At 63.7% G+C, this 56,431-nt stretch carries 55 protein-coding genes, 2 pseudogenes and 1 other annotated feature (2 of these 58 only partly in view); of the genes and pseudogenes, 29 read left to right on the forward strand and 28 right to left on the reverse strand.

Annotation, left to right across the window (positions count from 1 at the left end; all coding sequences use genetic code 11):
- From NWI_RS11020 to groES, 3 genes are all read right to left on the reverse strand, one after another.
- Positions 1–766: the 5' portion of a glycosyltransferase family 4 protein gene (locus tag NWI_RS11020; RefSeq protein ID WP_011315340.1), read on the reverse strand. It extends 332 nt beyond the left edge of the window; only the first 766 of its 1,098 coding nucleotides appear in the window; its start codon is at positions 764–766; the stop codon falls past the left edge of the window.
- A gap of 144 nt (positions 767–910) precedes the next feature.
- On the reverse strand, positions 911–2,539 hold the full coding sequence (gene groL / locus NWI_RS11025; RefSeq protein WP_011315341.1) for a chaperonin GroEL: 1,629 nt from the start codon (positions 2,537–2,539) through the stop codon (positions 911–913).
- 49 nt (positions 2,540–2,588) lie between these two features.
- Positions 2,589–2,903, reverse strand: a complete 315-nt coding sequence (gene groES / locus NWI_RS11030) for a co-chaperone GroES (protein ID WP_011315342.1) — start codon at positions 2,901–2,903, stop codon at positions 2,589–2,591.
- A 333-nt stretch (positions 2,904–3,236) separates the two neighbouring features.
- Here groES and NWI_RS11035 point away from each other — a divergent pair, with 333 nt between their 5' ends.
- From NWI_RS11035 to NWI_RS11125, 18 genes and pseudogenes are all read left to right on the forward strand, one after another.
- A complete protein-coding gene (locus tag NWI_RS11035) occupies positions 3,237–3,581 on the forward strand; it encodes a hypothetical protein (RefSeq protein ID WP_011315343.1) in 345 nt (114 codons plus the stop codon).
- A 34-nt stretch (positions 3,582–3,615) separates the two neighbouring features.
- Positions 3,616–3,886: pseudogene (locus NWI_RS11040) on the forward strand (usg protein); the annotation flags it as partial.
- Positions 3,887–4,355: 469 nt separating this feature from the next.
- Positions 4,356–4,820 (forward strand): Hsp20 family protein, encoded by a 465-nt coding sequence (locus NWI_RS11045; RefSeq protein ID WP_011315345.1) that lies wholly within the window; start codon positions 4,356–4,358, stop codon positions 4,818–4,820.
- A gap of 82 nt (positions 4,821–4,902) precedes the next feature.
- Positions 4,903–5,403 carry an Hsp20/alpha crystallin family protein gene (locus NWI_RS11050; protein WP_011315346.1) on the forward strand — a complete coding sequence of 167 codons (501 nt, stop codon included), beginning with the start codon at positions 4,903–4,905 and terminating at the stop codon, positions 5,401–5,403.
- 102 nt (positions 5,404–5,505) lie between these two features.
- Positions 5,506–6,734 (forward strand): IS3 family transposase gene (locus NWI_RS11060; RefSeq protein ID WP_148203813.1). Its coding sequence is split into 2 segments (ribosomal slippage): positions 5,506–5,794 and positions 5,794–6,734, totalling 1,230 coding nucleotides; the frame shifts between segments, so codons are not numbered across the junction.
- Positions 5,787–5,903, forward strand: a sequence feature (AL1L pseudoknot). It overlaps the preceding gene by 117 nt.
- A 160-nt stretch (positions 6,735–6,894) precedes the next feature.
- Entirely contained in the window at positions 6,895–7,848 is a 954-nt protein-coding gene (locus NWI_RS11065) for an ArdC family protein (protein ID WP_011315347.1), read from the forward strand.
- Entirely contained in the window at positions 7,845–8,216 is a 372-nt protein-coding gene (locus tag NWI_RS11070; protein ID WP_011315348.1) for a DUF2958 domain-containing protein, read from the forward strand. Before NWI_RS11065 ends, NWI_RS11070 begins: the two co-directional genes overlap by 4 nt.
- Before the next feature lie 174 nt (positions 8,217–8,390).
- Positions 8,391–10,544 (forward strand): ParB/RepB/Spo0J family partition protein, encoded by a 2,154-nt coding sequence (locus tag NWI_RS11075; RefSeq protein WP_011315349.1) that lies wholly within the window; start codon positions 8,391–8,393, stop codon positions 10,542–10,544.
- A 60-nt stretch (positions 10,545–10,604) separates the two neighbouring features.
- On the forward strand, positions 10,605–10,826 hold the full coding sequence (locus NWI_RS11080; RefSeq protein ID WP_011315350.1) for a hypothetical protein: 222 nt from the start codon (positions 10,605–10,607) through the stop codon (positions 10,824–10,826).
- Between the two features lie 70 nt (positions 10,827–10,896).
- On the forward strand, positions 10,897–11,607 hold the full coding sequence (locus NWI_RS11085) for a hypothetical protein (RefSeq protein WP_011315351.1): 711 nt from the start codon (positions 10,897–10,899) through the stop codon (positions 11,605–11,607).
- Positions 11,550–11,744 (forward strand): hypothetical protein, encoded by a 195-nt coding sequence (locus NWI_RS11090; RefSeq protein WP_041345025.1) that lies wholly within the window; start codon positions 11,550–11,552, stop codon positions 11,742–11,744. Before NWI_RS11085 ends, NWI_RS11090 begins: the two co-directional genes overlap by 58 nt.
- A 76-nt stretch (positions 11,745–11,820) precedes the next feature.
- On the forward strand, positions 11,821–12,246 hold the full coding sequence (locus NWI_RS11095; RefSeq protein ID WP_041345027.1) for a hypothetical protein: 426 nt from the start codon (positions 11,821–11,823) through the stop codon (positions 12,244–12,246).
- Complete coding sequence (locus NWI_RS11100; protein WP_011315353.1) at positions 12,243–12,485, forward strand: DUF6117 family protein; 243 nt, start codon at positions 12,243–12,245, stop codon at positions 12,483–12,485. Before NWI_RS11095 ends, NWI_RS11100 begins: the two co-directional genes overlap by 4 nt.
- A gap of 137 nt (positions 12,486–12,622) precedes the next feature.
- Positions 12,623–16,963 carry a strawberry notch family protein gene (locus NWI_RS11105; RefSeq protein ID WP_011315354.1) on the forward strand — a complete coding sequence of 1,447 codons (4,341 nt, stop codon included), beginning with the start codon at positions 12,623–12,625 and terminating at the stop codon, positions 16,961–16,963.
- The gene (locus tag NWI_RS11110) at positions 16,963–18,024 is read left to right on the forward strand and encodes a DUF7146 domain-containing protein (protein ID WP_011315355.1); all 1,062 of its coding nucleotides are present in this window, start codon (positions 16,963–16,965) and stop codon (positions 18,022–18,024) included. Before NWI_RS11105 ends, NWI_RS11110 begins: the two co-directional genes overlap by 1 nt.
- A gap of 334 nt (positions 18,025–18,358) precedes the next feature.
- Positions 18,359–19,282, forward strand: coding sequence for a DUF2493 domain-containing protein (locus tag NWI_RS11115; protein WP_011315356.1), 924 nt, complete (start codon positions 18,359–18,361; stop codon positions 19,280–19,282).
- 271 nt (positions 19,283–19,553) lie between these two features.
- Positions 19,554–22,853 (forward strand): DEAD/DEAH box helicase, encoded by a 3,300-nt coding sequence (locus NWI_RS11120; protein WP_011315357.1) that lies wholly within the window; start codon positions 19,554–19,556, stop codon positions 22,851–22,853.
- Between the two features lie 237 nt (positions 22,854–23,090).
- Positions 23,091–23,531: a hypothetical protein gene (locus NWI_RS11125; protein ID WP_041345029.1), complete on the forward strand. Its 441-nt coding sequence runs from the start codon at positions 23,091–23,093 to the stop codon at positions 23,529–23,531.
- 212 nt (positions 23,532–23,743) lie between these two features.
- On the opposite strand, the gene NWI_RS17985 is transcribed toward NWI_RS11125, so the two are convergent.
- Complete coding sequence (locus NWI_RS17985) at positions 23,744–24,106, reverse strand: hypothetical protein (protein WP_041345031.1); 363 nt, start codon at positions 24,104–24,106, stop codon at positions 23,744–23,746.
- Between NWI_RS17985 and NWI_RS11135 the strand changes: the two genes are divergently transcribed.
- Complete coding sequence (locus tag NWI_RS11135; RefSeq protein ID WP_011315360.1) at positions 24,105–24,428, forward strand: DUF736 domain-containing protein; 324 nt, start codon at positions 24,105–24,107, stop codon at positions 24,426–24,428. The two genes, NWI_RS17985 and NWI_RS11135, sit on opposite strands and share 2 nt — an antisense overlap.
- 279 nt (positions 24,429–24,707) lie before the next feature.
- Here NWI_RS11135 and NWI_RS11140 read toward each other — a convergent pair.
- From NWI_RS11140 to NWI_RS11155, 4 genes and pseudogenes are all read right to left on the reverse strand, one after another.
- Positions 24,708–26,059 (reverse strand): IS3 family transposase gene (locus tag NWI_RS11140; RefSeq protein WP_148203761.1). Its coding sequence is split into 2 segments (ribosomal slippage): positions 24,708–25,723 and positions 25,723–26,059, totalling 1,353 coding nucleotides; the frame shifts between segments, so codons are not numbered across the junction.
- 85 nt (positions 26,060–26,144) lie between these two features.
- Positions 26,145–26,378: pseudogene (locus NWI_RS18605) on the reverse strand (flavodoxin family protein); the annotation flags it as partial.
- Between the two features lie 8 nt (positions 26,379–26,386).
- On the reverse strand, positions 26,387–27,274 hold the full coding sequence (locus NWI_RS11150; protein ID WP_011315361.1) for a sigma-70 family RNA polymerase sigma factor: 888 nt from the start codon (positions 27,272–27,274) through the stop codon (positions 26,387–26,389).
- A complete protein-coding gene (locus tag NWI_RS11155; RefSeq protein ID WP_011315362.1) occupies positions 27,267–27,602 on the reverse strand; it encodes an antibiotic biosynthesis monooxygenase family protein in 336 nt (111 codons plus the stop codon). Before NWI_RS11155 ends, NWI_RS11150 begins: the two co-directional genes overlap by 8 nt.
- Before the next feature lie 126 nt (positions 27,603–27,728).
- On the opposite strand from NWI_RS11155, the gene NWI_RS17990 reads away from it, so the two are divergent.
- Positions 27,729–27,899, forward strand: coding sequence for a hypothetical protein (locus NWI_RS17990; RefSeq protein ID WP_187147968.1), 171 nt, complete (start codon positions 27,729–27,731; stop codon positions 27,897–27,899).
- Positions 27,900–27,957: 58 nt separating this feature from the next.
- Here the strand turns inward: NWI_RS17990 and NWI_RS11165 are convergent, their stop codons facing one another.
- Positions 27,958–28,191 carry a LysR family transcriptional regulator gene (locus tag NWI_RS11165; RefSeq protein WP_011315363.1) on the reverse strand — a complete coding sequence of 78 codons (234 nt, stop codon included), beginning with the start codon at positions 28,189–28,191 and terminating at the stop codon, positions 27,958–27,960.
- Positions 28,188–28,409, reverse strand: coding sequence for a transposase (locus NWI_RS11170; RefSeq protein ID WP_187147969.1), 222 nt, complete (start codon positions 28,407–28,409; stop codon positions 28,188–28,190). Before NWI_RS11170 ends, NWI_RS11165 begins: the two co-directional genes overlap by 4 nt.
- Positions 28,410–28,647: 238 nt before the next feature.
- Between NWI_RS11170 and NWI_RS17030 the strand changes: the two genes are divergently transcribed.
- A complete protein-coding gene (locus NWI_RS17030) occupies positions 28,648–28,944 on the forward strand; it encodes a helix-turn-helix transcriptional regulator (protein WP_011315364.1) in 297 nt (98 codons plus the stop codon).
- On the opposite strand, the gene NWI_RS11175 is transcribed toward NWI_RS17030, so the two are convergent.
- From NWI_RS11175 to NWI_RS11200, 6 genes are all read right to left on the reverse strand, one after another.
- Positions 28,898–30,154 carry a tyrosine-type recombinase/integrase gene (locus tag NWI_RS11175; protein WP_011315365.1) on the reverse strand — a complete coding sequence of 419 codons (1,257 nt, stop codon included), beginning with the start codon at positions 30,152–30,154 and terminating at the stop codon, positions 28,898–28,900. The genes NWI_RS17030 and NWI_RS11175 overlap by 47 nt on opposite strands.
- A gap of 297 nt (positions 30,155–30,451) precedes the next feature.
- Positions 30,452–32,059: a glutamine-hydrolyzing GMP synthase gene (gene guaA / locus NWI_RS11180; RefSeq protein WP_011315366.1), complete on the reverse strand. Its 1,608-nt coding sequence runs from the start codon at positions 32,057–32,059 to the stop codon at positions 30,452–30,454.
- 147 nt (positions 32,060–32,206) lie between these two features.
- A complete protein-coding gene (locus tag NWI_RS11185; RefSeq protein ID WP_011315367.1) occupies positions 32,207–33,505 on the reverse strand; it encodes an RsmB/NOP family class I SAM-dependent RNA methyltransferase in 1,299 nt (432 codons plus the stop codon).
- 109 nt (positions 33,506–33,614) lie between these two features.
- Positions 33,615–34,235 (reverse strand): hypothetical protein, encoded by a 621-nt coding sequence (locus NWI_RS11190; protein ID WP_041345600.1) that lies wholly within the window; start codon positions 34,233–34,235, stop codon positions 33,615–33,617.
- Between the two features lie 140 nt (positions 34,236–34,375).
- Positions 34,376–35,872: an IMP dehydrogenase gene (gene guaB / locus NWI_RS11195; protein ID WP_011315369.1), complete on the reverse strand. Its 1,497-nt coding sequence runs from the start codon at positions 35,870–35,872 to the stop codon at positions 34,376–34,378.
- 306 nt (positions 35,873–36,178) lie between these two features.
- The gene (locus NWI_RS11200; protein ID WP_011315370.1) at positions 36,179–36,427 is read right to left on the reverse strand and encodes a hypothetical protein; all 249 of its coding nucleotides are present in this window, start codon (positions 36,425–36,427) and stop codon (positions 36,179–36,181) included.
- Positions 36,428–36,545: 118 nt separating this feature from the next.
- Here NWI_RS11200 and NWI_RS11205 point away from each other — a divergent pair, with 118 nt between their 5' ends.
- Together NWI_RS11205 and NWI_RS11210 are read left to right on the forward strand one after the other, a co-directional pair.
- Positions 36,546–38,018 (forward strand): DHA2 family efflux MFS transporter permease subunit, encoded by a 1,473-nt coding sequence (locus tag NWI_RS11205; protein ID WP_011315371.1) that lies wholly within the window; start codon positions 36,546–36,548, stop codon positions 38,016–38,018.
- Positions 38,019–38,050: 32 nt separating this feature from the next.
- Entirely contained in the window at positions 38,051–38,722 is a 672-nt protein-coding gene (locus tag NWI_RS11210; RefSeq protein ID WP_011315372.1) for a class I SAM-dependent methyltransferase, read from the forward strand.
- Positions 38,723–38,727: 5 nt separating this feature from the next.
- Here the strand turns inward: NWI_RS11210 and NWI_RS11215 are convergent, their stop codons facing one another.
- The gene (locus NWI_RS11215) at positions 38,728–39,420 is read right to left on the reverse strand and encodes an RlmE family RNA methyltransferase (RefSeq protein ID WP_011315373.1); all 693 of its coding nucleotides are present in this window, start codon (positions 39,418–39,420) and stop codon (positions 38,728–38,730) included.
- Between the two features lie 165 nt (positions 39,421–39,585).
- Positions 39,586–40,653, reverse strand: coding sequence for a Ppx/GppA phosphatase family protein (locus tag NWI_RS11220; RefSeq protein ID WP_011315374.1), 1,068 nt, complete (start codon positions 40,651–40,653; stop codon positions 39,586–39,588).
- A 394-nt stretch (positions 40,654–41,047) separates the two neighbouring features.
- On the opposite strand from NWI_RS11220, the gene NWI_RS11225 reads away from it, so the two are divergent.
- Both NWI_RS11225 and NWI_RS11230 read left to right on the forward strand, forming a co-directional pair.
- A complete protein-coding gene (locus tag NWI_RS11225; RefSeq protein WP_011315375.1) occupies positions 41,048–41,521 on the forward strand; it encodes a YaiI/YqxD family protein in 474 nt (157 codons plus the stop codon).
- A 5-nt stretch (positions 41,522–41,526) separates the two neighbouring features.
- On the forward strand, positions 41,527–43,335 hold the full coding sequence (locus tag NWI_RS11230) for an ABC-F family ATP-binding cassette domain-containing protein (protein ID WP_011315376.1): 1,809 nt from the start codon (positions 41,527–41,529) through the stop codon (positions 43,333–43,335).
- A 4-nt stretch (positions 43,336–43,339) separates the two neighbouring features.
- Here the strand turns inward: NWI_RS11230 and NWI_RS11235 are convergent, their stop codons facing one another.
- From NWI_RS11235 to NWI_RS11270, 8 genes are all read right to left on the reverse strand, one after another.
- Positions 43,340–44,566, reverse strand: coding sequence for an NAD(P)/FAD-dependent oxidoreductase (locus NWI_RS11235; RefSeq protein ID WP_011315377.1), 1,227 nt, complete (start codon positions 44,564–44,566; stop codon positions 43,340–43,342).
- Between the two features lie 21 nt (positions 44,567–44,587).
- Positions 44,588–45,064 (reverse strand): MaoC family dehydratase, encoded by a 477-nt coding sequence (locus NWI_RS11240; RefSeq protein WP_011315378.1) that lies wholly within the window; start codon positions 45,062–45,064, stop codon positions 44,588–44,590.
- A 68-nt stretch (positions 45,065–45,132) separates the two neighbouring features.
- Positions 45,133–46,032 (reverse strand): 3-hydroxyisobutyrate dehydrogenase, encoded by a 900-nt coding sequence (gene mmsB, locus NWI_RS11245; RefSeq protein WP_011315379.1) that lies wholly within the window; start codon positions 46,030–46,032, stop codon positions 45,133–45,135.
- A 138-nt stretch (positions 46,033–46,170) separates the two neighbouring features.
- Complete coding sequence (locus NWI_RS11250; protein ID WP_011315380.1) at positions 46,171–47,244, reverse strand: enoyl-CoA hydratase/isomerase family protein; 1,074 nt, start codon at positions 47,242–47,244, stop codon at positions 46,171–46,173.
- A complete protein-coding gene (locus NWI_RS11255) occupies positions 47,241–48,386 on the reverse strand; it encodes an acyl-CoA dehydrogenase family protein (protein WP_011315381.1) in 1,146 nt (381 codons plus the stop codon). The genes NWI_RS11250 and NWI_RS11255 overlap by 4 nt, the downstream gene beginning before the upstream one ends.
- Positions 48,387–48,402: 16 nt before the next feature.
- Positions 48,403–49,896, reverse strand: coding sequence for a CoA-acylating methylmalonate-semialdehyde dehydrogenase (locus NWI_RS11260; protein ID WP_041345033.1), 1,494 nt, complete (start codon positions 49,894–49,896; stop codon positions 48,403–48,405).
- Positions 49,897–49,990: 94 nt separating this feature from the next.
- Complete coding sequence (locus NWI_RS11265) at positions 49,991–51,160, reverse strand: acetyl-CoA acetyltransferase (RefSeq protein WP_011315383.1); 1,170 nt, start codon at positions 51,158–51,160, stop codon at positions 49,991–49,993.
- 288 nt (positions 51,161–51,448) lie between these two features.
- Positions 51,449–52,039 carry an SET domain-containing protein gene (locus NWI_RS11270; protein WP_011315384.1) on the reverse strand — a complete coding sequence of 197 codons (591 nt, stop codon included), beginning with the start codon at positions 52,037–52,039 and terminating at the stop codon, positions 51,449–51,451.
- Between the two features lie 183 nt (positions 52,040–52,222).
- Here NWI_RS11270 and NWI_RS11275 point away from each other — a divergent pair, with 183 nt between their 5' ends.
- From NWI_RS11275 to NWI_RS11285, 3 genes are all read left to right on the forward strand, one after another.
- A complete protein-coding gene (locus tag NWI_RS11275; RefSeq protein ID WP_011315385.1) occupies positions 52,223–53,191 on the forward strand; it encodes a class I SAM-dependent methyltransferase in 969 nt (322 codons plus the stop codon).
- Positions 53,192–53,326: 135 nt separating this feature from the next.
- A complete protein-coding gene (locus tag NWI_RS11280) occupies positions 53,327–53,797 on the forward strand; it encodes a hypothetical protein (RefSeq protein ID WP_011315386.1) in 471 nt (156 codons plus the stop codon).
- Between the two features lie 96 nt (positions 53,798–53,893).
- On the forward strand, positions 53,894–54,253 hold the full coding sequence (locus tag NWI_RS11285; RefSeq protein WP_011315387.1) for a GFA family protein: 360 nt from the start codon (positions 53,894–53,896) through the stop codon (positions 54,251–54,253).
- Positions 54,254–54,511: 258 nt separating this feature from the next.
- Here NWI_RS11285 and NWI_RS11295 read toward each other — a convergent pair whose 3' ends face one another.
- Together NWI_RS11295 and NWI_RS11300 are read right to left on the reverse strand one after the other, a co-directional pair.
- Positions 54,512–55,450 (reverse strand): Tim44 domain-containing protein, encoded by a 939-nt coding sequence (locus tag NWI_RS11295; protein WP_011315388.1) that lies wholly within the window; start codon positions 55,448–55,450, stop codon positions 54,512–54,514.
- A 128-nt stretch (positions 55,451–55,578) separates the two neighbouring features.
- The gene (locus NWI_RS11300; RefSeq protein ID WP_041345602.1) at positions 55,579–55,923 is read right to left on the reverse strand and encodes a DUF1491 family protein; all 345 of its coding nucleotides are present in this window, start codon (positions 55,921–55,923) and stop codon (positions 55,579–55,581) included.
- A gap of 170 nt (positions 55,924–56,093) precedes the next feature.
- Here NWI_RS11300 and purB point away from each other — a divergent pair, with 170 nt between their 5' ends.
- Positions 56,094–56,431, forward strand: the start of a protein-coding gene (gene purB / locus NWI_RS11305) for an adenylosuccinate lyase (RefSeq protein WP_011315390.1). 970 nt of this gene lie beyond the right edge of the window; 338 of the gene's 1,308 nt are visible here — the first part of the coding sequence; it begins with the start codon at positions 56,094–56,096; its stop codon lies off the right edge, out of view.

The raw sequence follows: 56,431 nt of genomic DNA on the forward strand, positions 1-56,431 counted from the left end.
CGATCGGGAACAACAACGCCTTCGCGTTGCCGAGGAAGTCAGCTTTTTGCGCCTCGTTGATCTCACCGATATATTCGACATTCCGATGCGTTGCGATCATCGGCGCGATGGTGTCATCCCAATACTCCTGATCGGCACGGTCGATTTTGGCAGCGATCTTGAGCTTCATTCCGGCGCGCGCGGCGATCTGGATTGCGCGATCTGGCCGCTTCTCTGGGGAAATGCGTCCCAGGAAGGCCAGATAATCTCCCATCGGATTGGCGCTAAAGGGCAAGAGGTCGCGGGGCAAGCCGTGATAGACATTCCCGACCCAATTGATCGGACGCGCGAGCGGACGGCGCTGATCGCGAGAGATCGAGACCAGCGGAATCTCCGGGAAGGCGGCATAGAATGGCTTTAAGTCAGGCAGGTCGAGGCGACCGTGTAGTGTCGTGACTGTGCGATCGGCAATGTCGCGGATGAGCGGGAAGTGCAACAAGTCGATATGGAAATGCAGGACATCGAACTCGTCCGCCTCGCCACGGACAGAATCGAGCATCATTACGTGATAGGGTGTGTGGTCCCTCACCGTCGGATTGAGACGAAGCGCCATGTCGGAGCAGCGAACCAGTTTCGCCTGCGTTCGCGAGTCTCCGCTGGCGAATAATGTCACCTCGTGGCCCTGGCGGACCAGTTCCTCGGTGAGATAGGACACGATCCGCTCCGTGCCCCCATAGAGCTTGGGCGGACAGCATTCCGCGAGCGGTGCAATCTGGGCGATTTTCATCAGCAAAGACCTCCTCATGTGAGCGAAGCATGGACAGTCATCCCGCACGGCCGTAGGGCCCGCGCGGCATGTCGCCGTTCCTGTCGGACACAGCAGCAGAAGAAGAAGAAGAGACCCGCAGGAACTGCGGGTCTCAGGGACCTATCAGAAGTCCATGCCGCCGCCGGGCGGAAGCGCGGGAGCCACGTCCTTCTTCGGCTTCTCGGCCACCAGCGCTTCGGTCGTGATCAACAACGAAGCGACTGAGGCTGCGTCCTGCAACGCCGTGCGGACGACCTTGGCGGGATCAATCACGCCGACCCCGACCAGGTCTTGATATTCGCCGGTCGCGGCGTTGAAGCCCCAATTGTAGGTATTCTTCTCCAAGAGCTTGCCGACGACCAGAGAACCGTCCTCGCCGGCATTCTGGATGATCTGCCGGGCAGGCACCTGGATCGCACGGCGCACGATGTCGACGCCGGCCTTCTGATCGGGGTTATCCGGTTTGACAGCGTCGAGCGCCTTCAGGGCGCGTAACAACGCCACACCACCGCCCGGCAGAATGCCCTCCTCGACCGCCGCGCGGGTCGCATGCATTGCATCGTCGACACGATCCTTGCGCTCCTTGACCTCGACCTCAGTGGCCCCGCCAACACGGATTACCGCGACGCCTCCCGCGAGCTTGGCAAGACGCTCCTGCAGCTTCTCGCGGTCGTAGTCGGACGTGGTCTCCTCGATCTGCGCCTTGATCTGGGTCACGCGCGCTTCGATGTCCTTCTTGCGGCCGGCGCCATCGACGATCGTGGTATTCTCCTTGTCGATCACGACCTTCTTGGCGCGGCCGAGCATATTGAGCGTCACGTTCTCGAGCTTGATCCCGAGATCCTCGGAGATCGCCGTGCCGCCAGTGAGGATCGCGATGTCCTCGAGCATGGCCTTGCGGCGGTCACCGAAGCCCGGCGCCTTGACGGCCGCAACCTTGAGGCCGCCGCGCAACTTGTTGACGACCAGCGTCGCGAGCGCCTCGCCCTCGACATCCTCCGCGATGACCAGGAGCGGCTTGCCGGACTGAACGACGGATTCGAGAAGCGGCACCATCGCTTGCAGGCCGGAGAGCTTCTTCTCGTGGATCAGAACATAGGGATCTTCGAACTCCACACGCATCTTCTCGGCGTCGGTCACGAAATACGGGGAAACGTAGCCGCGGTCGAACTGCATGCCTTCGACCACTTCGAGCTCGGTCTCCAGGCTCTTCGCCTCTTCGACCGTGATTACGCCTTCGTTGCCGACCTTCTGCATGGCCTCGGCGAGGAACCGACCGATCTCGGTATCCCCGTTGGCCGAGATGGTCGCAACCTGCGCGATCTCGGAATTGGATGTGATCTTCTTGGCATTCTTGGTGAGGTCCTTGACGACGGCCTCGACGGCGAGATCGATGCCGCGCTTGAGGTCCATCGGGTTCATACCGGCCGCCACCGCCTTGGCACCTTCCTTAACAATCGCCTGCGCCAGCACCGTCGCGGTCGTCGTCCCGTCGCCGGCGAGATCGTTGGTCTTGGACGCCACCTCGCGCACCATCTGCGCGCCCATATTCTCGAACTTGTCGTCGAGCTCGATCTCCTTGGCGACGGTGACGCCGTCCTTGGTGATGCGGGGCGCACCGAACGACTTCTCGATAACGACGTTGCGTCCCTTGGGGCCGAGCGTGACCTTGACCGCATTTGCAAGCGTGTCCACGCCGCGCAGCATCTTTTCCCGCGCGTCCGACGAGAACCTCACTTCCTTGGCAGCCATGGCTGTAACCTCCTTTCTCAGCGATGTTGATGATGAGTGGATGATCTCGTCAGGCCGCCTTCTTGATCGTCCCGACCTTCTCGACGACGCCAAGGATGTCGCTCTCCTTCATGATGAGCAGTTCCTCGCCGTCGATCTTGACCTCGGTGCCGGACCATTTGCCGAAGAGGATATGGTCACCGGCTTTCACATCGAGGGGGACGAGTTCGCCCTTCTCGTTGCGGGCACCGGGACCGGCGGCAACAATCTCGCCTTCCTGCGGCTTTTCCTTTGCGGTGTCGGGAATGATGATGCCCCCGGTGGTCTTCTCCTCGGCATCAATACGACGCACGACGACACGGTCGTGCAGCGGGCGGAAATGCATGCAAATCCTCCTTGCTCAGATCAGCGATGTTATAAGGCGCAAGCCGGTGTCGCCGGCCGGCGCGGAAATCGAGCTAGGATCGGGAAAAATCGAGTTCAAGAGGTCGGCGCAAAATTTTTGGCACTCCGCGCCCTGGAGCGCCAATGCACCTTAATGCATTGATATACTTGAAGTTTTCTGTGCATCGCTCGCCCTAGCGGTCAAAGCCTGCCCTCTTGAAGAAAAAAAGGTCCTACCAAAATCATCGCTGATGCCGGGCCCGAGCGGCCCCTGCGCACTCTTGGGAAACCCTGCGCACTCTTCGGAAAGGAGCATTGGAATCAGGAGACCGCCATGGTGGGAACGAGCAAGCACGCGACATCGCCGTCTCATCTCAGCACCGACGATCCGCATCTCGATCGGCTTTTGAATCCGGCGCAGTTCTACAAGCATCCACGCGAGGTCATCGACGATCCGCACCTTGGTCTTTCGGAGAAGCGGGCCATTCTTTCGTCCTGGGCGTCGGACGCCTGCGCGGTCGAGTCCATGCCAGCCTTGCGTCAAATCCCTGGTACCCCCGCGCCGGTGTCGTTCGACGACGTCATGGACGCACTGCGTCGACTGGACGATCTCGCTCGGCCCCCTGCCAGGACGCCGGCATTTCCAGCTGACAACACCGTTTGCCCTCCGACCACGTGAAGCATCAAGCCGCAACTTTGGAGGACCGGAACCAATGGCTGCGAGCCGGGAGTTTTTGCTGCAATGGCACGGCTATGGATTGACCACCGCGGAAATCCACTACCATTTGCCGGACCACCCGGCTGTCCTGCAACTCTATGTCTGGCAGGATTACGATACGGCGCCGGACTTTCCCGACGCTCCATGGCTTCCTTGACTATTGGCAGCGCGAACTCGAAGGCGCGCTGCACTCGGTCAGGGTCGCGCACCGGCGGCTGATCCGGCCGGCCGAATGGCGGGCGGTTGACGGCGCCATTGTCACGCATAGAGCTGACGTCGCTGTCGCACCTGTTTCATCATCCGAGATAATAGGGGTTCGACCAGCTCGGTGCTGCGCGGCAGCCGGCCCTCATTAGGCAACGCCTTGCCCAGGCGCTGCACAGTTCCTCGAGCGTCGCCTTTGTGGCGATGGTCTTGGCGATCATGATTCTCTTCGACTGGGACCGACGACGGCGAGCACGTCTTCGCCCGCGAGGCTGGCTGAGCACGGCTACAGACCGCCGCAACACAAATAGCGCGGTTAGGTGCCGGCACGGCGATTCAGTGGCTGGCCCGACGAAGTGGCAGGGGCAACTGGCTTCGAATGCTCTTGACGACGGGCAGGCCCCTTGACGCCGCGACCAGCTTTCCTAAATCGCAAATCGCCGATCGCCCCGTCGGGGATCGGCAAAGTCCAAAGGGGCGTCGGCTCTTTGGGCGCCCCTCGTACCATGTTGCTCAATGGAGGATGTGGCTATGAGAGACTTCGATCTCACACCCATCTGGCGATCGACCGTCGGTTTTGATCGCCTCGTCGATCTCATCGACGATTCGCTTCGGTTGGCGGGCGAGGACAATTACCCGCCCTACAACATCGCGCGGACCGGTGAGGACAACTATCGCATCTCGCTGGCTCTGGCTGGCTTCAAGCCGGAGGAGATCACCGTCACGGCGGAGCAGAACATGCTTACCGTGGAAGGCCGCAAGGCCGAGAAGGATGATCGCGAGTACCTCTACCAGGGCATCTCCGGGCGTCCGTTCCGGCGCCAGTTCAACCTCGCCGACTACGTCGAGGTGAAGGGCGCCTCGTTCGAGGACGGGCTCCTGCAGGTCGACCTGGTGCGCGAATTGCCGGAGGCCATGAAGCCGCGCCGGATCGCGATCAAATCCGGTCCTTTCCGCAGCGAGACCCAACAAATCGAGCAGAAGCAAGCGGCCTGATCGTAAGTCCGATCGGGCCGGCTGGAGGTGGTCGCGTGTGGCCTTGGCCACGCGCGCCCCCGTTTGAGATAGGAGGCACAACATGAGCATGAGAGATCTCATTCCCTGGAACCGCAGCAGCCGCGTTCCGGTGCAGCGCGGGGAGGAAGGAACGCCCTTCCTGACTTTGCACCGTGAAATGAACCGCTTGTTCGACGACGTCTTCCGCGGGCTCGACCTCAACCCCTTCCGCTTCGACCGCGTGTTCGACCGCGCCTGGTCATGGCCGAGCATCGAGGTGAGCGAGAACGACAAAGAGGTGAGGGTCACCGCCGAGCTCCCTGGCCTCGAGGAAAAAGACGTCGAAGTCCAGCTGTCGAATGGCGTGCTCGCCATCAAGGGCGAGAAGAGGACTGAGACGGAAGACAATGACAGGCTGTTCAGCGAGCGCTTCTACGGCCGGTTTGAGCGACGCATCCCCGTGGATGACATCGACGAGGACAAGGTGAACGCGTCCTTCGGCAATGGAGTACTCGTTGTCACCCTGCCGAGATCGGCCGAGGCGCAACGCAACGTGAAGCGCATCGCGATCAACGGCAAATAAGCAGAGAGGAGACTCCGGCTGGCGGGAGCTGGCGCGCTCCCGCCGCCACTGAACCGCCCCGAGTTTGCCGGAGGCTCCCAACCTTGAGAAGGTGGAGCCATGATGAGCAAGACGAGGAACCGGTTTTCTCCGGAAGTGCGGGCCCGCGCGGTGCGGATGGTCTTCGATCACGAGAAGGAGCATCGGTCCCGGTGGGCCGCGGTCTCCTCGATCGCGACGAAGATCGGCTGCACGGCGCAGTCGCTCAATGAGTGGGTGAAGAAGGCTGAGGTCGACAGCGGCACGCGCGCCGGTCTTCCGAGCGAGGTCACCGAGAAGCTCAAGGCGCTGGAGCGGGAGAACCGTGAGCTTCGGCAGGCGAACGAGATCCTGCGCAAGGCGTCGGCGTATTTTGCGATGGCGGAGCTCGACCGCCGGTCAAAGACATGATCGCCTTCATCGACGGTCACCGAGAGGTCCACGGGGTCGAGCCGATCTGCAGGGTGCTGCCGATCGCCCCCTCGACCTACCATGACGACCTCGCCAAGCGCGCCGATCCCACGAAGCTGTCGGCAAGGGCAAAGCGGGACCTGAGGCTGAAGCCTGAGATCGAGCGCGTCTTCGTCGAGAACTTCGAGGTCTATGGCGTGAGGAAGGTCTGGCGGCAGCTGAACCGGGAGAACATCCCGGTTGCTCGCTGCACCGTCGAGCGCCTGATGGCTGATCTCGGCCTGCAGGGCGTCATCCGCGGCAAGCCGATCCGCACGACCGTGCAGGACAAGGCAGCTCCGTGCCCGCTCGATCACGTGAACCGGGTCTTCCACGCGCCAGCTCCAAACATGTTGTGGCTATCCGACTTCACCTACGTGAGCACCTGGTCGGGCTTCGTCTATGTCGCCTTCGTGATCGATGCCTATGCTCGCAGGATCGTCGGCTGGCGCGTCAGCCGCGCAGCTCATGCCGCCTTCGTGTTGGACGCCTTGGAGCAGGCGCTGCATGAACGGCGCCCCGCCAGCAAGGCTGGTCTCGTCCATCACTCGGATCGCGGTTCGCAATACGTCAGCATCCGCTACACCGAGCGCCTGGCCGAGGCGGGCATCGAGCCTTCGGTCGGCAGCGTCGGCGACAGCTACGACAACGCGCTCGCCGAAACGATCAACGGTCTATACAAGGCCGAGGTCATCCATCGGCGCGGGCCGTGGCGGAGCTTCGAGGCGGTCGAGTTCGCCACACTCGCCTGGGTCGACTGGTTCAACCATCGCCGGCTGCTGGAGCCCATCGGCAACATCCCGCCGGCCGAAGCCGAGGAGCGCTACTACGCCATGCTCGACGAGACAGCCATGGCGGCGTGACTCAAACCAAACAGCCTCCGGCAAACTCGGGGCGGTTCAACCCCTTCTAGCGGGGAGACCCCGCAACGCCCCCTATAGAGAGTGAGAGTGCGGACCGGGTTTGCCGTGACGGGTTGAGGGCTGGAGGAGAGGCCTCCGGCGCCCGTCGCGGAGAACCGCGATGTCCAGACATGGCCGCAACGCTCGCGCCGGGACCGACCGGGCGAGCCTTTACGACGACATCACCAACAGGATTATCGCCGAGCTGGAGGCCGGGCGCGTGCCCTGGGTCCAACCCTGGGGAACGGCCGCTGCGAAAGCGCCGCTCGCCATGCCGGCGAATGCTGCGACCGGCCGGCAATATTCCGGGATCAACGTGCTGATCCTGTGGGGCGCGGTCGTCGAGCATGGCTTCCCGGTCCAGAGCTGGCTGACGTTCCGCCAGGCGCTATCGCTCGGCGGCCATGTCCGCAAAGGCGAGCGCGGCACCACCGTCGTCTACGCCGATCGCTTCATTCCAGACGACGAGAAGAAGCGCGCGCAGGAGACCGGCGAGGAAGCGCAGGCCATTCCGTTTCTCAAGCGCTTCACCGTGTTCAATGTCGCGCAGTGCGAGGAACTGCCCGACGACCTCGCCGTCGCGCCGCCCGCACCGGAACCCGGCCTGATCGAGCCGCGCGTCGAGGCGCTGATCAAGGCGACCGGTATCGATTTCCACATCGGCGGCGAACGCGCCTTCTATGTGCCGGCGCAGGACTATGTGCAGGTGCCGCCGCCGCAGGCGTATTTCGAGACCATCAACTGGCACCGCACGGCCCTGCATGAGCTCGGTCATGCGACGGGGCATGCGTCCCGCCTCGGCCGCGACCTGTCGGGCTCCTACGGCTCGAAGAAGTACGCCTTTGAAGAACTCGTCGCCGAGATGAACGCGGCCTTCTGCTGCGCCTCGCTCGGCATCACTCCGACGGTGCGCCACGCCGATTACATCGGCTCGTGGCTGGACGTGCTGCGCGAGGACAATCGCGCCATCGTCCGCGCCGCATCGCAGGCCAGCAAGGCGGCCGACTGGCTGCTCGCCTTCCTCCCCGAAACCGAGACGGCCGTGGAATCCGTGAACAACAGGAGGGCGGCATGATCCTCCTGACAGACGACCTCCGCGAACGCCTGCTCGCCAACGGCCGCGATCGCGGCGCCGATCATGTGCCCGTTGTCAAGTTCTTCAACCCGCTGGGCCAAGGCATCTGGCTCGCTTCCGAGCTGGACGCGGATGGCGATACCCTCTTCGGCCTCGCCGATCTCGGTTTTCCCGAGCTCGGCAGTTTCTCGCTCGAGGAACTCGCTTCGATTGTCCTGCCCTTCGGCATGGGGATCGAGCGCGACATCCTTTTCACCGGCGACTTTCCGATCTCGGTCTGGGCGGAGGCCGCCCGCGAGGCGGGAAGCATCCGGGCGGCCGAGCGCATCCTCTACCGGGCGGCTTCGCCTCGACGTGATGGCGCGTGACGCCCATCCTGAACTTCGCGGAACCGGAGATGAGCGTTTGCGCATCTCCGGTTTTGCGCCCCGGATCGCCGGGAGGAGCCGCCGCCCCTCAGAGTGAGAGGGCGGCGCTTCGCTTCGTGACGGGTTTGGAGACCGAGAGAGAGGCTCTCGGCGCCCGTCGCGGAGTATCCCGACATGGCAAAGGCTGCCAGGAAGATCGTCTTCTCGCGCTCGCGCGACATCCCCTTCAACAAGCTCGTGCTCTCGGAGTCCAATGTCCGGCGAACCCGGCCGGAGGCCGAGCTCGACGAGCTGGTCCACGACATCGACCGGCGCGAGGACCTCGTGCAGGGCCTCAACGTCCGCGCCATCCTCGACGCGGACGGCAATGAGACCGGCATGTTCGAGGTGCCAGCCGGCGGGCGCCGCTATCGCGCTATCGAGCGCCTGGTCAAGGCCAAGCGCTTCCCGAAGGACGGACTCGTCCCCTGCATCGTGCGCAAGTCCGACACCAGAATCCTCGCCGAAGACGACTCCCTCGCCGAGAACCTGCTGCGCGCCGGACTTCATCCGCTCGACCAGTTCCGGGCGTTCCAGGACATGCTCGACAATGGCATGACCGAGGAGGAAATCGCCGCGGCCTATCTCACGACGGTGCAGGTCGTGAAGCAGCGCCTCCGTCTCAACGCGGTCTCGCCCGTGCTGCGCGATGCCTATGCCGAGGAGCGCATGACACTCGACATGCTGATGGCCTTCACCGTCAACCCGGACCACCAGAGCCAGGAGCAGGTGTGGGAGGCCGTGCAGCATTCCTACAATCGGCAGCCCTGGCATATCCGCCAGTTGCTGACCGAGACCACGATCCCCGCCTCCGACAAGCGCGCGCGCTTTGTCGGCATCGACGCCTATGTCGCCGCCGGCGGTGCGGTGCTGCGCGACCTGTTCGAGGACGACGACGGCGGCTGGCTCGCCGACCCGGCGCTCCTTCACCGCCTGGTCAGCGAGAAGCTGAAGGCGGTCGCGGACGAGATCGCCGCCGAAGGCTGGAAGTGGATCAAGATCGACCTCGACCTGCCCTACGGCTACGACCACGGCCTGCGCCAGATCGGCGGCACCTTCGTCGATCTCACCGAGAAAGAGCGGGCCGAACGCGAGGCGCTGCGCGCCGAGTACGACCGGCTCGAAGCGGAGTATGACGGCGCCGACGAGCTGCCGGACGAGATCGACCAGCGCCTGGGCGAGATCGAGGAGGCGCTTGAAGCCTTCGAGAAGCGTCCCGTCGTCTACGATCCCGCCGACATCGCGCGCGCCGGCGTCTTCGTCAGCGTCGATCGCGATGGCGACATCGTGGTCGATCGCGGCTATGTGCGGCCGGAGGACGAGGCGCCTGTCGCCGTCAACGGCAGCGGCGCCGAGGTCGTTCGCGAGCCTGACGCTGTCGATGCTCCCGCGACCCCGTCCGCTCAGCGCGCCGTCATCACCATCCGCGGCCAGGGCACGGACGCGGACGATGACGAGGAGGACGACGCCATCAAGCCGCTGCCCGAGCGGCTGGTGATCGAGCTCACCGCCCATCGCACGCTGGCGCTGCGCGATGCCGTAGCCAACCACCCGCAGGTCGCTCTGACGGCCCTCCTGCACAAGCTGGTGCTCGACGCCTTCAAGCGTAACGCGCACGGCTGCGCCGTCGAGGCGTCCGTCCGGGAGGTCCACTTCCCCGTTCAGGCAACCGACCTGAAGGACAGCGCCTCCGCCAAGGCCATCCAGGCGCGCATGGACGCCTGGAAGGCCGACATGCCGCTCGAGGACGACGACCGGCTGTGGAACTGGATCGCCGGCCTCGACGATGCGAGCCGTCTCGCGCTGCTCGCGCACTGCGTCAGCTACGGGATCAACGCTCTCTACGAGCGTCCGAATCCCCATAGCGGCTATGGCGTCACCCAGCATGGGCTCGACCGGCGCATGCGCGATGCCGATCGGCTGGCGCGCGCCACCAGCCTCGACATGGTGGAGGCCGGATGGCGGCCGACCGTCGCGAACTATCTCGGCCGCGTGACGAAGAGCCGGATCATCGAAGCCGTCCGGGAAGCGCTCGGCGAAGAGAAGGCTCAGCTCATAGATCATCTCAAGAAGCCCGAGATGGCGAAGGAGGCCGAGCGCCTGCTCGCCGACACCGGCTGGCTGCCGGAGCCGCTGCGGTCCGCCGATCCCGATGCGACGACCTCGGTCGATGTAAGCGGAGGTGAAGGCGATGAAACACTGCCGGCCTTCCTCGCCGACGATGAGGACGAGCAGGCGGATGACGGCGAAGGCGATGCCGACGACCGGGCGATGATCGCCGCCGAATGACGGAACCCACGGCGGGGCGGCTCCGGCTGCTCCCGCCACCCCTCGATCAGGAGCAATCCGATGACCAAGCTCAGCTCGGCCACGCCTCGCCGCGTCGTATTCCAGTATCTCGTGCCCGTCCATGTCGAGGTCGAGGACGGCCTCGTCCGCAGCGTGACGGTGATCGACGAAACGCCCGTCGAGAACCCGACCGTTGTGGAAGGCGATGCCGACTATCTGGAGGAGGCGGTGAAGGCCGCCGATGACGGCCAGCCCTGGCCGTCCTGGCAGTTCGGCCATTAGCCCGACCTTCTCTCCATCCAACCAGTAGCCCGGCCACCGCGCCGGGCTTTTGCGTTTTCAGGAGCCTGTCATGCCCACCTATACCGTCGAAACGACCTACCGCGTACCGGTCTACCGGCAACGCACCTATGAGGCCGCAACACCAGCCGAAGCCTGTCGCCGGGCCATCGAGGACGATGACTGGTCCAACGACAAGCTCGACTACGAGGCCGCCGGCGAAACCTATGTCACCGGCATCTGGATCGGCGCTGACGCCGCCTATTCGGGTGAGGCCGTCCCGGTCCCATCGCACTTCGATGAGACCATCCAGCGGAAGGCCGCGCACTTCGAGGTCCTGTTCGGTCTCCTCAAGATCGTCGTTGCGGACCAGATCTCCCAGCGAGGGACGGACGCCTATTGGCTCGCACGCGCGAACGCCGCGGTCGCGAAGGCCGAGGCGATCCTTGCCGGTGCGCGCGATCCCGACGAGCCCCTCGCTCCGCCGCGGCCCTTCCATGTCCTCGCGCAGCTCCTGGAGGACCGCGTCCGCGACCAGATCGCCGCGATCATCGAGACCGATCCTGAATTCGCGCATCTCACGGCGGACAGCGTAGCGGATGACGACATTCGCGCCGCTTGCCTCGCAGTCGCCGCAAGCATCGATCTCTCGGAGGAGATCGGCGCCGCGGAATTCCGCGCGGCGCTCGCCGCCCTGCGAGCCCAAGAATTCGAAGGGAGGCTGAGATGTACGCCACCCATCTCCGCCTCGACGTCACAGTCCGGGACAGCGACCGCACGGTGATCCGCGCGGCACGGCGCAAGCTCACGCGATCGGCGCGGCGTGATCCGGCGAAGCGGGAGGCGCGCAAGCGCTTCTACCGCGAGATGCTGGAGCATCACGCCAATGCGCAGCGCCTCGCCGGCGAATTCCGGCTCTGACCCCGCCAACCGCCAACCCTTCTTTCTCCAACCGGCCCGGCCCCCGCGCCGGGCTTTGTCGTTTCAGGAGCCTGACATGGCTGACTTCTTCACGCACTTCTCCTGCCTCCTCGATGTCGGCACGCCGCAGAACGCCGCGCGTGCGCTCGAAATCTACAATCGCATGATGGAGGAGAACGCCGCCGAGGACCCTCTGTCCGAGGCGTTTCTCCTCTCCATCCAGCCCGAGCATGGCGGAACGCAGATCTGGATTCGCGATGACACGACCGGCGATCCTCAGGCCGTCATCGAATTCGTGCTCCGCTGCGCCGAGGAATTCGGCCTCACCGGACGGTGGGGCTTTCAATGGGCGAATACCTGCTCGCGCCCGCGTGTGAATGCCTTCGGTGGCGGCGCGCATGTGCTCGATCTCGGCCGCCGCAGGACCGTCGCCTGGATCGCGACCAATGGCTGGCTCGACCGCACTTTGTCGGACGAGCGCGGAAAGCGAGGTGCGCGATGAGCATCCCCGATCACGCGCGGGCGAATTTTGCGACGCTGCTGCGCGCGGCGGCTGACGGCAACCTTGCGCTCATGGAGTGCTCCGACGCCGTCACCGGCGAGGCGCGCTACGTCATCTGTGCCGTGAGCCGCGACGGCACGGATTTCATGTTCACGCCGTTCGGCCATCTCGCCGACGGCAACCCCTTCGACGCCTACGTGCCGCCATCGGCAACCCTGCCGGACGAACCGACTCCCTGATCCTCGCGTGCGTGGCGGCGCGCGGTGAAGGCTGCGTGACGAGAGGGAGAGCCTGGCCGGGACGGGTTTGAGCCGGTGCGGTCCAGAGAGAGCGCCGGCCGGCTCGCCCGTCTCCGCTCTCCCAGAGGTTCATCGACATGACTCCATCCACTGCCTTCGCGGCCGCGGCGTCGCCGCTTGCATCGTCGGCTGATATCGCCCGCTGCATCGACGCAGCCGCCCACCTTCTTATTCCTCATCTTGAACAGGGTCGTCAGGTTGACGCGGCGATCCTTCGCGCCGCGATGGAGCGAGGCTTCGGCGGCTCCGATGCGTCCGGCGCCTGGGACTGGAAGACCGCCTACGACGCCTGCGAGGCCGCGACCGTTCTGTTTCTCCGCAAATTCGGAAAGGCGATTTTGCGCAAGGCCGGTTCTCCGGCCCTGGCCCTCTCCATGCTGGAGAAGATCGTCGGCCTCCTGCCGACGCATACGCGCCGCTCGGCCGAGAGCGAGGCCCTCCAGCAGTTCTCAACGCCGATCCCGCTCGGCCTCGCGGTCGCGACGGCCGCGGCGGTCACGCCAGCCGACCGCGTGCTCGAGCCTTCGGCCGGCACCGGCCTGCTCGCCATCCTCCCCGAGATTGCGGGCGGATCGCTCGTGCTCAACGAGCTGGCGGAGACCCGCGCCGGCCTTCTCGCCCTCCTCTTTCCGGACATCGCCGTGAGCCGGCATGACGCCGCGCAGATCCACGATCACCTCGATCCCGCCATCGTGCCGAGCGTCGTGATCATGAACCCGCCCTTCTCGGCGATGGCCAACGTGCAGGGCCGCATGGCCGACGCCGCGCTCCGCCATATCGGCTCAGCACTGGCTCGGCTCGCCGAAGGCGGCCGCCTGGTTGCGATTACCGGCGCCAATTTCGCGCCCGACGCTCCGGCCTGGCGCGACGCCTATGTCCGGCTTCAGGAGCGCGGCCGCGTCGTCTTCTCCGCGGCCATCGACGGTCGCGTCTATGCCCGGCACGGCACGACATTCCCAACGCGGCTCATCGTCATCGACAAGCGCCCGGCCAGCGATCCGACCGCGTTCCCCGATGCGCCCGGCGTCGCGCCGGATGTCGCCACCCTATTGGCGTGGATCGCGAAGCACGTTCCGGCACGGCTGCCGGTCGATGCCTCCGTCGGTCTGCCGGCTGTCACGACGCCGCGCACCGTTCGCGGCTACGTCGCCCGTACCGCACAAGCCGCAACGCGGCTGAGCCCCGCCGAGCCTGAAGGTGTCGAACTCGCCTACGAGACGATCGACTGGACGCCGCCACAGGGGGCGCGTCTCTCCGATTCCGTCTACGAGGACTATGCGCTCCAGAGCATCCGGATTCCCGGCGCTCAGGACCATCCGACGCAGCTCGTCCAGTCGGCGGCCATGGCTTCGGTCGCGCCGCCCAAGCCGAGCTACCGGCCGCGCCTGCCGGCGAACATCCTGAGCTTGCTCTCGGGCGCCCAGCTCGAAACGGTGATCTATGCCGGCGAGGCGCATTCCGGCTATCTCGCCGGTGCCTGGACCGTGGACCAGACCTTCGACGTCGTCACCGCCGCGCCCGAGGACGCCGAGGGCGCGGTCCGCTTCCGGCGCGGCTTCATGATCGGCGACGGCACCGGCGTCGGCAAAGGCCGCGAGGCCGCAGGCATCATCCTCGACAACTGGCTGCGGGGCCGCCGCAAGGCGGTGTGGATCTCGAAAAGCGACAAGCTTATCGAGGATGCGCAGCGCGACTGGTCCGCGCTAGGCATGGAGCGCCTCCTCATCACGCCGCTCTCCCGCTTCCCGCAGGGCAAGCCAATCACGCTGCGGGAGGGCATCCTATTTCTAACCTACGCCACGCTGCGCTCCGATGACCGCGGCGAAAGGCTTTCCCGCGTCAAACAGATCGTCGAATGGTTGGGCTCCGACTTCGACGGAGTGATCATTTTCGACGAAGCCCATGCCATGCAGAACGCGGTCGGCGCCAGGAGCGAACGCGGCGATCAGGAGGCCTCGCAGCAGGGCCGCGCGGGCCTGCGGCTCCAGCACGCGCTCCCAGATGCACGCGTGGTCTACGTCTCCGCCACCGGCGCGACGACCGTGCACAATCTCTCTTATGCGCAGCGGCTCGGCCTCTGGGGCAGCGAGGATTTCCCGTTCTCGACGCGCGCTGAGTTCGTGGAGGCGATCGAGGCCGGCGGCGTCGCGGCGATGGAGGTGCTCGCCCGCGACCTGCGCGCGCTCGGGCTCTACACCTCGCGCTCGCTCTCCTTCGACGGCGTCGAATACGAGCTGGTCGAGCATGAGCTGACGCCCGAGCAAACGCGCATCTACGACGCCTACGCCGACGCCTTCGCGATCATTCACAACAACCTCGACGCCGCCATGCAGGCGGCCAATATCACCGGCGGCAGCGAGGGCAGATCGGGCACGCTGAACCGGCAGGCCAAGGCCGCCGCGCGATCGGCGTTCGAGAGCGCCAAGCAGCGCTTCTTCGGACACCTGCTCACCAGCATGAAGACCCCGACCCTGATCCGCTCGATCGAGCGTGATCTCGAGCAAGGCCATGCCGCCGTCATCCAGATCGTCTCGACGGGCGAGGCCCTGATGGAGCGGCGCCTCGCGGAGCTGCCGACCGAGGAATGGAACGACGTCCGCGTCGACATCACGCCGCGCGAATACGTCCTCGACTATCTCGCCCATTCCTTCCCGGTCCAGCTCTACGAGCCCTACACCGACAGCGAGGGCAAGCTGTCGTCGCGTCCGGTCTATCGCGACGGCCAGCCGGTCGAAAGCCGCGAGGCGGTCGCGCGCCGGGATGCGCTGATCGCGAAGCTCGCGAGCCTGCCGCCCGTGCCCGGCGCGCTCGACCAGATCGTCCAGCACTTCGGCGCCGACATGATCGCCGAGGTGACGGGGCGCTCCCGCCGCATCGTCCGCAAGCTGGGCAGTGCCGGCCGAAGCGATCGTCTCGTCGTCGAGACGCGCGCGGCGTCCGCCAACCTCGCCGAGGCGCAGGCCTTCATGGACGACCACAAGCGCATCCTGGTCTTCTCCGACGCCGGCGGCACCGGGCGCAGCTATCACGCCGAGCTTTCCGCAAGGAACACGCGCCTGCGCGTGCACTACCTGCTCGAGCCCGGCTGGAAGGCGGACACGGCCATCCAGGGCCTCGGCCGCACGCACCGGACCAACCAGAAGCAACCGCCGCTGTTCAGGCCGGTCGCGACGAACGTCAAGGCCGAGAAGCGCTTCCTCAGCACCATCGCCCGCCGGCTCGACACGCTCGGCGCGATCACGCGCGGCCAGCGCGCGACCGCCGGCCAGGGCCTGTTCCGGCCGGAGGACAATCTCGAATCCCACTATGCGCGGGACGCGCTTCGCCAGCTCTACGTGCTGATCGCCCGCGGCAGGATCGCGGGCTGCTCGCTCGAGCGCTTCGAGGCGGCCACCGGCTTGACGCTCACCGATGCGAACGGGCTCAAGGACCAGTTGCCGGGCATCAGCACGTTCCTCAACCGCATGCTCGCGCTGACCATCGATCTGCAAGGCGTCCTGTTCACTGCGTTCGAGCAGCTCCTCAACGCCCGCATCGAGGGCGCCATTGCCGCCGGCACCTACGATGCCGGGCTGGAGACGCTGCGGGCCGAGAGCTTTGTCGTCACCGGCCGGCAGACGATCCATACCCATCCCGGCACGGGCGCCGAGACGCGGCTCCTCACCATCATGCAGCGCCAGCGCAACCGGCCCCTCACGCTCGACGAAGCCTTGAGCCGGCTGCGCGAACGCGGCGCACGGCTTCTTGTCAACGCGCGGTCCGGCCACGCCGCCGTGCAGGTCCATGCCCCGTCCGTCATGCTCGACGACGGCGAGGTCGAATACCGCGTCCGCCTGATCCGGCCGATGGAAGCGCCGAACGTGCCCGTCCGCACGATGGCGGAGAGCCATTGGAAGGATGCCGACGAGGCGAGCTTCGCGGCCGCCTGGACGGCCGAACTGGCCGAGGTGCCCGCGTTCACCGACTCCACTCTGCACATGGTCTCGGGCCTGCTGCTGCCGATCTGGAAGCGGCTCCCCAACGAGTCGACCCGCGTCTATCGCCTGCAGACCGACGACGGCGAGCGCATCATCGGCCGCAAGGTTTCCCCGGCCTGGGCGGCCACGGCAACCGCGACCGGCCTGCCTTCGCTGACGCCGGACGACGCCTTCGCCGCCTTGATCGAAGGCAAGACCGTCATCGACCTCGCCGAAGGTCTTCAGCTTCGCTGTGTCCGCGTCATGGGCGGCCATCGCATCGAGCTGTCGGGCTTCACTGACACCATGCGCGAGCGGCTCACGGCCTACGGCCTCTTCCACGAGATCATCTCGTGGAAGCTGCGCCTGTTCGTGCCCACCGACGCCAGCGGTCCCGCGATCCTCGCCAGGGTGATGGACCGCTATCCCATCGAGCGGGTCGCCGAGCGGGAGGCGGTGTGATGTCCCGGCTCGACGCTTCCGAACTGGCACGCCGGCTCGCGCGCAATGCCGAAGCGGTGTGCCGCCACTATCTGTCCAACGGTCATCGCGAAGGCCGCTACTGGATGGTCGGCGACGTGCGCAACACGCCCGGCCGCTCGATGTTCGTGCGCCTCATCGGCCCGGAAAGCGGCAAGGGCGCGGCCGGCAAGTGGACCGACGCCGCGACCGGCGAGCATGGCGACCTGCTCGACGTCATACGCGAGACCTGCGGCCTCGTGGATTTCGCGGACGTCGCGAGGGAGGCGCGCGCCTTCCTCAGCCTGCCGCAGCCCGAACCGCAGGCGAGCGAGCGTCGGCGCACGATCCAGCCAGCTCCAACGGGTTCGCCGGAAGCCGCGCGGCGGCTGTTCGCCATGTCGCGGCCGATCCACGGCACGCTCGCCGAGACGTATCTCCGCCGGCGCGGCATTACGGCTTTGCACGGAACCGGATCGCTGCGCTTCCACCCGCGCTGCTACTACCGGTCCGATGAGTATGCCGCGACCGAGACCTGGCCCGCCATGATCGCCGCCGTCACCGATCTCGGCGGCCGCCTCACCGGCGCGCACCGGACCTGGCTCGATCCCGACGGCTTCGACCCCGTCCGTCTCGGCAAGGCGCCGATCGACACGCCGCGCCGCGCGATGGGCGATCTTCTCGGACACGCCGTCCGCTTCGGCGTCGCTGGCGAAGTCATGGCCGCAGGCGAAGGCATCGAGACCATGCTGTCGCTGAGGACGGTGCTGCCCGGCATGCCGATGGTCGCCGCCCTCTCGGCCGCCCATCTCTCGGCCATCCTCTTTGCGGACACGCTGCGCCGGCTCTATATCGCGCGCGACGACGATCCAGCCGGCGATGGCGCGATGGCCGCGCTGATCGAGCGCGCGTGCGCCGACAGCATCGAGGCGATTGTACTCTCGCCAAGGCTCGCCGACTTCAACGAGGATCTCCGGATGCTCGGCCCCGACGCGCTGCGGGCAGCCCTTCGGGCGCAGATCGCGTCCCGGGATGCCGCTCGCTTCATGGCCGAGGCCGCATAGCCCTGATGAATGTGGACGTGCGGCCGGAACGGATGACTTGGCTCCGCCGTCATGCCGGCGGTCGATGCTGCTCGCGCCGGAGAGAGCCGCGCCCTCGGCCTTCAAGAGGGCGATCGGGACGGCAAGCGGCCCGGCCCGGCAATGGCTGCGGCCGGCTATTTTCCGTCGGCGGCGGAGCCGCCTTTACATCGCGAAGCAAAATAGCCGGCCTTCGCCATCCTCCGCTCGCGCTTCGGCCCTGCGCTTCGCTCCGGGTGCAGGGCCGGCCCGCCCGCCGTCTTCCGTCGCCATGAAGGCCGCGAGGGTCGCGGCCAATCCAGCGACGGAGCATCCCATGACCAGCGACGACGACTTCGAGCCCCACCACAGCTCCTCCCCGACCGATCACGTCCTGACAGAGCTGCAGCTCTATGGCTTCCGCCCCTTCCAGGGCGAAGCCGACCCGCGCCCGCTTCCCGAGGGCAATGCCGTTGCCGGGGCCATCGCCGACATCTTCGACGCTCTCGTCGCCACCCTCGGCGACACCCGCCTCGAACCCGATCTCGAGGACCTGCTCTGGTCGACCGTCAACGTCTTCCACCGCGCCGCCGACCGCATCGCGCGCGAGCTCGACGACAACGAGCAGGCGCAGCGCCGGAGCCAGCAGGAGCAGGACGGCACCGAGATCAAGTCCGTCGAGCTGGAGCGGCTCATCGCCGAGGGACAGACGCTCATCGAGCGCCGCGACGCCTTCGAGCTGATGCGCGACCAGGCCTGCGAGCACTTCGAGCGCCACACCGGCTCGGCCTGGCGGCCGCGCAGCGGCTCGCTCGTCAACCATCGCGCCATGACCGCGGCGATGATCGACAGCCGCGACTTCCTCGCCGCGAAGAAGCGCGCCGAGACCGAGGTCATGCTGCCGCCCGGCCCGAAGGTCGCGCTGAGCGGCGGGCTCGACTTCAACGATCATCGCCTGATCTGGGCCAAGCTCGACCAGGTGCACGCCAAGCACCCGGACATGGTGCTCATGCACGGCGGCTCGCCGAAGGGCGCCGAGCGCATCGCCGCACGATGGGCCGATCACCGCAACGTGCCGCAGATCGCCTTCAAGCCGGACTGGACGAAGCACGCCAAGGCCGCGCCATTCAAGCGCAACGATGCCATGCTGGAGGTGCTGCCCATCGGCGTCATGATCTTCCCCGGCACCGGCATCCAGGAGAACATCGCCGACAAAGCCCGCAAGCTCGGCATCCCGGTCTGGCGGTTCGGGGGCGCGTGAGCGCCGCCGACCAACGTGCAGCCTCCCCATTGATCTATAGAAAACGTTCCGCGTGGCCGCTTCAAGCAGTCCGCAGGTACTCTGCTTTGTGCTCGGATATGCTTCGCTCCTTGTTAGAAGGCGCTGCGGGACCTTCAGCTTACCAGCGGCTCGGAAAGTAGCGCATTTCCTACGCGCTCGCCCTGGTTGCACGCTTAACTTTAGAGGCCTACTTTTTTCCAACTATAACGGCAAGCAACTGAGCAAAGCTGCCGTTCCGCCGGGGGGACTGATGGGCTTGTTCGAAGATTGGCGGGGTACACTTACTCTGCCACGCTTGGCCGAGCTTCGGGTGAAGGTTGGCCGGAATTTAGTCCGTCAAATCGTGTTTCGTGGCGCGACAACCCGCGCCCGAATTTTTACCTCCGAGTTTCCGGGTCACGACCTCATCAAGACCGACCTCAAATCGCCCTATGATGAAATCTATCTCCGGCGGAAAGGTGCGAAGCGCCGGACAACCAACCTTCCCGTTGTCACCACAGGCCTCAACCTTGATCCCGCGAAGCTGCCCGGGACGTTGACGCTCCGCTGGGACGGGATCACGCCGCTCGTCGAGCGTGCGAACACGCCCGAGAAGCTGCTAGACACCTGGGTCAATCAATTCAGCTTTCGCCTTGAAGGCGAGAACGGTGAACCGGGGCTGCGCCTCCCACAGATCGGCGCGCTCCATGCGATCGCGGCGCACTTTGCCGTTGGCGACACGTTCCAACCGGCGACAGTTGTGCTGCCGACCGGAACGGGGAAGACCGAGACGATGCTCGCCGCGCAAGTCTACCTGCGTCCGGCCCGTACGCTCGTACTCGTCTCAGGCGTTCCGCTGCGCGATCAAATTGAAGAGAAATTCGTCACGCTCGGCTATCTTCCGACCGCAGAGGCTGTTCCCATCGAACTCCCAGGGCCGCGCGTCGCAGTTATTTCAGGCGGCATTCGGAGCGTTGCCGAGGCCGAGAACCTGATCAAAGAGGCGAACCTTTTCATCGCGCTTCCTAACTCGCTGGACGCGTCCCATCCTGACGCGATTGATGCACTAGCGGCCGGTTGTTCGCACCTCTTCGTCGACGAGGCGCATCACATCACCGCCAAGACGTGGAAATCGGTTCGAGACCGCTTCAGCAAGGAAAAGGTGGTCCAGTTCACCGCCACGCCGTTCCGACGTGACGAGCAGCGCGTTGATGGCAAGATCATCTTCAACTACAAGCTGGGGGACGCGCAGCGCGCCGGGTACTACAAGCGGATCAACTTAAAGACGGTTGAAGAGTATGGCGACCAAGAGGCACGCGACGAAGCCGTTGCCCGCGCCGCAGTTGAGGCCCTTCGCCACGACCTGAACGACGAAAAACTCGACCACATCCTGCTTGCCCGCACGGAGACGCAGGCGCGCGCAGATGTGCTCGCCGAACTCTACCAAAGGCTGGCGCCGGAGTTCGCGCCGGTAAAGGTCTACTCAGACCGTCCGGACAGTCAGAATCGTGCCGCCCTAGCCGCGCTCAGAAACCGGAACAACACCGGTTCTCGGATCGCGGTCTGCGTCGACATGCTTGGCGAGGGCTTCGACTTTCCTCAGTTGAAGGTTGCAGCGTTGCATGACACCCACAAATCGCTGGCCATTACGCTTCAGTTCATTGGGCGCTTCACGCGCAAAGGGCCAGTGAATGTCGGAAACGCTACTGTTGTCACCAACATCGCGGATCCGCAGGCAGAAAGGAAGCTGGCCGGACTCTACGCCGAAGGAGCTGACTGGGACCATCTCATTCGGCGGCTCAGTGAAGCGCGAATCGATGACGAACTCAGGTTACAAGACGTTGTCGAGCAACTGAAACAGAAAGGCACGCTGTCGGCCGAACTGTCGCTTTGGAATCTGCGGCCTGCGATCTCGACCCAGTTCTACAAGACGAAATGCAAGGAGTGGATGCCGCTCCAATACGCGGACGTTCTGCCGCCTGGTGCCGAAACATGGTACGCACTCGACGACAAGGACAAGCTTCTCGTCGCCGTTGTCGCCCTGACCGAAGAGGTCAAATGGGGCGACTATCAGAACATCACAAACAGCTTCTACGACCTGATCATCGCCCGCTGGGACAGCGATGAGAGCGTCCTTTCGATCTATGCGAGCGATTATGATCGCATGCGCACGGAGCAGATGGCGAAGGCGATCACCAGCAACAACGTCGAGCTCTTCGGCGGCGATGCGATCTTCAACATCCTGAACGGCGTCGAGCTGCCGCTTGTCAAGAACCTCGGTTCGCGCCGGGTCGGTGCCATCAGCTTCACGACCTACTTCGGAACAAACGTAACCGAAGGGCTCGCGCACATCGACAAGTCCGAAGCCGAACTCAACCACATTGCCTGCGTCGGTTACGAAGACGGGGACCGCGTACTGTGGGGCGGCGCGAAGCGCCGCGGCAAGGTCTGGCAGCTTCGCAAGTCCGGCTCGGTCGCTGACTGGGCGGCCTGGACGAAGACAACCTGGGGGAAGGTGACAACCGATGTCGACGACGTCACCAACATCATCAAAGGTTTTTTGCGGCCAATCAAACTAGCGGCCCCCCACGCGTCGCACGCGATCTCTGCCGAATGGGGCGAACAGGCTCAACTTAGCCTGAGCGAGCGGCAGTCGGTATTGTTCGGGACTACCGAGAAGCTGCTCTACGAGGTTGATGTGGGCATCGACTCCGTGGAGGCTGACGGCACCATCAACGTGTGCTTCGAGGCCGAAGACGTTGGGGCTGTCTACCGTCTCGAAATCTCACCGGCGCTTCCTGGCGGCTACGCCTACAAGCACACGTCAGGTCCCAAAGTTCAGTTCAAGAAGGTGACGAAGCCGGCTGAGCCGTTGGAGGTCTACCTGCAAAGGGATCCCGTCATTATCCGCTATGCGGACGGCACGCATTCGTACAACTGCTATCACATCCCGACAAAGCTCGATGCCGGGATCTATTCGAAAGATCAGCTGGAAACCTGGGACTTCAAGGGTATCTCGCTCAACAAAGAGTCGATTGGCAAGGCGGGTGACACAGCCACGATCCAGTACCGCGCTTTCGCGCAGTTGCGTGACGAGTACGACCTGATCTTCAATGATGACGGCAAGGCCGAAGCGGGCGACTTGGTCTGCCTTAAGGATGTTGATGAGAGCACCATCAAGCTGACGCTCGTCCACTGCAAAGGAGCGATTGGCGCGCGCGTCTCCGGCTCCATCGAAAACTTCTACTTCGTCTGCGGTCAGGCCCAGAAGTGCATCACGAAGAAGCACAAGGGCGTCGAACGCCTCGCGAAGGACCTGAAACGGCGCGAGGCCCAATGGGCCGCCAACGGGGCGACGCGCTTCCTCAAAGGCGGCCAACGGGAGTTGTCGTACTTCAAGGAGAAGTCCCGGAAGTCGAAAGTTGAGTTTGAGGTCGTCCTCGTTCAGCCGGGGGCGAGCGTGGATAGTGTGACGGTGCCCATCCTGCAGCTTCTCGCCACGACCGAATTGTTTTTGAAGAAGACCACCGACGCGAATTTCCGCGTCGTGCTCAATGCCGCTTCAGAGTAGCCGACTACCCCTCTAGGGCGTACTTGCGCGTGAGACTTTTCGCACACGCATCCAGAAAGCGATAGGCCGCAAAGTCAAACTATCCGATCTCGGTTCCGTTGCAAACTTCGTCGCGGAAGCGCAGGTCGCGACGCAATACCCCTCCAAAGCCGCACCGCTTGGATTATATTGTCGAGAGCGCCGTGGTGGTGGTGGAAGGCGCGACCGTCAGATCCTTGTCTCACGGAGGCCACCATTATGATTTTACTCAGCGTGCTCGCCAGCATCGCCGCCATCGGCGTCATCTGCTGTCTCTTGTTCTACCTCGCGGTCTACGCCCTTCCTCTATTCGCAGGGGTCACGGCAGGCGTCTGGGCGTACGGCACAGGCGCCGGCTGGCTCGGCGGAATCGCCGTTGGAGCGGTCGCCGGCCTCGCAACCCTTCTGGCCGGACATCTCCTGCTCGCATTCGTCAGGCCGCTCTGGCTGCGGCTCGTGATTGCCGCCGCTTTCGTCGCACCGGCCGCCATCGCCGGCTATCACGCGACACATGGCATCGTGAAGCACACGATGCCCTCCGAAACCTGGCAGGTCGCCTTCTCGGTGGCAGGAGCCGTTGTCGTCGCCATCACCGCTCTTGCCCGGCTGGCGACGCTGGCCCCGCCCGGTCGGACCGGACAGAGCGTGGCGCGCGCCTGAGGCCTTTTCAGCGGTTCGGGCATGACCAGATCACGCCGCCTGTGCGCTTCTCCTCGCCTATTGGCAATTCGGGGGGATGAGTGCTGGGTCGCGCTGACCCATCGGTCGTGGTCTACGTTGGAACGCGGGGGTGGCGCGCGACGAACCTCCACGCCCGCGAGGGCAGCGGGCTGGTCGAACGCCTGTTCCTGCTCATCGAGCGCATGATGCGGTCAGTCGCCGTGACGCGGGATGAGCGCCGTGCGCCGACCCCGCCGTCCCTCTCGGTTGCACGATGGCGGCGCCAGGTTCTCCTTGATCCTCTCTGCCTGATCGAGCGCTCCATGCGGCCTCTTCGATGGGCTGATCTGGCCGCAGGCCGGCTTCGCCTCGATCGCCTGTGCCGCAATGGCGCCGGTCGACTTTCTTCCCCTGGGCTGCGCCCATTCCTCGCGAAACAAGAAAGTCTCCCGGCCGCCATCCTCCGCTGCGCTGCGGCCTGCAAGCAGGTGCGGCGTCGATCGCCTGCGGCCTGCCGATCGCCATCGAGGCCGCAATGGTGCGGGCTCGAAACAGACATCAAGGAGAACCATCATGGCGACCATCGGCACCTTCAAGAAGTCCGGCAACGAGTTCGTCGGCCAGATCGTCACCCTCAGCGTCCAGGCCAAGAACGTCCGCATCGTCCCCGAAGCCAACCGCTCCGGCGAGAACGCCCCCAGCCACCGCGTCTTCGCGGGCCGCGTCGAGATCGGCGCCGCCTGGGCCAAGCGCTCCAACGAGGGCCGCGACTATCTGGGCCTCAAGCTCGACGATCCGAGCTTCACCGCCCCGATCTACGCCAACCTCTTCGACGATGAGGACGGCGACGGCTACAGCCTGATCTGGTCCCGCCCGAACCGCCGCAACGGCGAATGAGGCGCAAGCCCCAGGCCCCGCCCGGACAGCCGGGCGGGGCTAGGCCAGCTCGTTGCAGCCGACACGGCGGGGCGACCGAATCGGTTCGGCGCGATTCGCCCAACTTCCCGTCTTTGGCTGCCAATTTTGCTCGCCTTGTTGGCCAAGAGCGACTATTTTAGTCGTAGTTCTGGCACGCTCGATCGGCCCGGTGGGAGGTGATCATGTGTCCGTCGTCAGATGAATTGAGACTGTTCCGGGGTCACGGGAACGGAGGTTCTGGCTCATCTGGGTTTGAGGTTAGGCGGCCTGCAGGTGATGCTGCAAGCGTCTTTGGTGGATGGTCTGGCGTTTGATCCTTTCGCGTTCGGTGAGGATGGTCTGCCCGCGGCCGAAGTAGACGTCAGCGGGCGTGAGATTATCGATGCTCTCGTGATAGCGGCCGTGATTGTAGTGCTCGACGAAGGCCGCGACCTGCCGTTCAAGGTCGCCGGGCAGATAGTAGTTTTCCAGCAGGATGCGGTTCTTCAGGGTCTGATGCCAGCGCTCGATCTTGCCCTGCGTCTGGGGATGATACGGCGCGCCGCGAACGTGTTTCATGCCCTTGCCGTCGAGCCAGGTAGCGAGTTCGGCCGAGATGTATGAGGCGCCGTTGTCGCTCAACAGCCTCGGCCGATGCGCGACCGTGATCTGGTCGAGCCCCGATGCCGCCAGAGCCAGATCGAGCGTGGCGGTGACGTCATCCGCCCGCATCGTGGCGCAGAGCTTCCAGGCGACGATGAAGCGGGAGAAGTCGTCGAGCACGGTCGAGAGATAATACCAGCCCCAACCCGTGATCTTCAGGTAGGTGAAGTCGGTTTGCCAGAGCTGGTTGGGCGCTGTCGTCTTGTCCTTGAACTCAGACGCCGCCTTGATGACGATATAGGCTGGGCTGGTGATGAGATCATGAGCCTTCAGCAGCCGATATACCGACGCCTCCGAGACAAAGTAGCGCTTCTCGTCGGTGAAGCGCACCGCCAGCTCGCGCGGGCTCAGCTCCGTTTCGCGCAGCGCCAGCTCGACGATCTCGGCCCGGATTGGGTCAGGAATCCGGTTCCAGACACGATCCGGCCGCGAGCGATGATCGGCCAGAGCCTCGATCCCACCGGTGAGATAGCGATCGTACCAGCGATAGAACGTGGCGCGCGGGATGCCGAGCTTGTCCAGGGTTCGCCGTGCCGGCAGATGCGAGGCCTCGACCAGGCGAATGATCTCGGCCTTTTCGGATGCAGGATACCTCATGTGTCGTCCTCCCCATCCGCGAGCATGCTTTTTTTCAGCAGGCGGTTTTCCAGGGTGAGATCGGCCACGGCCTCCTTCAGGGCCTGCGCCTCACGGCGCAGCTCTTTCACCTCGTCCGACGTCGCGGCGCGGGCCGTGTCACCAGCGAGACGGCGCTTGCCGGCGTCGAGGAACTCCTTCGACCAGCCGTAATACATCGACGAGGCGATCCCCTCGCGCCGACACAGCTCGGCGATGCTCTCCTCGCCGCGCACGCCTTCCAGCACGATGCGGATCTTCTCTTCAGCCGAGAACTGCCGGCGCGTTGCCCGGCGGATGTCCTTCACGACCTGCTCTGCCGGTGCTTTCTCCGGCCCGGATTTCTGTCTCATCTGCGCTCCAAATTGGCTGCGATGATCCAGAAATCCTCCCTTCCCGAAAACTCCTAAACTGTCTCAAGAGCCCTGACGGCGGACACGAGGTCGCATCCTGGAAGGCTTTGAATTCCGCAGACGGGCCCGCCATATAGGTCGGAGCGCCAAAAATAATCGCATCGGCTGCGGACAGGTCGTCCCAGCGCATCTGCGCCTCTTTGACTGTTAGAAGTTGGGGAACGACGCTCTCGACTTGAGCCACACCCTCCTCCACGGCCTTTGCCTGCCGCGCGGTGTGTCCGTAGAGACTGTGATAGACAATGGCAATGTGGATCATGGCGATCTTCAGTGAACCGCAACGCCGGCGAGATGCTGCAGCTTATCCGGGTTCTGCACGACATAGATCGCCACGATCTTGTCATTCTCGAGCTCGAGCGCCGTCGTTTGCAGCATGGTCGCTTTCTCGATCGTGACGAAGCCCGGCAAGCCGTTGATCAGGCCGTAGCGGATAAGCCGTGATGGTGTCTCCGCGAAGAGAGCGGCAAGCTTCTCATGGAGCCGCGCGACCTCGTCGCACCCGACAACGGGTTCGAGCGTGGCGCCTGTCTTGCCGCCACCATCGGCAAAGGCTGTCACATCATCCGCCAGCAACGACCGCAGGGTCTGGATGTCTCCGCTGCGGGACGCGGCGAAGAACGCTTCGGCGATCTCTATGCCACGTTCCTTCGGCACCGGGAAGCGAGGTCGTGCCACACGCACATGGGCTCTCGCGCGGCTCGCAAGCTGACGGCACGCCGCCGGCGTTCGGTCGAGCGTCCGTGCGATTTCGTCGAAACTCATGCCGAAGACGTCGTGCAGAAGAAATGCGGCACGCTCCAGAGGAGAGAGACGCTCCAGTGCCAGCAGCAGCGGCAGGGTGACGTCGTCGAATGCGTTCTCCATCGGCTCGATCACCGGTTCGGGCAGCCAAGGCCCGATGTAGGTTTCCCTTCGACGGCGCGCGGACCGGAGATGATTGAGGCTGAGCCGGGTGACCACCCGGCGCAGCCAGGCTTCGGCGTCGCGAATATCATCGCGATGAACGCGCAGAGATCGCAGGAATGCTTCCTGTACGACATCCTCCGCATCCGTGACCGAGCCCAGCATGCGGTACGCGACGCGGATCAGCCGTGGGCGCAGTCCATCCAGCGACGCCTCCCATGTGCGCTTTGGCTCGCTGCGCTCATCAGACATGGACGGAGCTCACCCGATAAAGGGCGGGCGCGACGCTCCTGGCCGTCGCCGCGAACGTCTTCATCTGCGCCTGCGCTTCCGAATTTTTCATCAGACGCTCGAAGTCCTCCTTTGACGCCCATTGAGCATAGTTTACGACGCGGGCCCCGTCGAAGCTGCTGTGAATGCTGACTGAGATGAAGCCCGGCTGGTGCCGCATCACCGTCTCAGTGGCCTCCTCCAGAAGGCGAACCAGTTCGGCCTGCCTGTCGGGTTCGACTTCATAGACATTGATGAGTGTCACCACCCCGCCTCGAACGTCGATGGTAGCGGCTTTCTTGTCGGTCATTGCCTTCTCCCGTTTTGGATTGCGTCCGATGCCAAGACAAAACGGGATGGCAAATTGTGACATCCGATCGGAAAACCTTCGAACGTGATCGGGACCCGGGAACATCTCGAAGAATCCGCAGCTGCGATGCAGGGCGTTTCCGCCGCCGCCGACGTGGCGCGCAAACGGCAGATGGCGGACCGGCTGGGTTCGTCGAAGCAGCGGAGCGGACGTTGGTCGTCGGCCGGAGGGCTTGCGACGGCATTGTCGAATCCGACCGTAGCGGGCCTTGACCTCCCGCAGGGACAGCAGAGCTGACGGGCCGCGTCCGGTGGCGCGAGACCTCAATTCTCCGGCCATGTTCCCTATGGCCAGCTCAACTCGTTCTCCCCTCCAACCATTGGCTCTCATGCGCAAGGCCTGCACCGACGATATCGAAGAAAGCCCTGACGCGCGCCGTCCCCTTGAGATCGGCATGGGTGCCGATCCAGAGCTCGCCTTCGAGATCCGCGATCGGCTCCCTCAATGCGCGCACGACGCCGACCTCGCCTAGATAACAGGGCAGGAGGGCAAGCCCGATGCCGGACTTCACGGCAGCGAGCTGATTCACCAGGCTGTTCGTGCCGGTACATGAAGGCTTCTAGCGGCGCAGTTCCATTTGCCGAACCGCTCCGGCAATGCCCGCCAAGAGATGTTGTGGACCGAGAAATAGTGCATTGCTTCGAGAAACAGCCGGTCGTTGCGACCCTTGTCGCCACGACGTGGCAGTGAAGCGCGAAATACCTCCAGCGCCACCGACCAATCCGCTTCCGCCATCTTCGTAGACATTGCCGACCTCCAAATCAGTCGGCTCTTCATGAATCAGACAAAACATCTCAAAGGAATACTCTCCGCTCTTCATGCGGCAATCCGTCCACACCGCCTAATTCGAGCCGATCAATCTCTAGACCAAGAAGATTTCTATTTATACGCTATGCTATCCGACTGCCCGAACGCCGAATTGCAGTCCTTCCCATTCAGAGTTTATCGCGCTCATTTCCTTGGAGGAAAAGTCGAGGAGATGATGATGACTAATCGCAATGGCGCCCCAATCAAACGAACCATACGCCGGCACCAGCTGCGTGAAATGGTGCCCCTTGCCGACAGCACGATCTACGAAATGGAACAGCGCGGTGAGTTTCCACGGCGTTTCGCGTTGTCTCCTAGATGCGTCGTGTGGGACCTGGCCGAAGTCGAGGCCTGGCTCGCCGCGCGGCGAGCGTCACCGGTGCGACGCGCCCAGCATCCCGATGTCCGCCAGCGACGCGCCCGCCCGGTCAGAGAGCGGGATCAGGCGCGAGGAGAGGCATCGAAGGCGGGATGAGCACCGGCACGTATTTCTCGCCTGCCACCCACGCATCGACGATATTCGACCACTCTTGCAGCATGTGCCGGCGCTGCACCTCGTACTCGGCCTTGTTGTAGACGCCGCGCGAGGAACGGCCCTCCTCATGCGCGAGGCACTTTTCGATCCAGTCGCTGTTGAAGCCGAGCTCGTTGAGCAGCGTCGATCCGGTCCGGCGCAGGTCATGGACGGTGAACGGCTCGAGCGGCAGCCCTTCCTTCTTCGCCTGCTCCACGACGAGATAGGTGACGCGGTTGAAGGTGGCCCGCGACATGGGCGCATCGGCATCGTAGCGCGACGGCAGGACGTACCGTGAGTTGCCGGCACAGGTCTTGAGGGCGATGAAGATGTCGAGCGCCTGGCGCGACAGATAGACGTTGTGCGCCTTGGAGCGCTTCATCCGCTCCTTCGGGATCGTCCAGACGCCGTTCTCGAAATCGATCTCGTCCCACACCGCGTCCTGCAGCTCGCTCTTCCGCACCATCGTCAGCAGGATCAGCTTCAAACCGAGACGGATCGTCGGCAGCGTTGCGACATTCTCCAGCTGCTTGAGCATGATCCTGATTTCGGTCGGCGACAGCGACCGGTCCCTTGGGGTGAAATGGGCGATCGCCGAGGGGCCGACCTCATCGGCCGGATTGGCGACCTTCTCGCCGTGGAGGATGGCGAAGCCGTAGATCTGCTTGACGATGTCGCGGACGTGCAGCGCCGTCGCCGGCGCGCCGCGGTCGACGATGGCCCCGCAATGTGCCCGCAGGTCGTCCGGCGTGATCTCCGTGAGAAGCCGCTTGCGCCAGGTCGGCAGGAGTTCTCGCTCGAAGATCGCCCGGCGCATGGACCGCGTGCTGTCGGCCATCGGCGCCATGGTCAGCCACTTCTCACCGAACTCGCCGAAGCTCTTCGCCTCGAGAAGACGCCGCTTGGCCCGCTGCTTTTCAAAGGCGGGCGAGCGCCCCTCCCGGATCATGCGCTTGGCGTCGATGCACAGTTCCCGCGCTCGCGCGAGCGAGATGCCGGCCTTGTCGTACCTCCCCAGCACGACGGTCTCGCGCCGCCCGTTCAGACGGTAGTCCAGGCGGAACGACACCGTTCCCGTCGTGCTCACCAGCACATACATACCGTCACGGTCGGTGACCTTGTACGGTTTCTCCTTTGGTTTCAAGTTCTTAAGAGCCACGTCCGTCAGCATCTCCGCACGCCTCTCGACCCGCAATACCGTCAGCCATTTTTGGGGCCGCCGATCCGACGATAATCAACAATATTTCAATAGCTTAGCTCACAAAAAATACCGTCAACGGCCATCTGGACGGTGACGGTAGCGGCAGGAGTCGGACTTGGCAACGGTATTGTGCACCGTCAGGCGGTCCGTCGGCGCCGATCTTAGCGGGCCGATAGATGCCGAACGCCAATGGACATTTTTCTATTTAAATCAATATGTTAGACGGAAATCCCAGAATACTGCAGGATACCCTGGGCAGGCCCTGAATCATTCCCACTCGATAGTTCCTGGCGGCTTTGATGTCACGTCATACACTACCCGATTTACGCCTTTGACCTCATTGATGATCCTGGTCGACGTCGATCCGAGGAATTGCGCGTCGAACGGATAGAAGTCCGCGGTCATGCCGTCGGTCGAGGTCACCGCGCGCAAGCCGACGACGTAGTCATAGGTGCGGCTGTCGCCCATCACGCCAACCGTTTTCACCGGCAGCAGCACCGCGAATGCCTGCCAGATATTGTCGTAAAGCCCGGCCTTGCGGATCTCGTCTATATAGACGGCATCGGCCTCGCGCAGGATATCCAGCTTTTCATTGGTGATCTCTCCGGGGCAACGGATCGCAAGCCCGGGCCCAGGGAAAGGATGGCGGCCGACGAAAATCTCCGGCAGGCCCAGCTCGCGGCCGAGCGCACGCACCTCGTCTTTGAACAGTTCGCGCAAGGGCTCGACCAGTTTCATGTTCATGCGGTCGGGCAGACCGCCGACATTATGGTGCGATTTGATCGTCACCGACGGGCCGCCGGTGAACGAAACACTCTCGATCACATCAGGATAGAGCGTGCCTTGGGCGAGAAAGTCAGCGCCGCCGATCTTCTTCGCTTCCGCCTCGAACACGTCGATAAAGAGACGGCCGATGGTCTTGCGCTTCGCTTCCGGGTCCGTGACACCGGCAAGCTCGCTCAGGAATTTCTTCGACGCATCAACATGGATCAGCGGAATGTTGTAGTGGTGACGGAAGAGATCAACAACCGTCTTGCCTTCATCCTTGCGCAGCATTCCGTGGTCGACGAAAACGCAGGTCAACTGGTCGCCGATCGCCTCGTGGATCAGGATCGCGGCCACCGATGAATCGACACCACCGGACAGGCCGCAGATCACCCGGCCCTTGCCGACCTGAGTCCTGATCTTCTCGACCGCCTCCTCGCGGAACGCACGCATGGTCCAATCGCCGGTGAGCCCTGCGACCTTGCGGACGAAATTGCGGATCAGTTTTGCGCCGTCGGGCGTATGCACCACCTCGGGATGAAACTGCATCGCGTAGAACCTGCGCGCGTCGTCGGCGATCACCGCGATCGGCGAGCCCGGCGCTTTCGCCACGGCGCGAAAGCCATCGGGCAACTTTGTCACCCTGTCGCCGTGGCTCATCCAGACGTCGTATGTGCCGCCCTTCTCCCAGACACCGTCGAACAACGCGCAGGCGTCAATGACCTCGATGGCGGCGCGGCCGAACTCGCGATGATGCCCGGCTTCGACAGTGCCGCCGAGCTGCTGCGCCATGGTCTGCTCGCCGTAACAGATGCCGAGTACGGGCACGCCGGCCGTGAAGATCGCCATCGGCGCCGCAGGCGCAGCCCTGTCGAGAACGGAGGCAGGCCCACCGGACAGGATCACCGCCTTCGGCTTCATCGCAAGAAAGGCGGCTTCCGCCTTCTGGAAGGGCACGATTTCGGAATAGACGCCCTCCTCCCGCACCCGCCGCGCGATCAGTTGCGTGACCTGGGAGCCGAAATCGACGATTAGAATCTTGTCATGAGCGGAGGTCCCATCGGCAGAAGAATCCGACGCTGACGCGGACGGTTTGCTGGAGGCTGTCATGGCCAGCAGATACGCGACCGGCCACAGGGTCGCAACCGCCAAAACGCGTCATGGCCGGGCTTGTCCCGGCCATCCACGTCTTTGATGCGAGGCCGAAGGCAGGACGTGGGCGCCGGGCACGAGGGAGGGTATGACGAAAGCTTTCAGTCAGCGCTTCGTCAGAATCGAAACGAAAAACCCATCCGTTCCGGTCCGGCGCGGGGTCATCAGCAATCCCTCGTCCGACGCATAAACCGCGGCGAGGAAATCGTCCGTCCTGTCCCACAGCACCGAAGCGGTCGGCGACGGCGGGATTACCGAGAAATCCGGATGTCGCCCGATAAACTTACGGATTTGCCCGCTGTTTTCCTGCGGCAGCACCGAGCAGGTGATGTAGACGACGCGTCCACCCGGTTTCACAAGAGCGGACGCGCGATCAAGCACTTCGGCCTGATCCTTCAAACGAATATCGAGCGCGCCGGGCCGCATCCGCCATTTCGCGTCCGGGTTGCGCCGCCAGGTGCCGGTCCCGGTGCAGGGCGCGTCGATCAGCACGAGATCGGCCGACGCCCGGATATCGGACAACGGATCGTCCTCGCCCTTCGGGGTTCGAACCTCGGCGTTATGGACCCCGGCACGGGACAGCCGCTCATGGATCGGCGCAAGCTGCCGCTTGTCGCGATCGGTCGCGATAAGGCGGCCCCTGCCCTGCATCATGGCGGCCAGCGTCAGCGTCTTGCCGCCAGCGCCGGCGCAAAGATCGATTACCTGCTCGCCCGGCCTCGCTCCCGACAGCAGCGCCGCGATTTGCGAGCCCTCGTCCTGCACCTCGACGGCGCCCTTGATAAACTCTTCCTCAGCCTGAATGCCGGGATTGCGTGCATCCGCGCCCAGCATGATCCTCAAGCCCAGCGGCGACCACGGCGTCGCCGTCACGCCGAGATGTTGCAGCGATCCCAGAACCTTGTCGCGTTTCGCTTTCAGCGTGTTGATGCGCAGATCCAGCGGCGCGCGGCACGCCATCGCGGCCGCCTCGGCGGCACGATCATCGCCGAACGCCTCATCCAGATAGACGTCGAGCCATTGCGGATAATCGCCGGCGATATGCGCGGGCGCATCCCCCAGCGAGCGCGAGGCCAAAGCCTGCCGCTCCCCCTCGGTCAGCGGTTCAGGTGCGAAACGGCCGCCGTCGCACAGTGACGCGATCGCGTCAGTATTGATGCCGCGCTCCAGTTTCAGCGTACCGAGCAGGCGCGCGCGCGGGGTATCGTCGTCCATGATCCAGGCGCTGGACGCCTGACGGCGCAGCACGTCGTAGACCAGTCCGGAGATCGCGGCGCGGTCGCCGGAGCCGGCGAAACGATGCGCCGTGCCCCACTCCTTGAGCGCCTTCGCCGCAGGTATCCGCTGGTTGTCGATGGCCTCGATCACTTCGATAGCGGCGGAGAGCCGCGCGGAGGGTGTCATGACATGCTTTCGATTGTAGGCAATGTTAATCGCTCAGAACTATAGCGTTCGAGCGGAGTGGAATCGGGTTCGCGTGAAGAAAATGCTATAGAAGCACGGACTTTCGCGCTCAGGCCGCAATCCTGGCCAGAACCTTGTCGAAAGCGTCAGCGGCGGCTTCCAGATCATCGAACATGAGCGCGCTGTCGGCGGACTGCTTCTGGCCATGGTTGTCGCGGATGGCATCGACGGGCTTACCGCCGTCGAGCACCTCCTGCGGCGCGATCACGAAGAACCTGTGTTCGGAGATGTCCTGATCCTTGGGAAGGAACACACCGAGGGAGACGATATCGCTGCAGCGCCGATAGGAGATGTAGCGATCGATCGCGACGAATCCCGCGCGCTGCAATCCGCCGAGCTTGGCGTGGCCATCGCTGCCAACCAGCTTGTGCGCCCGAAAGCCCTTGACGCCGGCCGACTTCACCTTCGCGGTTTCTTCCGACAGATCGTATTTCTCCGCCATGCGGCGGCCGACCACTGCAAGCTGCAACGACATCTCGTGCTCGAAATCCTTCAAACCGGAGCGCGCCTTCGACGACGCCTTTCGCGGCTTCGATACATTTCGCTTTTCGAGCTCCGCCCGGCATCGCGCGACGAGATCATCGACCGATTTCCGCTCCGCGTTCGCCAGCAGGTTCTTGAGGCCGGAATCCGAAAGCGCCCCAATTCTGTCGTCCGTCCAATCGACCATGTTTTCATGTTCTCTGGTGATCGCCCGCGATGCCATTTCGGGCGAACGGAGCAATGAAAGCACTGTCCGGCATAAAACGCCGGTGGCTTGACCCTAACCCATTCTCGTGCCGCCGTGCGGCTCAATTCAGACAACCGTGGTCAGGCGCCGCCGGGATAGTTCGGGCTTTCGCGCGTGATCGTGACATCGTGGACGTGGCTTTCGCGCAAGCCCGCACCGGTGATGCGGACGAAACGCGCCTTGTCATGAAATTCGGCGAGGTTGCGCGCGCCGACATATCCCATAGCCGCGCGCAGGCCGCCCGCAAGCTGGTGCATGACGTTGCCGACCGGCCCCTTATAGGGCACCTGTCCCTCGATTCCTTCCGGAACGAGCTTCAGCGTATCCTTGATATCCTGCTGGAAATAGCGGTCGGCCGAGCCCCGCGACATCGCGCCGACCGAACCCATGCCGCGATACGCCTTGTAGGAACGTCCCTGCCACAGATACACCTCGCCGGGCGTTTCGTCGGTGCCCGCAAGCAGCGAGCCGACCATGACGATGTCCGCACCCGCGGCGAGCGCCTTGGCGAGATCGCCGGAATACTTCACGCCCCCGTCGGCGATCACGGGCACGCCGGCCTTTTTCGCCGCCTCGGCGGCATCCATGATGGCGGTCAACTGCGGTACCCCGACGCCAGCGACGATGCGGGTCGTGCAGATCGAACCCGGACCGATGCCGACCTTGATGGCGTCGGCCCCCGCATCGATCAGCGCCTGGGCACCTTCCGCCGTGGCGATGTTGCCCGCGATGACCTGTACGGCATTCGACAGCCGCTTGATGCGGTTGACCGCTTCCAGCACGCGGCTGGAGTGGCCGTGCGCGGTGTCCACGACGATCAGATCGACGCCGGCGTCGATCAGCCGCTCGGTGCGCTCAAAGCCGCCTTCACCCACCGTGGTCGCCGCAGCGACGCGCAGCCGCCCCTGCGAATCCTTGCTGGCCAGCGGATGCGCCACCGCCTTTTCCATGTCCTTGACGGTGATGAGGCCGACGCAGCGATACTGGTCATCGACGACCAGCAGCTTCTCGATGCGATGCTTGTGCAGCATCCTCTTGGCTTCTTCCTGGCTGACGCCTTCACGCACGGTCACCAGGTTCTCGTGCGTCATCAGTTCGGAAACTTTCTGCCGCGGATCGGTGGCGAAGCGGACGTCACGGTTGGTGAGAATGCCGACAAGCCTGCCCGGGGCGGCGCCGCTGCCGCCGGCCACCACCGGAATCCCGGAGAACCCGTGATCGCTCATCAAAGCCAGCGCGTCGGACAGCATCGCGTCGGGGCCGATGGTCAGCGGATTGACCACCATGCCTGACTCGAATTTCTTCACCTGCCGCACCTGCGCGGCCTGCCCCTCCACATCGAAATTGCGATGGATGACGCCCAGGCCGCCGGCCTGCGCCATCGCGATCGCCATGCGCGCTTCGGTGACGGTATCCATGGCGGAAGCCATGATCGGGATGTTGAGCGGTATGGCGCGGGTGACGCGGGAACTGACATCGGCCTCGGAGGGCAGGATGTCGGACGCGCCGGGCTTCAGCAGGACGTCGTCGAACGTATAGGCTTCTTTGATATCCCGAGATCCGTTTTCAAGCGCCATCGCCAACTCCATTGGGCGGCGCGGCCGCCGCGAAACCCATCAGGATGGAACGGCCGGCCAGCGACACCCCTGGCGTCGCCGTCGAATGAAGTTCCATCAAAGGGATTGGCGGTGGTCGATAGCACGGCAGCCTCGGGAATCAAAGCATTTGGCTACCCTCGGCGGGATTTTACCGGCAGCCCGGTGAATGACTGAGATGAATGACTGAGACCTCGCGCTCCCGCGCGACCGGACTCGCCGGACGTTCTCGTTCTGGCGAAACAAGATACGGCATTGATAAAGAATGCGAATATCAGGATCGAACCATTAGCGGGGATAATTCGGCGGCGGTCCGTGCTCCCGGATCGCATCGACCACCTCCCGATGCCGGCGATCCTCCCGTTTCATGTAGACGGCGATCACCGCATGCGCCGAAGGCACCAGAAAAAGGACCGGGAAGATCAGCCCGAAAATCACGCAAACCACGATCACGACCACGTTCAGGATGGCCGAGAACGGCTGGCCGTTGAACAGCAATCCGAGCGGAGGCAGCAAGGCGGCGAGCACGTAGATCATCGCAAGATCTCCCAGAGTTCACCAAGGATTTAGGAAGGCTCACGCGCTGCGCAATAGCGCCACGGCCCAAATTGATGCTACAGCCCCGCTCCGCCGTCCGCTTGCTCCGCGAGCCCGTATGAACAAGGAACGCCTGGTCCCGCTGATCGTCGCCGCCGCCCTGTTCATGGAGAACATGGACTCCACGGTGATCGCGACATCGTTGCCGGCGATCGCCGCCGATATCGGCGCCAGCCCGCTGACGCTGAAGCTCGCGATCACGTCCTACCTGTTGTCGCTGGCGGTGTTCATACCGGCAAGCGGCTGGACCGCGGACCGGTTCGGGGCGCGCTCCGTCTTCAGCGCGGCCATCGTGGTTTTCATGATCGGCTCGATCGGCTGCGCGCTATCATCATCGGTGACCGATTTCGTGATAGCGCGGACCCTGCAAGGGGTGGGCGGCGCGATGATGACGCCGGTCGGCCGTCTGGTGCTGCTGCGTTCGATCGACAAGAGCGCGCTCGTCAACGCGATGGCGTGGGTGACGGTACCGGCCTTGATCGGACCGGTGGTCGGTCCGCCGCTCGGCGGCTTCATCACCACCTATTTTTCATGGCACTGGATTTTTCTGATCAACATTCCGGTCGGCCTGATCGGCATCTTCATGGCGCAGCGCTACATCGACCCGATCCGCAGCGACAATCCCGAACGCTTCGACCTCTACGGGATGGTACTGGCTGGCATAGGGGTCGGCGGCATCGCCTTCGGCCTTTCGGTCGCCGGTCTCAACCTCTTGCCGTGGACGGTGGTGACCGCGCTGATCGGAGCCGGGTCGGTCTCGATGGCGCTTTATGTGATGCACGCCCGCCGCACCGACCAGCCGGTGCTCGACCTGACGCTGCTGCGCCTGCCGACGTTCCGGGCCAGCATCCATGGCGGATTTCTGTTTCGTGTCGGCGTCGGCGCGATGCCGTTCCTGCTGCCGCTTCTGATGCAGGTCGGCTTCGGCCTGTCGCCGTTCGGCTCCGGGCTCGTGACATTCTCATCGGCCGTCGGCGCCATCGCCATGAAAACGCTGGCGGCCCGCATCATCCGCGCCTTTGGCTTCCGCAACATCATGACTGTCAACGCGGTGGTGAGTTCGATCTTCCTCGCGGCCTGCGCGCTGTTCACGGTTACGACGCCGCTGCTGCTGATCATGATCATTCTTGTTGTCGGCGGCTTCTTTCGCTCGCTCCAGTTCACCGCGATCAACGCCCTGACCTATGCCGATGTCGAGCCCGAGCGGATGAGCCGTGCGACCACGCTGGCCAGCGTCAATCAGCAACTGGCGATTTCAGCAGGGGTCGCTCTCGGCGCATTCTCGGTCGAGACCACGATGCTGTTCCGCCACGGCACGGAATTGACAGCCGGCGATTTCGGCTCGGGATTTCTCGTGGTCTCGCTGCTTTCCGCTATGTCCACTTTCTACTTCATGCGACTGTCGGCCGATGCCGGTCATCAGGTTTCCGGCCGGCGCATGGTCATCATTTCCGATCCTACCCGGGAATCCGAGGCTGAGGAGGAAGCGTCCCGCGAGACCGTTACGGCGCGGGATCAGCGGATAAGCTAAGCTTTTACCTCAAGATCGCAGGAGGATTCCACATGGAGCCATTCTCGGGAGCGGTGGTGAATACCTACGCTGAAGGCCCACCTCGTCAGGTGCCGGGATTCGCCGATCTGCACCGGATGACGACGATGCTGCTCGTGGAACGGGTGCCCGACGACGGCCGAGTGCTGGTGCTGGGCGCCGGCGGAGGACTGGAGCTCAAGGCTTTCGCGGAATCGCATCCCGGCTGGTCATTCGACGCGGTGGACCCGTCTGCTCCCATGCTGCGGCTCGCTGAGCGGACAATCGAACGACATGCAAAGCGTGTACACTTCCACGAGAGCTATATCGACGATGCGCCACAGGGTCCGTTCGATGCCGCCACATCCTTGCTGACCTTTCACTTCATTCCTCGTGAAAAGCGGCCGGGAACGTTGAAGCAGATCCGCCGTCGTCTCAAACCGGGCGCGCCGTTTGTGGTCGCCCATATCAGCTTCCCGCAGACAGAGCCCGAGCGGTCGGTCTGGATCGCTCGTCACGTCGCATTCGGTGCGCGGCATGACACAAGTCCCGATCAGATGGAAAAGTCACGGCAGGCCATAGCCGACAGGTTATCAATACTCGCGCCGGAGGAAGAGGAGAGGATGTTGCAAGAGGCCGGATTCTCCAACGTCAGCTTGTTCTATGCCGGTTTCAGTTTCAAGGGCTGGTTATCGTACGCAGACTGAGCCGACTAACACTTATCCCTCCTACCACCGCGAAAGCCCGTCGCCATGACATAGCGTTCTGAGGAGTCCTGCCGGCTCGCGGCGGGCTTCACATGGCGGACCGTCTGGAAGTCACGCTTGAGTTGCACCAGCAGACCGGCATCCGCCCCGCTCTGGAAAACTTTCGCGATGAACGTTCCGCCGGGCCGCAGCACGTCGGACGTGAACGCCGCCGCGCTTTCGACCAGGCCCACGATCCGAAGCTGGTCGGTCTTGCGATGGCCGGTCGTGTTGGCCGCCATATCGGAAAGCACGACATCCGCGGCGCCATCCATCATCGCGAGCAGCTTGTCGGGAGCGCTGTCGTCGAGAAAATCGAGCCGGGCAAAGGTAACGCCGACGATCTCAGGCATCTCCAGTAGGTCGATGGCAATCACCCTGCCCTTGCCTTCGGCGGCCCCCACGCGTTTCGCGGCGACCTGACTCCAGCCGCCGGGCGCCGCGCCGAGATCGACGACCGTCATGCCGGGCTTCAGGAAGCGGTGTTTATCGTCCATTTCAATCAGCTTGAAGGACGCGCGCGAGCGCCAGCCGTCGCGTTTCGCCTGCGCCACGTAGGGATCGTTGAGCTGCCGCTCGAGCCAGAGCTTGGACGACAGCTTTCGCTTGCCGCCGGTTTTGACGGTCACATGCAGCCGGCCGGTGGTGTCTTTCGCCATATCGAACCGTCGCGCCCGAACCTGATCCGGGCATCCAATCAGAAAGCAAGCCGCGCTGTTGACATCCTGGTCTCGTTCACGCGGATGGATTGCCGGGTCGCTTGCGCGCAGATGCGCTTGGCGCTTTTGCCCGGCAATGGCGGAAGATCATTCTTGTGCATCAACTCAGTTGAATGCGCCATCCTCGCGCATCATTTCAACCAGCATGCCTTCACGCAGACCACGATCCGCGACCCGCAGACGCGGCAAGGGAAAGGCCCGCCGAATGGCATCCAGGATGGCGCAGCCCGCCAGAACCAGATCGGCACGTTCAATCCCGATACAGCCGTTGGCGACCCGTTTTTGATAATCCATGCCGCAGAGTCGCGCGATGGCCTGGGTCACCTCGATGTCGTTCATCCAGATGCCGTCAACCTTGCGGCGATCATAGCGCGCGAGGCCAAGATGGAGACCGCCAAGCGTCGTCACCGTGCCCGAGGTGCCCAGAAGGTGCATTCCATAAAGGTCGCGGCCATAGGCCTCCGCGAACGTAGCAATATGACCGGCAACTTCTTGCACCATGGACGCGTAAGATTGCGGCGTGATGTCGTGCCCGCCAAAACACTCGGCCAGCGTGACGACACCAACCGGAAGCGAGATCCATGCCCTGGTGCTCAGGTCGCCTTCGCGACGGCGTTCGATCCGAACAAGCTCCGTCGAGCCTCCGCCGATGTCGAAAAGGATAGCACCGCTCGCTTTGGGATGAACCAGCGGGGAGCAACCGATCACCGCGAGCGCGGCTTCCGTCTCCCGATCCACCACCTCAAGCTGGATGCCCGTGGCGGCGGCGACGCGACTGCGAAAACTCTCGGCGTTCGAAGCCGCCCTGCACGCTTCGGTCGCGATCAGCCTGAGGCGGCCCGCTTTCCTCGCGCGGATCTTGTCACGGCAGATCGCAAGCGCCGCGATCGTCCGCTCGATCGCCGCCTCGCTGATATACCCTGTCGATGAGATGCCTTCGCCCAGCCGGACAATTCGCGAAAATGAATCAATCACCCGAAAGCTGCCGCTTGCCGGCGAGGCGATCAGCAACCTACAGTTGTTGGTGCCGAGATCAAGCGCGGCATAAACGGCGGCGTCGGCGCTCGGCGAAGGACGGATAGCGCTCGCCGCGGTCATCGCGGCTTCCACCCCCCGAAAGCTGTCGCGCGACCCGGTCCCGGCATCAACGCAACGCTGGATATCATCATCCATGAATCCGTCTTTCCGCAGCCGCTCGGCAGGCCTACGAGACAATGTTTTTTCGGAAGTTTAGCAGCGCAGCGCGCCAGCGCAACCGCCATGGTTCCTTTGACCATCCTTGGGCCATCGTCTTTCGGATAACCCCGGCGGTCCGAGCCGTCACCAAACCGAGAAAAGATCAAAAACACCGCGCAATTCCATAAACTTCACGACCTATTGCGCTGCAAGGTCGGCTTTCGCAAGCGGTCACGCCATCTGGAATGAATCCAGTTCATACAACCACAGATATATGTTGAACAGCCACATGCACCTCTGCCGTCGAATTTAGACTTCCGCACCGTGCTCGCAATCCGCCTTCACATGGAGTAACACCCGCTGCCATGATGTCTGTGCAGCCGATCCGCCATTGACCGCCATTCGCCTCTACGTTGACGCCGACGCCTGCCCGGTGAAGGACGAAATCTATCGCGTCGCGGAGCGGCACGGCGTGTCCGTCAGCGTGGTGGCGGGAGGATATATCCGCGTGCCCGACCACCCCTTGATCGAACGCATCGCGGCCGGGCCCGGCATGGATGCGGCCGACGACTGGATCGCGGAACGCGCCGGCAAGACCGATATCGTCATCACGGCGGACATTCCACTGGCGAGCCGATGCGTCAAAGCGGGCGCCAGCGTGATCGCGCCGAACGGAAAGCCATTCACGGAGCAGTCGATCGGAATGACGCTCGCCGTCCGCAACCTGATGACCGACCTGCGCGCGAGCGGCGAAATGACGGGCGGCCCGCGCTCGTTCCAGCCGAGGGATCGTTCGGCATTCCTCTCGGCGCTGGACCAGGCCATTCGCCGCATCCGGCGCGCCTGCGCGGCACGGCAGGGCTGAAGACGATGGCGCCGCCGCTCGTCCAGTTGAAGGATATCGCGCTGACGTTCGGCGGCACGCCGCTTTTGTCGGGCGTCGAACTCACGGTATCTGAATCCCAGCGGCTCTGCCTGATCGGCCGCAACGGCTCCGGCAAGTCCACGCTCCTGAAGATCGCAGCCGGCCTCGTCGCGCCCGACAGCGGCAGCCGCTTCGTGCAGCCCGGCGCCACCGTGCGCTATCTGCCGCAGGAGCCGGACTTCGCCGGATTCGAAACCACGCTGACCTATGTGGAGGCGGGGCTGGGCCCCGGCGACGATCCCTATCAGGCCCGCTATCTGGTCGAACAGCTCGGCCTCACCGGCGAGGAAGATCCCGCGCACCTCTCCGGCGGCGAGAGCCGGCGCGCGGCGCTGGCGCGGGTGCTGGCCCCCTCGCCCGACATCCTGCTGCTGGATGAACCGACCAACCATCTCGATCTCACCACCATCGAATGGCTGGAAGGTGAGCTCGGCGCGCGGCGCGGCGCGCTGGTGCTCATCAGCCATGACCGCCGCTTCCTGTCCAATCTCTCACGCAGCACCGCATGGCTCGACCGCGGCCGTATCAGACAGATCGACCGGGGTTTCGCGAAGTTCGAGGAATGGCGCGACGAGGTGCTGGCCGAAGAGGAACGCGACCAGCACAAGCTCGATCGCAAGATCGTCGCCGAGGAACACTGGCTGCGTTACGGCGTCTCGGGCAGGCGCAAGCGCAACGTCAAGCGGCTCGCCGGTCTTCATGAACTGCGCCAGCAGCGCCGCGACTATCGCGGCACGGCGGGCAGCGCGACCCTCGCCGCTGCGGAGGCCGATAAATCCGGCAAGCTCGTCATCGAGGCCAAAGGCATCAGCAAGCGCTACGGCGAGCGGACCATCGTCGACGGCTTCTCGATCCGTATCCAGCGCGGCGACCGCATCGGCATCGTCGGCCCCAACGGCGCAGGCAAGACCACGCTGATCAACATGCTAACGGGAGCCGACACCCCCGACAGCGGCGCCATCCGGCTCGGGGCCAACATCGAGATGGCGACGCTCGACCAGCACCGCGAAAGCCTCGATCCGAAATCGACGCTGACGGAGGCGTTGACCGGAGGACGCGGCGATCACGTCATGGTCGGCGGCAAGCCGAAGCACGTCGTCAGCTACATGAAGGATTTTCTGTTCGCACAAGAGCAGATGCGCACGCCGCTCGAGGTGTTGTCCGGCGGCGAACGCGGCCGGCTGATGCTGGCGCGCGCGCTGGCAAAGCCATCCAACCTGCTGGTGCTGGACGAGCCGACCAACGACCTCGATCTCGAAACGCTCGACGTACTAGAGGACATGCTCGGAGACTACGAGGGCACCGTGATCCTGATCAGCCACGACCGTGACTTCCTGGATCGCGTCGTGACCTCGGTGATCGTTCCCGAAGGCAATGGCCGCTGGATCGAATACGCCGGCGGCTACACCGACATGCTGGCGCAGCGCGGCGCCGACCTCAAGCGCGAGGCGACGAAAGCCGCACCCGTACCCGAGGCAGGCCGTTCCGCGAAGCCCGCACCGGCTGCTGGCAAGCGGCGGCTCAGTTTCAACGAGAAACACGCGCTGGAAACGCTCCCGAAATCGATCGAAAAGCTTCAGGCTGAGATGGCCAGGCAACAGCGCCGCCTTGACGATCCCGACCTCTATGCGAGAGACCGCGCGGCCTTCGATCAGGCCTCCGCAGCGCTGGCCAAAGCGCAGGCGGAGCTGCAACAGGCCGAGGATCGCTGGTTAGAGCTGGAAATGCTTCGCGAAGAGATCGAGCAAGCCTGAGAGCTTAACGCCGCAACCATTTCAGCGCGCCTCGTCCGGCAGCCGCGCCGGTCGCGAACGACGCCTGCAATAGATAGCCGCCGGTCGGCGCTTCCCAGTCCAGCATTTCGCCGGCCGCGAACACACCCGGCAACCGCCTGATCATGTAGTCGTCGTCGACTTCGCTGAACGCAACTCCGCCTGCGGAGGAGATCGCCCGCGCGAGCGGCGCGATGCCCGTCAGCGTGAGCGGAACGGCATGGATCAAAGCCGCAAGCGATGCCGGCTGCGCCGATGCCGGATGATGATCGGTCGCCGCTTCCCGCAATAGCCCGATCGCGACCGGCGAAAGACCCGCCGCTTTACGCAGCCAGTTGGACATCGATTGTTTTCCTCGCGACGTGCTCAAGCGCGCGGCGAGTTGATCCGTCGCGGCATCGGCCCGAAGGTTGATGTACAAAACAGCGTTTCCCGCGATGTCGATGCGTTCGCGCAACGCCGCCGAGAGGGCATAGATCCCTCCACCCTCGATGCCTTCACGCGTGACGAGAGCTTCCCCGCGTACCGTATGCGGGCCGAATGACAGCGCGACGTTCTTCAGCGGCTGGCCCTCGAAGCGATCGCGGAAGACGTCGCTCCACGCTACGTCGAAGGCGCAGTTGGCCGGCCGCAGCGGCGAAACAACGATCCCTCTGGACGCGAGCTGCTCGACCCATGCGCCATCGGAGCCAAGCCGCGGCCAGCTCGCGCCACCGAGCGCCATGACCGTCGTGTCAGCCGCCACCGTGCGCTCGCCATCAGGCGTTTGAAACTTAAGGCGATCGTCGTGGTCCCAGCCGCTCCAGCGATGCCGCAGCGCTAGCCGCACGCCAAGCGTATCAAGCCGCTTGAGCCACGCACGCAACAGCGGAGACGCCTTGAACGCTTTCGGAAACACGCGACCGCTGGATCCCACGAACGTCGGCTGATCGAGATCGCCGGCCCATTGTCTCAGCGCCGCCGGCGTGAAGCTGTCGATCGCCGGCTGCAAATACGTTGCGGCCGCGCCATAGCGCGCCAGAAACTGCGGCAGCGGCTCGCTGTGCGTCAGATTGAGACCGCCGCGTCCCGCCATCAGAAGCTTGCGGCCCGCCGACGGCATGGCGTCGAACACAGTCACGCGCACGCCCCCGCGCGCGAGCACTTCCGCGGCCATCAGACCGGCGGGACCCGCGCCGAGAACCGCGGCCTGGGTATGAAGGGCGTCACGCATGCAAGCGGCGCAGGGTGGTCGTCAGGAAAAGTACAAAAGGGCAAGCCAGTCGGCGGCGAGCGCCGGCCGCGTCCCGCCCTCGATCTCGACGCTGACGGCGGTGCGTGACAGCAGTTCGCCAGGCTTGCGAAGCGTCGCCTCCACCAGCGTGAAGCGACCCCTGACGCGCGATCCGGATTTGACCGGCGATATGAAGCGGAGCCGGTCGAAGCCGTAATTCACCCGCATGGTGACGCCGGTGACCGGCGGAATCACCTGATGCGACATGACGCTGAGCAGCGACATGGTCAGGAATCCGTGCGCGACGGTCGCGCCGAAAGCTGTTTTCCTGGCCCGCTCGGGATCGACATGGATGAACTGATGGTCGTCGATCACGTCGGCATAGAGATCGATCCGCTTCTGATCGATCAGGTGCCACGAGGAAACGCCGATCTCCTGGCCCACCATCTGCCTGTAGGCTTCGAGCGAGACCGATGGTTGCTTCCACACCTCGTTCACGACTCACGCCTCCCCAGCTTTTGGCCTGAACGCCTGAATTTCAGGAAAGCCACCTGCGCAAAACGTCGTCATCGGTCGCCGCTGCTTTCCGCAAGCGCCCGGATATGCCGGATGATTCCCGAGAAATCGACCTCGCCGTTTCCGGCCGCATCGAACGCCTTGTAGATATCCTGCGCGTGCTGTCCAAGCGGCGTCACCGTTCCGGTGGAATCCGCCGCCGCCCTCGCCAGCGTCAGATCCTTCAGCATCAGCGCCGAGGCGAAACCCGGTCTGTAGTCGTTATTCGCGGGCGATGTCGGAACCGGTCCCGGCACCGGACAGTAGCTGGTGAGCGACCAGCACTGGCCCGACGCCTTTGATGCGGCATCGAACAGCGCCTGATGCGACAGGCCGAGCTTTTCCGCCAGCACGAAGGCCTCGGCGACCGCGATCATCGAAACGCCGAGGATCATGTTGTTGCAGATCTTGGCGGCCTGCCCCGTCCCGTCCCGGCCGCAATGGACGATCTTCTTGCCCATTGCTTCCAGGAAAGGCTTTGCGTCCTCGAAGGATTCAACTTCTCCCCCGACCATAAACGTCAGCGTTGCGTCCCTCGCGCCCGCGACGCCTCCCGAGACCGGCGCGTCGACCGAATGCAGGGAAGCCCTCGCCGCCAGCATATGGGCCCGCCGGGCGCTTTCGACATCGATGGTTGAACAATCGATCATCAGCGCGCCCCTGGTCGCCGCGGGCATGACATCGGTCCAGACCGACACCACGTGCCGGCCCGCCGGCAGCATGGTGATGATGACGTCCGCGTTTGTCACCGCGGCTCTTGCGCTGCCCGCGATGGTCACGCCGTTCGTTCTGGCTGCGTCGCACAAGGCCGGAACGAGATCGAAACCGACCACACTGTGGCCGGCCTTGACGAGGTTGGCAGCCATGGGTCCGCCCATGTTGCCGAGACCGATGAACGCTATGGCCGCCATGCTGACCTCCCGTCGAGGTGACTTGTTCTTTTGCTCTAGAGCATGATCCGATCAAGTTGAATCGGACCATGCTCTGGAAATGGTTGTCTGGTCGCATTTTCTTGCGGCGAACCGGTATCCACTTCGCCGGAAAATGCTCTAACTGAACACGAGTTCGTCCGCACCGGCATTCGCAAAATAGGGGGCTATCATCTCCGGCGTAACATCGCCGATCGCCGCCGGCGACCACTTCGGATTGCGATCCTTGTCGATGATCGCGGCGCGAACGCCTTCGCGAAAATCGTCGCTCGCAAAGACCGCAAGCGCGGCGCGATATTCCCGCGCCAGACACTCCTCCAGCGTGGCCGAGGCGCGTGCGAGCCGCAGCAGTTTTAACGTCACGACAAGACCGCGTGGCGACTTCTCGTTCAGTACCTTGAGGATTGACCGCGCGAGTTCGGACCCGTCACGTTGCAGGGTCGTCAGGATGTCGGCCATTCGGCCATGGGCGAACCACGCATCGATCCGGGGTCGGATCGCCGTGACAGAACTCGCGGATTCGTCGGCTGCAAATCCCGCGATCGCAGCTCTCACGCGGGCTGAATCCGCGCGGGCGCCAAGATCGACCAGCGTCTCGCGCAACGCGGCGAGTTTTCTCGACGGCACGCTCACATCGGCAAGGCCGGCGTAGATCGCATCCGCTCCGTTCATGTTCTGGCCGGTCAGCCCGAAGTAGGTTCCGACTTCACCAGGCGCGCGCGACAACAGCCAGGTTCCTCCGACATCCGGGAAGAAGCCGAGACCGACCTCCGGCATCGAGAGTCTGGTTCTTTCGGTGACGACGCGATGCGCGCCGTGCGCCGACAATCCGACGCCGCCGCCCATGACGATGCCGTCCATGAAGGCGACATAGGGCTTTGGGAATTTCGCGATCCGCGCGTTGAGCAGGTATTCCTCGCGCCACATCACCCTGCCGAGATCACCTCCGGCATTCGCGCTTTCCCAGAGCGAGCGGATATCGCCGCCCGCGCACAGACCGCGCTCGCCGGCGCCTTCGATCAGGATCAGACCGACCTCGGGATCCGCTTCGAATTCGTCCAGCGCCTTGTGGATCCCTCGGAACATGTCCAGCGTAACGGCATTGATGGCCCTCGGACGGTTGAGGCGAACGATGCCCGCGCTCCCCTCGCGCCGCGTGATCAGGTCGGGCTCATTGCTTGTTGCGACCATCATCGCGCCCCCTCGATCACCTTGCGCGACACGATCAGGCGCATGATCTCGTTGGTCCCTTCCAGGATCTGATGCACGCGCAGATCGCGCACGATTTTCTCGATGCCGTACTCGCTGAGATAGCCATAGCCGCCGTGCAGTTGCAGCGCCTGATTGGCGACATCGAAGCCGACATCCGTGGCCAGCCGTTTAGCCACCGCGCACAGCATGGTGGCATTGGTGTCCTCCCGGTCCAGCGCGGAAGCCGCGCGCCAAAGAAAAGTTCGCGCCGCTTCAAGCTCGGTCGCCATGTCGGCGACCTTGAATTGCAGGGCCTGGAATTCGTCGAGCCGCTTGCCAAACGCCTTGCGCTCCTTCATGTAACCGAGCGCCTTGTCGAGCGCCGATTGCGCGCCGCCGAGCGAGCACGCGGCGATGTTCAGCCGTCCGCCGTCGAGTCCGGCCATCGCGATCCTGAACCCGGCACCTTCCGCGCCGATCCGGTTGGCGACCGGCACCCGCGCGTTCTCGAAGATCACGGCACGCGTGGGCTGCGCATTCCATCCCATCTTTCGTTCGTTGGCGCCGAACGAAACGCCCGGTGTGCCGCGCTCGACCACGAGCGCCGAAACGCCATCCGGGCCGTGGTCTCCGGTGCGGACCATAACCACATAGAGGTCGCTCGCGCCGGCTCCCGATATGAACTGCTTCTGTCCGTCGACGACGTAGTGGTCTCCGTCGCGCCTCGCGCGGGTCCGCAAGGCGGCCGCGTCCGATCCCGCGCCGGGCTCGGTCAGGCAATAGCTCGCCAGCAGATCCATGGTGCAGAGTTTCGGCAGCCATTTTCGCCGCTGCTCGTCCGAACCATGGGCATCAATCATCCACGACGCCATGTTATGGATCGAGATGAACGACGAAACGGTGGGACAACCCTGCGCCAGCGCCTCGAAAATCAGCGTCCCATCAAGCCGGCTCAAGGCCGAGCCGCCGACATCATTGCGAATGCAGATGCCGCCGATCCCGAGCGCCGCCGCCTCCCGCATCGTCTCAACCGGAAAGTGCTTCTCTTCATCCCATTGAAGCGCGAACGGCGCGATCTTGCGGTTCGCGACGTCGCGCGCCATGTCGCGGACAGCGATCTGCTCCTCGGTCAGCGCGAACTGCATACGCGATCCCTGCCGGTCACTTGCTATGGAACGCGAACTGCGCCCCTTCCTTGACGTCGGAGGGCCAGCGCGAGGTGACGGTTTTGGTCCTGGTGTAAAATCGAACTGAATCCGGACCGTACTGATTGAGGTCACCGAAGGCCGAGCGCTTCCAGCCGCCGAAGGTGTAGTAGGCGACCGGCACCGGGATCGGCACATTGATGCCGACCATGCCGACCTGGACGCGCGAGGCGAATTCGCGCGCGGCGTCACCATCTCGCGTGAAGATCGCAACGCCGTTGCCGTAGTCGTGTTCGGACGGCAGCGCCACCGCTTCCTCGAAATCTTTCGCGCGCACCACCGAGAGCACCGGACCAAAAATCTCCTCCTTGTAGATCCGCATGTCCCTTGTAACGTTGTCGAACAGACTGGCCCCCATGTAGAATCCGTTCTCGTAGCCTTGCATTTTGAATCCGCGGCCATCGACCGCCAGCGTGGCGCCTTCCTTGACGCCGATCTCGACATAATTCCTGACACGCTCCAGCGCCGCCCTGGTGACGAGCGGACCAAAATCGGCGGACGCGTCGGTGGACGGCCCAATCTTCAGGCTTCCCACCCGCGGGATCAGCTTTTCCATCAGCCGGTCGGCCGTGGCTTCGCCGACGGGAACCGCGACCGACACCGCCATGCAGCGTTCACCGGCCGCACCATAGCCCGCCCCGACCAGCGCCTCCACCGACTGATCCATATCAGCGTCGGGCATGATGATCATGTGATTCTTGGCGCCGCCGAAGCACTGGCACCTTTTACCCGTCGCGGCGGCGCGAGAATAAATGTAATGCGCGACCGATGAGGAGCCGACAAAGCCGACCGCCGCGATATCGGGATCGTCAAGAATGGCGTCCACCACCTCCTTGTCGCCGTTGACGACATTGAGAATGCCGGGCGGCAAACCGGCCTCAAGCATCAATTCGGCCAGCCTCATCGGCACGCCCGGATCGCGTTCGGACGGCTTCAGGATGAAGGCGTTGCCGCAGGCGATGGCCGGCGCGAACTTCCACATCGGGATCATCGCCGGGAAATTGAACGGCGTGATCCCGGCGACGACGCCGAGCGGCTGCCGCATCGAATAGCTGTCGATGCCGGGACCGACGTTCTCGGTGAAGTCGCCCTTCATCAGTTCGGGAATGCCGATGGCGTATTCGACAACCTCCACGCCGCGGAAGATGTCGCCATGGGCATCGGGAATGGTCTTGCCATGTTCGCGGGCGAGCAGTTCGGCGATCGCATCATTGTCGCGCGCCACCAGTTCGAGAAACTTCATCAGCACGCGGACGCGGCGCTGCGGGTTTGTCGCCGCCCAGGCCGGCTGCGCCGCCCTGGCATTCTCCACGGCCTCGCGCAGTTCGGCTTTCGACGCCAGTGCGACCCTGGCCTGCACCTCGCCCGTCATCGGCTGATACACATCTGAAAAACGTCCCGATGCGCCCTCGACATTCCTGCCGCCGATGAAGTGCCCGATGATGCGCATGTTTACTTCCGGCTCGCTCGCATAGTCCCGTTGGGACACCCCTGATCCGTATACTCTTTCGCTCCGCGTCTTGAAGGATGCGCGTTGTTAGAGGCTATCGAAACGGCTCAAGAATCGAAACATAGTTCGCAACCGCCGTGCCACCCATGTTGAAGATGCCGGCGAGCCTGGCGTCCCTGATCTGCATGCCCTCGGGCGCCTCGCCCGCGAGTTGCATCGCGCTCATCACATGCATGGAAACGCCGGTGGCGCCGATCGGATGCCCCTTGGCCTTCAGGCCGCCGGACGGATTGACCGGCAACCGGCCGTCTTTCTGCGTCCAGCCTTCCTTGATGGCGCGCGCCCCTTGCCCCTTCGGCGTCAGCCCCATGGCCTCGTACTCGATCAGTTCGGCAATGGTGAAGCAATCGTGAGTCTCGACGAAAGAGAGATCGGACAGCGTGACGCCGGCCTTCGCCAGCGCCCGCCGCCAGGCTACCGTGCAGCCCTCGAACGCGAGAATGTCGCGCCTCGACATCGGCAGGAAATCCTGCGCGTGGCCGGTCCCGCGGATGCTGACCGCCTTGCGCGCCGACCTTGCCGTGTCGGCATCCGTCAGCACCAGCGCGGCCGCACCGTCAGACACCAGCGAACAGTCCGTGCGCTTTAGCGGCCCCGCCACGAAGGGATTTTTCTCGCTCTCGGAACGGCAGAAGTCGTAGCCGACATCCTTGCGCATCTGCGCGTAAGGGTTGGCGACGCCATTCCTGTGATTCTTCGCCGCGATCATCGCCAGCGCATCCGAGGCGTCACCGTATTTCTGAAAGTAAGCTTGCGCGATCTTGCCGAAAATGCCGGCAAAGCCGCCGACAGTATCGCCATCTTCGGGCAGATAGGAAGCGCGCAGCAGATTGCGGCCGATCTCCGGACCGGCGGTCCGCGTCATCTGCTCGACGCCGACCACAAGCACGATCCTTGCCGCCCCGGACGCAATCGCGCGGATGCCCTGATGCACCGCCGCCGATCCGGTGGCGCAGGCGTTCTCCACCCGCGTCGCCGGCTTGAAGCGGAGTTCCGGAGCGGCCTGCAGGACGAGGGCCGCGGTAAAATCCTGCGGTGAGAAGCCGGCATTGAAATGCCCGAGCACGATCTCATCGACATCGCCGACGGAAACCCCGGCATCGGCCAGCGCGTCGGTTGCGGCCTTTACCACAAGGCTTTCGACGGTCTCAGTGTCCAGTTTTCCGAACGGCGTATGAGCCCATCCCACGATGCTGGCGCTCATGATCCTGCTCCATATCCCGGCCCGGATCACGATGATTCCGGATCGCATGGATTCCAGAACCATCAACGTGATCGGATCTATTTGCGAGCGGGACGCAAGCGGGTAGCCGCCACACACTCCCCTCCCGCACTGGTCTCATGCTGGAATATAGTCTGTCAGGAACGCCGCGTTCAGGGGCGATTGCGGAATTCTTCACTGGCCTTCACTGGATTGCCCAACGCACGCAGCCTCTGCCAATCCGAGATCGAGGGGGCCGCATGAAAGCGGCGACAGCAGATCAACGCCGTTTCAGGAAAACCTCTTTGATCGTCCGCCCTTAGCTGTCGACAGCGTCTTCGACTTCTTTGGAGCGGCGGAGTTCGCCTTGTGCCCGTTCAGCCTTCTGCGACCGGGCTTGGGGCCGGCGTTATTTTCAGCGCTCCCCCGAGAGTGCTTCTTTTCCTCGCGCGCCGCCGCCCGCAGCTTCTTTCGCTTCTTTTCGCAGGAGTCGCACTTGCAGCCGATCGGCTTCAGGTACTCCTTGAAATACTCGGTGCCGTAGTCGTAGTTGATCTCCTCGCCAGGCGCGATGTCCTTGATGGCGCGAATATCCACGCGGCGCTTGATCTTGCGAACATCCGACTCCGCATTCGGTTTGCAGGAGTGGTTGATATAGCGCGCGATGTTCGAGCGCATGGAGCCGTCGATGGTCCAGCGGCTGGTGATCTGGAAGAGATACTTGTTCTCGACCGCGTCGTCCTTCTCCTTGGTGCAATCGAGCAGCCGTCCGACGTACCGGATAATTTTCGTGCCCTTCTTGATTGGCTTGGTGGCGAAGAGGCCGAGCCCGGTGCGGGAGCGGCCAATGCGGTAAGGCTTATTCGGAGGGATGACAGGCATGATCGGCTAAACTGAAATGCTCACTGGTGATGACGAGCTTCGTGAATGCGCTGTTTTGCATGATTCCGCGGCAATTGTCAGGTGCCTCCATCCCTGAGTGTTGACCATCCATCACGGCATATGGGTTTATCTTCGTCCTGGTTTCTGCAATAAACAACTCGTGCGCTGGAAGCGTAAACCACAATGAGGCTCTCGAAAAAGGACGAAGCATTGTTAAAGGTGGATTTCTCTCGGATCAATCAGGCCAAGGCGGTCTTCGATGACATCTATATCCAGGACGATCCAAGGTCGTATTTCTCGACCCTGGGCGACCTCGACTACATGATCACCGATGTCGCCGAGCCGGTCATCCGCCAGATATTATCCGCCAAGGCGTCCGTCACCGAATCCAAACCGGTGGTGCTCGACGTCGGCTGCTCATACGGCATCAACGCCGCCGTGCATCGCTTCCCTCTGACCTTCGGCGGCCTGCGCCATCGCTACGCCCGGCGCGAGATCAAGGCCGTGTCTTCCGAAGAGCTGATGCAGCTCGACCGCAATTTCTATGCAAGCTGGCCCGATCATGGCCTCGCACGGTTTATCGGCCTCGACGTATCCGCGCCGGCCGTTCGCTATGCAACGCGCGTCGGGCTTCTCGATCAGGGTATCGTCGCCGACCTCGAAAGCCAGCCGCTTTCCGCGGAGGACGCGTGCATCATCAAGCCCGCTGACGTCATTCTGTCCACGGGATGCATCGGCTATGTCACCGAAAAGACGTTCGGCAAGCTGCTCGATGCAACCGAGAAGAAACCATGGATCATTTCCTTCGTGCTGCGGATGTTTCCTTATGACTCGCTTGAAAAGACCTTCGCCCAGCGCGGCCTGGTTACGGAAAAGCTGGGCGGCGTAACTTTCATCCAGCGCCGTTTCCGCGACGCCGAGGAGTTCGAGAACAGCCTCGCGACACTCGCAGCCGCCCACATCGATTCAACAGGTCTTGAGTCCGAAGGTCTGTTTCACGCCGATTTGATCCTTTCCCGGCCAGAGGCGGATGCGCGCGTCGCGTCGCTGGAAGACATTGTTACCGTGGCGAGCGGACGAGGCCGCCCGATCGCCCCGCGTTATGTGCATGTCGAAAGCGATGACGGCCTGCAGGTGACGCTGGAGCCGTGATCCGTGCCCCGCGCGTCCCGCAACTTCGTGACTGTTCTGAGTATGCCATCAGGCTTTGAGGCGCAGTTTGGCCGGATCGGGCGCGAACCTATCCACCGCCAGCCAGCTTGATTGTTTCTCTCGGGAGATCGTTGAATGACAAGCCCGCGCCGCTGCCTCACCGCCAGCCTTTGTGTTGCCGCGGCGGCGATGCTTGCCTCTCCACCGGCCCTCGCCGACCGCTGCGACGACCTGGCCGCACAACTTAAAAGCCAGATCGACGGCCTGAACATCGGCAAGACCGCAGCCAATGTGATTTACCTGTCGCATCCCGCGACCACGCAGTTGATCCTCGGTTGCTCCAACCGCAAGTTCACCAATGAACTGATCGCGGGCACAGACACCCGCAAGCCGAATCCCGAGTTTTACGATCTAGTGGCGCGAGCTTCCGCCATCATCTTCACGATTCCGATCGCCGATACGCTGAGAGGCGCGACCCGCTGCATGAAGCGCATGGGCCTGTTACGCGGCGACGACGTGCAAACGCGCTTCCGGCGGCTGAACATGCATTGCACCCGCACCAAGACCAGTTCCGCCATCGCGGTGTCCCGCGGCATCGACGAGTAAGAGCCACGAGCGATCGGAACTGTCTCGGCCGGGACTCGCTGCCAGTCGTGGCAGCGATCTGGTATTCTCTCCAGGCTTCGCGTTGGAGGGTCAAGAATGCAGGATGGGAAAACTTACACAGGCGGCTGCCATTGCGGGCAGGTGCGCTTCGAGTGCACAACTGATCTTGCCATGGTGACCGCGTGCAACTGCTCGATCTGCACCAAGAAGGGATTGCACATCACGTTTCTCGCGCCTCAAAGTTTTCAACTCCGGGCGGGCGAGGATAATCTCAAGGAATACCTGTTCAACAAGCAAATGATCCGGCATCAGCTTTGCATCGACTGCGGCGTCGAGGTATTCGCGCGCGGCAAGAAACCTGATGGCACCGAGGTGGTCGCCCTCAATGTGAGTTGCATCGACGGCATCGAGTTGTCCCGCCTTACATTGACGCCGATCGACGGGCGCAGCCTCTGAAACCCGACGCTTTTGCCACGACGTTTTCGCGCCCGAGTCCCTCCGCTTCTGATGGAATCAGAAACGGGTTCCATGATTTTGATTTGACGCGTTTTCTTCACGCGAACCGGTGTCCATCCGGATCAAGCCCGAGGACATGCTTCGCTTGAAAACGCTCCAGGCCATTTTCCGCCCTTCGTTCAGCGCAAACAAATTGAGCGCAAACAAAAAGGCGCCGCGAGGCTGTCGCGGCGCCTTTTGAATGATCATCCCGACCGGTCAGGTCTGCTGGATGGCCGACAATTCCCACTTTCCACCATCCCGACGCGCGAAGGTCCAGATCTCGGCCGCTTCCTGCGGCTGGTCACCGCCATCCACGATGCGGCCGCTGGCCCGCTCAGTGGTCTTGTCGATCAGCGAGTAGCGCAGCGCCACCGTGGCATAATCGGTCACGCCCTCGCGCCATGCTTCCGCGAGATCGCCCTGCAGAAGCTTGACGTCCGACACCGTGTTGACCACGCCGCGGGCGTCGTTGGCCCGGAGATCTTCGGTGAAGTATGACACCATTTCCGGCGTCGCCAGCGTGTGCAGGGTATTGACATCTTCCTTTGACCACGCGGCCTGGATTTCTCCGAGCAGGCGCTCAAAGGTTTCATAGTCGGATGGTGTGATTTCCAGCGGCGCGGCGTTTGACACCGAACCGAAACCGAGACCGCTACGGGCATTGGTTTGAGCAGCGGAGCCCGGCGTCGGTCCGGCATAGGCAGGCGCATTACGCCGCTGCCACCACGACATCGCAAAACGCACGAGGAGATAGATCAGGCCGACCTGGAGCACCAGGCCGATGATGGACGACAGACCTTCGAGACCACCGAACAGGCCGCCGCCGAACAGCATGCCCAACAAGCCAGCGCCGAGGAATCCCGCGGCGAGGCCGCCGAGCATTCCCATGCCCGGCCGGGCGGAGCGTCCAGCCGCCGCGGCGCCTGCGGCGGGACGGCCGGGTTGACTCATGGTGCGGTCGAACGGACGCGCCGCGTTCGGCGCGGTGCTGGTGGCGGGCGGCGCGGAGAAGGTGTGCGAGCCGCGCGACCCCATGCTCTTGCCCCCACCGATGCGGGCGTCCGCTGCCGAAACAGCGAACATCAAGGGAAGCGCCAACGACAGGACGACGGCGAAAGCCTTCATCAAGCCGGACGCCCGCTTAGCCAATTTCATACGTTATTCCTCTTCTCTTTTCCTGGCAGGATCCGTGCCCATGAAATGGTTAGCTCGGATCAAAAGAAAAGTCTTATCGAGGCATAAAACTGCGGCTCACCGTCGCGGGAAACTTCGGCTGTATTCCCCTATCCCCGTGCCAGGTCGAGAAAATGCCGTCCTGCCTTGTCCTCGATTTCAACGATCCACGCATCCGGATCGAATCGAACTTCTTTCGCAAGGCGCTCTTCGACCGCCTGCTCGGCGACAGGCTCAACCGAAGAAGGCGCGAACACACGCTCCACGGGCCGGCTGTCGTCGTATACGGCCTGCGGCGCGGGGGCGTAAAGCATCGCATTGCCGTCGAGCAACGCCAGCTTGACGAAAACGGCACCTGCCTCATCCGCTCCACGGCGGCGCACCGCCCCGAAAACGCCCTCGCACTGGCAACGGCGCAGATAGGCAGCGACCCAAATACTCGACTTCAACCTCATGGACATGAAGATACGCGCTTCGTGACGGCGAGACCAGTGCAGCTGGCGCATTCATGCGGCGAGGTCGAGCAGGCCTATGTCCGCTCGACAACCTTGCGTCGTTTGTCTGCTTACGGCGGCTCTGCTAGAGCGTGAGCTTGAAAAGCCTCCGAAAAGCTCAAGGACCGTTCATGATCCCCCGTTACGCCCGCCCGGAAATGGTTTCGATCTGGGAGCCGCAGACCCGCTTCAAGATCTGGTTCGAGATCGAGGCTCACGCCGCTGATGCCCAGGCCGAACTCGGTGTGATTCCGAAGGAAGCGGCCGAGATTATCTGGGCAAAGGCGAAAGACGCCACTTTCGATATTCAGCGCATTGACGAGATCGAGCGCGAAACCAGGCACGATGTCATCGCCTTCCTCACTCACCTCGCCGAAATCGTCGGTCCCGAGGCGCGCTTCGTGCATCAGGGCATGACGTCATCGGACGTGCTCGACACCTGCCTCAACGTACAGCTCAGCCGGGCCGC

This window comes from Nitrobacter winogradskyi Nb-255 (assembly GCF_000012725.1).
Lineage (GTDB): Bacteria > Pseudomonadota > Alphaproteobacteria > Rhizobiales > Xanthobacteraceae > Nitrobacter > Nitrobacter winogradskyi.

Bases quoted from the DNA above. Each gene is read 5' to 3' on its own strand.
- NWI_RS11260 (WP_041345033.1), bottom strand. From the start codon at position 49,896: ATGCGCATCATCGGGCACTTCATCGGCGGCAGGAATGTCGAGGGCGCA.
- groL (WP_011315341.1), bottom strand. From the start codon at position 2,539: ATGGCTGCCAAGGAAGTGAGGTTCTCGTCGGACGCGCGGGAAAAGATG.
- NWI_RS11270 (WP_011315384.1), bottom strand. From the start codon at position 52,039: ATGCCTGTCATCCCTCCGAATAAGCCTTACCGCATTGGCCGCTCCCGC.
- NWI_RS11255 (WP_011315381.1), bottom strand. From the start codon at position 48,386: ATGCAGTTCGCGCTGACCGAGGAGCAGATCGCTGTCCGCGACATGGCG.
- NWI_RS11050 (WP_011315346.1), top strand. From the start codon at position 4,903: ATGAGCATGAGAGATCTCATTCCCTGGAACCGCAGCAGCCGCGTTCCG.
- NWI_RS11045 (WP_011315345.1), top strand. From the start codon at position 4,356: ATGAGAGACTTCGATCTCACACCCATCTGGCGATCGACCGTCGGTTTT.
- NWI_RS11220 (WP_011315374.1), bottom strand. From the start codon at position 40,653: ATGGATGATGATATCCAGCGTTGCGTTGATGCCGGGACCGGGTCGCGC.
- NWI_RS11135 (WP_011315360.1), top strand. From the start codon at position 24,105: ATGGCGACCATCGGCACCTTCAAGAAGTCCGGCAACGAGTTCGTCGGC.
- NWI_RS11175 (WP_011315365.1), bottom strand. From the start codon at position 30,154: ATGCTGACGGACGTGGCTCTTAAGAACTTGAAACCAAAGGAGAAACCG.
- NWI_RS11300 (WP_041345602.1), bottom strand. From the start codon at position 55,923: ATGAGGTTGAAGTCGAGTATTTGGGTCGCTGCCTATCTGCGCCGTTGC.
- NWI_RS11230 (WP_011315376.1), top strand. From the start codon at position 41,527: ATGGCGCCGCCGCTCGTCCAGTTGAAGGATATCGCGCTGACGTTCGGC.
- NWI_RS11100 (WP_011315353.1), top strand. From the start codon at position 12,243: ATGAGCATCCCCGATCACGCGCGGGCGAATTTTGCGACGCTGCTGCGC.
- NWI_RS11155 (WP_011315362.1), bottom strand. From the start codon at position 27,602: ATGACCGACAAGAAAGCCGCTACCATCGACGTTCGAGGCGGGGTGGTG.
- NWI_RS11105 (WP_011315354.1), top strand. From the start codon at position 12,623: ATGACTCCATCCACTGCCTTCGCGGCCGCGGCGTCGCCGCTTGCATCG.
- NWI_RS11215 (WP_011315373.1), bottom strand. From the start codon at position 39,420: ATGGCGAAAGACACCACCGGCCGGCTGCATGTGACCGTCAAAACCGGC.
- NWI_RS11265 (WP_011315383.1), bottom strand. From the start codon at position 51,160: ATGAGCGCCAGCATCGTGGGATGGGCTCATACGCCGTTCGGAAAACTG.
- NWI_RS11070 (WP_011315348.1), top strand. From the start codon at position 7,845: ATGATCCTCCTGACAGACGACCTCCGCGAACGCCTGCTCGCCAACGGC.
- NWI_RS17030 (WP_011315364.1), top strand. From the start codon at position 28,648: ATGACTAATCGCAATGGCGCCCCAATCAAACGAACCATACGCCGGCAC.
- NWI_RS11115 (WP_011315356.1), top strand. From the start codon at position 18,359: ATGACCAGCGACGACGACTTCGAGCCCCACCACAGCTCCTCCCCGACC.
- guaA (WP_011315366.1), bottom strand. From the start codon at position 32,059: ATGACAGCCTCCAGCAAACCGTCCGCGTCAGCGTCGGATTCTTCTGCC.
- NWI_RS11280 (WP_011315386.1), top strand. From the start codon at position 53,327: ATGACAAGCCCGCGCCGCTGCCTCACCGCCAGCCTTTGTGTTGCCGCG.
- NWI_RS11275 (WP_011315385.1), top strand. From the start codon at position 52,223: ATGAGGCTCTCGAAAAAGGACGAAGCATTGTTAAAGGTGGATTTCTCT.
- NWI_RS11090 (WP_041345025.1), top strand. From the start codon at position 11,550: ATGTACGCCACCCATCTCCGCCTCGACGTCACAGTCCGGGACAGCGAC.
- NWI_RS11080 (WP_011315350.1), top strand. From the start codon at position 10,605: ATGACCAAGCTCAGCTCGGCCACGCCTCGCCGCGTCGTATTCCAGTAT.
- mmsB (WP_011315379.1), bottom strand. From the start codon at position 46,032: ATGGCGGCCATAGCGTTCATCGGTCTCGGCAACATGGGCGGACCCATG.
- NWI_RS11210 (WP_011315372.1), top strand. From the start codon at position 38,051: ATGGAGCCATTCTCGGGAGCGGTGGTGAATACCTACGCTGAAGGCCCA.
- NWI_RS11120 (WP_011315357.1), top strand. From the start codon at position 19,554: ATGGGCTTGTTCGAAGATTGGCGGGGTACACTTACTCTGCCACGCTTG.
- NWI_RS11190 (WP_041345600.1), bottom strand. From the start codon at position 34,235: ATGGTCGATTGGACGGACGACAGAATTGGGGCGCTTTCGGATTCCGGC.
- NWI_RS11250 (WP_011315380.1), bottom strand. From the start codon at position 47,244: ATGATGGTCGCAACAAGCAATGAGCCCGACCTGATCACGCGGCGCGAG.
- guaB (WP_011315369.1), bottom strand. From the start codon at position 35,872: ATGGCGCTTGAAAACGGATCTCGGGATATCAAAGAAGCCTATACGTTC.
- NWI_RS11110 (WP_011315355.1), top strand. From the start codon at position 16,963: ATGTCCCGGCTCGACGCTTCCGAACTGGCACGCCGGCTCGCGCGCAAT.
- NWI_RS11150 (WP_011315361.1), bottom strand. From the start codon at position 27,274: ATGTCTGATGAGCGCAGCGAGCCAAAGCGCACATGGGAGGCGTCGCTG.
- groES (WP_011315342.1), bottom strand. From the start codon at position 2,903: ATGCATTTCCGCCCGCTGCACGACCGTGTCGTCGTGCGTCGTATTGAT.
- NWI_RS11200 (WP_011315370.1), bottom strand. From the start codon at position 36,427: ATGATCTACGTGCTCGCCGCCTTGCTGCCTCCGCTCGGATTGCTGTTC.
- NWI_RS11125 (WP_041345029.1), top strand. From the start codon at position 23,091: ATGATTTTACTCAGCGTGCTCGCCAGCATCGCCGCCATCGGCGTCATC.
- NWI_RS11185 (WP_011315367.1), bottom strand. From the start codon at position 33,505: ATGACACCCTCCGCGCGGCTCTCCGCCGCTATCGAAGTGATCGAGGCC.
- NWI_RS11205 (WP_011315371.1), top strand. From the start codon at position 36,546: ATGAACAAGGAACGCCTGGTCCCGCTGATCGTCGCCGCCGCCCTGTTC.
- NWI_RS11295 (WP_011315388.1), bottom strand. From the start codon at position 55,450: ATGAAATTGGCTAAGCGGGCGTCCGGCTTGATGAAGGCTTTCGCCGTC.
- NWI_RS11085 (WP_011315351.1), top strand. From the start codon at position 10,897: ATGCCCACCTATACCGTCGAAACGACCTACCGCGTACCGGTCTACCGG.
- NWI_RS11285 (WP_011315387.1), top strand. From the start codon at position 53,894: ATGCAGGATGGGAAAACTTACACAGGCGGCTGCCATTGCGGGCAGGTG.
- NWI_RS17990 (WP_187147968.1), top strand. From the start codon at position 27,729: ATGCAGGGCGTTTCCGCCGCCGCCGACGTGGCGCGCAAACGGCAGATG.
- NWI_RS11075 (WP_011315349.1), top strand. From the start codon at position 8,391: ATGGCAAAGGCTGCCAGGAAGATCGTCTTCTCGCGCTCGCGCGACATC.
- NWI_RS17985 (WP_041345031.1), bottom strand. From the start codon at position 24,106: ATGATGGTTCTCCTTGATGTCTGTTTCGAGCCCGCACCATTGCGGCCT.
- NWI_RS11095 (WP_041345027.1), top strand. From the start codon at position 11,821: ATGGCTGACTTCTTCACGCACTTCTCCTGCCTCCTCGATGTCGGCACG.
- NWI_RS11235 (WP_011315377.1), bottom strand. From the start codon at position 44,566: ATGCGTGACGCCCTTCATACCCAGGCCGCGGTTCTCGGCGCGGGTCCC.
- NWI_RS11035 (WP_011315343.1), top strand. From the start codon at position 3,237: ATGGTGGGAACGAGCAAGCACGCGACATCGCCGTCTCATCTCAGCACC.
- NWI_RS11170 (WP_187147969.1), bottom strand. From the start codon at position 28,409: ATGTCTACGAAGATGGCGGAAGCGGATTGGTCGGTGGCGCTGGAGGTA.
- NWI_RS11065 (WP_011315347.1), top strand. From the start codon at position 6,895: ATGTCCAGACATGGCCGCAACGCTCGCGCCGGGACCGACCGGGCGAGC.